This is a genomic window from Frigoribacterium sp. 9N (assembly GCF_902506305.1).
Lineage (GTDB): Bacteria > Actinomycetota > Actinomycetes > Actinomycetales > Microbacteriaceae > Frigoribacterium.
Window position 1 is genome coordinate 1910055 of sequence record NZ_LR733392.1, and the last position, 43332, is coordinate 1953386.

Genomic DNA, 43332 nt, shown 5'->3' on the forward strand with positions numbered 1-43332 from the left:
CCCCCGTACTGGGTGCCTGTGCCCCGTTGTCCCCCACCCCGGAGTGCGGTTCGCTGGACGGAGCCGTTCGAGGGTCACGTCGACGACGACACGACCACGCACGCCACCACGACTCCAGGGGAACAGAACACGATGGACACCGCAGAGCCCGACACCGGACGCCCGGGCACGAACGACCCCTCGGACGCGGCGCTCGTCCTCGACCCCACCGCGACCGTGGGCACCGTCCCGACCACGCCGGCGCGCCCGGCCCGCATCCGCCGCGAACGCGCCACCCGTCTGCGTCGCCCCGCCACCTTCGTGCTGTCCTGGCTCGACCTGCCCAACGACGGCAGCGACCCCACCCTGCCCCTCGGCACGTGCCTCGTGCTGCGCACCGTCGGCCGGCCGGCGCGGGACGTGCTCGTCGACCTGCCCGGCGGCCCCGTCCGGGGTCGCGACAAGCTGCGCCCCGGGGCCCCCCTCGGCATCGCGACCCCCGTCGAGCTCGACGCTCTGGTCGCCCTCGGCACCGTCTTCGTCGAGTGGTCGGACGCTCGCGGTGTCAGCCGGACGACGTGGCTCCGCGTCCCGCCGGTCCCGGCTCGGTACCGCAGCCCCGCCGCCCACTGACCACGTCGACGCGTCCGCCCCGGACCGGGACGTCCCCGGGAGGGACGTGAGCGACGCGCCGACGCGCGCCGCCCCTCCCGGGCTCAGCGCCGGTAGGCCGCCGCCGGGTGCGTCGCGGGGAGCCGGGGTCCGCCGCCGGTCAACCGCTCGCGCAGCGTCTCACCGGGCACGTACGCCTCGCGCAGTCGACCACGACGACGCAGCTCGGGCACGACCAGCTCGACGAAGTCGGTCAGCGTGTCGAACGAGTGGTACTGGCGCAGGTTGATGCCGTCGATGCCCTCGTCGTCGAGCCAGCGCTCGACGGCGTCCGCGACGACGGTCGGGGTGCCGGCGACGAAGAACGTGCCGCCCCAGGCCTCGTCGACCGAGTCGATCAGCTGCCCCACCGTGATGTCGAGCGGCAGCGCGGCGGCTCCCGGGTGGTCGAGCCGGCCCTCGGCCTCGAGCGCCTCGCGCACGGTCCGGTCGCGGGGGTGCGCCGGGGCGTCGAAGGGGATGCTGCGGTGGATCAGCTTGCCCTGCTCGCTCGCGAACGAGCGGTAGAGCGCCAGCTTCTCGGCGACGACCTCGTCCGTCTCGCCCGTGATCACGCCGGCCTGCACGATGAACGACACGTCGTCGGCGGAACGTCCGGCCGCGACCGCCGCCTCGCGCGTGGCGGCGCCGACCGCCCGGACGGCGGGGCCGCCGGTGAAGACGACCTCGGCGTTGCGGGCCGCCTGCTCGACGCCCTTCGGCGACGCCGTCGCGAGGAAGAGCACGGGCGTGCGCTGCGGCGACGGCTCGCTGAGGTGCGGGCCGGCGACGCGGAAGTGCTCGCCGACGTGGTCGATCGCGTGCACCTTGGCGGGGTCGGTGTAGACGCCGGAGCCGGGCTCGAGCCCGTCGGCGGTGGGGTCGGCGACGACGGCGTCGTCCTCCCACGAGCCCTCCCACAGCTTGTAGAGCACGTCGAGGTACTCGGCGGCGCGGGCGTAGCGCTCGGCCTTCGGGATCTCGGTGTCGAGGCCGAAGTTGCGGGCGGCGTTCGGCAGGTACGACGTCACGACGTTCCAGCCGACGCGCCCCTTCGTGAGGTGGTCGAGGGTCGACATCCGCCGCGCGAACGCGAAGGGCGGCTCGTAGCTCGTCGAGAAGGTGATGCCGAAGCCGAGGTGCTCGGTCACCGCGGCCATGGCCGGCACGACCATCATCGGGTCGTTGTTGGGCGCCTGGATGCCCTCGAGCAGGGCCGGTGCCGGGCTGTCACCGAACACGTCGTAGGCACCGAGCACGTCGGCGATGAAGATCGCGTCGAAGCCGCCACGCTCGGCCAGGCGGGCCAGCTCGAGCCAGTACGCCAGGTCTTTGTACTCGCTGCGGTGGTTGTGCGGCAGTCGCCAGAGACCGTGCGTGATGTGCCCGACGCAGTTCATCTCGAAGAGGTTGAGGATCAGCTTCTTCTTCGGGGCGGGGTTCCCGGCGTCGGCGGCGGCGGGGACGGTGGCGGACGGCTCGGGCGCGGGGGTGTCTGCGGTGCTCACGCGTCCTACTGTGCCGCACCGCGCCTCCTCGTCCACCGGGCGGTGACGCCGTGTCGCCCGCGGGGAGAGCCGGGCGGCACCACACCGCACCGCGTCCCGTGCACGACACCGCGACGAGACGAGGTGTGGTGCACGAAACGCGGTGCGGTGCGGTGCGGTGCGGTGCGGCGCGGCGGGTCAGCGCTCGCGGATCGTGGTCGTCACGTCGACGAGGCTGGGATCGGCGGGCGCCGAGCCGAAGCCGAACCGCACGGGCGGGTCGAGCGGGGCCAGCGGCCCGAGGGCGCGACCATCGAGACGGGCGTCGACCGCGACGATGCGCCGGGCCAGCGTCACGCCGTAGTACTCGCGACGACCTCCACCGGCCGTGCCCGCCGTGCGGGCACCCCGGACGATCAATCGGGCCACCGGGTCGATCAGCGTGAGCCAGCCGGGGCGGGTCGCGAACGCCCGGGGCACGAGCCGCAGCAGCCAGCCGAGCGCGGACACGGGCCCGATCTCGAGCGACAGGTCGAGGACGTCGCCGCCCGCGTCGTCGGGGCCGGCCGAGACCCGCAGCGTCCGGTCGACGCCGCGCCACGACACGGGCTGCACGCGCACCTCGTCGAACGTGTAGGTCGACGAGACGTAGTCGGCCACGGCCTGCGACGGCGCCAGCAACGTGCGATGGCCGTCCGCACCCTCGACCATCACGTCGACGAAGCGGCCGAGCGGCGAACGGTCCCACAACCCGACGACGACGCGCGTGCCGGACTCCGTGCCGAAGCCGGCGATGCGTCCGTGGAACCGCTGGTCGGGGGTCGCTCTGCTCATCGCTCGACCGTACGCCGACGGTGCTGCACGCACCGCGCCTCCGGGTCCGTCGCTCCCCCGCTCGTCGCGGGCCGAGGCGGACCCGGAGGCGCGGGTCGTCGGTTCGGGAGGCGCTACTCGGCCACGCGGGCCGAGACGGTCTCGAGGGCGGCGAGCTCGTCGGCGCTGAGGGCCACGCTCGCGCTGGCCAGCAACGCGGGCAGCTGCTCGAGGGTGCGGGCGCTGGCGATCGGGGCGACGACGCGGGGCTGCGCCTGCAGCCAGGCGAGGGCGATCGTGGCGATCTCGACCTGGTGGGCGCTCGCGATGTCGCGCAGGGCGGCCACGACGTCGAGCCCCTCGTCGCTGAAGTAGCCCTCGACGTTGCCGCTGCGGGCCCCGGCGATGTCGTCGCGGCTCTGGTACTTGCCGGTGAGGAAGCCCGCGGCGAGCGAGAAGTAGGGCGTCACGCCGAGCTGGTTCAGGGCGGCGAGCGGAGCCAGGTCGCGCTCGTAGGACTTGCGGGTCACGAGGTTGTAGTGCGGCTGCAGGGCGACCGGGGCCGCGAAGCCCTCGCGGCGCGCGATCTCGACCCACTCGGTGATGCGCTCGGGCGAGAAGTTCGAGATGCCGACGTGCCGCACCTTGCCGGCCTTCTGCAGCGCGTCGAAGGCGCCGAGGGTCTCGGCGAGGTCGTCGCCGGTGTCGAAGTGCGCCCAGTACAGGTCGATGTGGTCGGTCTGCAGGCGGGTCAACGAGGCGTCGGCCGCGGCGGCGACGTTGGCGGCGCCGAGCCCGGGGAACCCGGGGTGCTGGCTGACCTTGGTGCCGAGCACGATCTGGTCGCGACGCGAGGCACCACCCTGGGCGAGCCAGGTGCCGATGACCGTCTCGGACTCACCGCCCGAGTTGCCGTCGGCCCAGGCCGAGTAGACGTCGGCCGTGTCGACGAAGTTGCCGCCGCCGGCGACGAAGGCGTCGAGCACCGAGTGCGACTCGGCCTCGTCGCTGGTCCAGCCGAAGGTGTTGCCGCCGAGGGCGAGGGGGAAGACGTCGAGGTCGGATGTTCCGATGAGGGGCATGCGGGGGTTCCTTTCGCGAACGTCGCGTCGGGTCGGCGCGGCGACTACCCAGGTCTAACGCGTGCGGCGCGGGTTCGTTCCCAGGTCCGCGACGTTCCCGGGTGCGCGCTCAGTACCCCTGCTCGACGTCGACGACGCCCTCGGGGTCCCCGCCCTCGGCGAGCGCGCGGATGTTCGCCTCGACCCGGGCCTGGAACAGCGGCTCGGTCATGTCGTTCGTGTTCGCCTGGTGCGGGGTGACGAGCGCACGGGGCTCGGCCCACAGGGGGTGACCGTCGGGCAGCGGCTCAGGGTCGACCACGTCGAGGCCCGCGGCCCCGATCCGCCCTTCGGCGAGTGCCGTCACGAGGGCGTCCGTGTCGACGAGCGGGCCGCGGGCGATGTTGACGAGCACGGCCGTGTCCTTCATGGCGGCGAACTCGGCGGCACCGAGCAGGCTGCGGGTGCCGCCGGTGAGGGCCGCGGCGACCACGACGACGTCGCTCGTCGGCAGCACCTCCGCCAGGCGGTCGACCGTGATCGTCCGGGCGGCGCCCGGCACGGCCTCGTCGGTGCGGCGCACCATCGTCACCTCGACGTCGAACGGCTGCAGCAGCCGCAGCAGCTCGGTGCCGATGCCGCCGGCCCCGACGATGGTGACGGACGCGCCGTTCAGCGAGATGCCGCGCTGCTCGCGCTCCCACGAGGAGGCGCGGGCCCTGATCTGGAGGGAGCGCAGCGTCGCCAGCGTCAGCGCCAGGGCGTGCTCGGCCACGGGTGCGCTGTACGCGCCCTTGGCACTGGTGAAGACGAGGCCGTCGCGGGCGGTGGCCTGCATGGTCTCGACGTAGGCGTCGACCCCGGCGCTCGGCAGCTGGACGACGCGGACGCGGGGGTGCTCGTCGATCGCCGCGCGCAGGGCGTCCTGGTCGACGCGGCCACCGAGGACGATCATGTCGGTCTCGTCGCCGAGCTCGACCAGGCGGGCGTCGGTCGCGTCCACCGCCCTCGTCGCGGGGGCGACGCCCCAGGCGTCACCGGACGACGCCTCGGAGTCGGCGGTGGCGGAGGCGGAGGGCAGGACGGTGACAGCGACGGTGCTCATCGCTCCACCGTATCGATCCGGTCACGAAAGCGACTCAGGCTCGTGTCTGCGTCGAGCCGGTGGCAGAGTGACGCCGTCTGCAGGTCGCGAAACCCGATCGTGGACGCGGGAGGCACGGGTCAACGGCGACACGCGCCTCCTTCCCCTCACCCCACCCCGTCGCTCCCGTCGCACGACGGTCGACGGTCGCGGCCCCCGGGGGTACGCTGTCCCACGGCCCAGGCGGGCCCACGGCCCCACCGGGCCCGGCGGCAGCACGACGGAAGGCAGGTGAGCGGCGATGGCTGGTGACAGTACTGGCGCCCCGCGGCATCGCTCCGTGATCGCGCCGTCCGCCCCGCTCGTCTGAGCACCGGGCCCGACCGACCACGAGCGAGGCCCACGGGCACCGACGTCTCCTGTCGACGTACGTCGTCGACGACCCGACACCCCGGTGTCGTCTCGTCGCCCGTGTGCGTCGCCCCGGCCCCCACCGCACACCCGTCGTCCGTACGGCTGTCGTGACCACCACCGGTACGACATCGTCCCTCGACGGACGGTCGTCGCACCCCGAACGGCAGGAGCGCAGACCATGGCACTCATCGACAACGGCATCTACGTCGCGGGACACCGCACCGACAGCCCGGCGAACCTCGACGAGACGTTCGAGCTGCTGCACGAACACCAGGGCATGGCCTGGATCGGGCTGTACCGCGCCGACCCCGACGAGGTGCGCTCGATCGCGCAGGAGTTCGAGCTGCACCCGCTCGCCGTGGAGGACGCACTCAAGGGCCACCAGCGCGCGAAGCTCGAGCGCTTCGGCGAGACCCTCTTCGTCGTGCTGCGGTCGGCCCGCTACCTGGACGCCGAGGAGACGGTCGAGTTCGGCGAGGTGCACGTGTTCGTCGGCCCGGGCTTCGTCATCACGATCCGGCACGCCGAGAACCCCGACCTGGGTCGGGTGCGGCGCCGCCTCGAGTCGAACCCCGAGTTGCTCGCGCTCGGTCCCGAGGCCGTGCTCTACGCCGTGCTCGACCAGGTGGTCGACGGCTACGGCCCGGTCGTCGCCGGCATCGAGAAGGACATCGACGAGATCGAGGACGAGCTCTTCGGCGGCGACCCCGAGGTCTCCCGACGCATCTACGAGCTGCTGCGCGAGGTCATCAGCTTCCAGCGCGCGACGAGCCCGCTGCGCGGCATGCTCGAGAACCTGCTGCGCGGGTCGGACAAGTACGGCGTCGACGTCGAACTGCAGCGCTCGCTGCGCGACGTGCTCGACCACGTGCTGCGCATCGGCGAGCGCGCCGACACCTTCCGCGCGCTGCTCGAGAACGCGCTGACCGTGCACTCGACGCTCGTCACCCAGGCGCAGAACGATGAGATGCGGCGCCTGTCCGAGGCCGGGCTCGCCCAGAACGAGGAGACCCGGCGCCTGTCGGAGGTCGGCCTGCAGCAGAACGACGAGGTCAAGAAGATCTCGGGCTGGGCGGCCATCCTGTTCGCCCCGACCCTGGTCGGCGGCGTCTACGGCATGAACTTCGACCACATGCCCGAGTTGCACTGGCAGTTCGGCTACCCCATGGCGGTCGCCGCCATGGTCGCGGTCGGCGCGAGCATCTGGGGCGTCTTCAAGTGGAAGAAGTGGCTCTGACGCCGTCGCACCGGTGACGCCGTCGGGCCGGTGACGCAGAGAACGCAGGAGGCGCGGGTCGGGTGACCCGCGCCTCCTGCGTCCACGAGGCGGTGCGGTGCTGCGGTCGGGGCCTAGGCCTCGAGCGCGGCGTCGAGCGTGATCTCGACGCCGGTGAGGGCCTTGGAGACCGGGCACGTCTCCTTGGCGTTCTGGGCGGCCTCGAGGAAGCCGGCCTCGTCGATGCCGGAGACCTCGCCGCGGACGGTGAGGGCGATGCCGGTGAGCTTGAAGCCGCCGGCCGAGTCCGGGCCGAGCGAGACGTCGGCCTTGACGTCGAGCGCCTCGACGGTGCCGCCGGCCTGGCCGAGGACGGCCGAGAACTGCATGGCGTAGCAAGCCGAGTGGGCCGCGGCGAGCAGCTCTTCGGGGCTGGTGGAGCCGTTGGCGTCGTCGGCGGCACGCTTGGGGAACGAGACGTCATAGGTGCCGAGCTTCGAGCTCGAGAGCTCGACCTGGCCTTCGCCGGTCTCGAGGCTGCCGTTCCAGGCGGTGCGTGAGGTGCGAGTGGGCATGTGGTGCCTTCTTTCAGGGAGGGGCCGACGTCGGGGTCGGCCCGGGGTGGGGTGTTCGGGGGTGTTCTGGTCGGTCGGTGAGGCGGGTCAGAGGTGCTGGTCGGTGAGGGCGGCCGTGTTCGCCCGGACGGCGGCGGCGAGCGCGGCGATGTCGGCTCGCAGCGTCTGCAGGTCGGTCAGCTCGAGACCGGTGGCGCCGCAGATCTGGTCGGCGAAGCCGGCGGCCTGCTCGCGGAGCGCGACCCCGGCATCGGTCAGGGCGACGTCGACGGTGCGCTCGTCGGAGGCCGAGCGCGTGCGCGTGACCAGGCCGTGGGCCTCGAGCCGCTTGAGCAGGGGCGACAGCGTGCCCGACTCGAGCTGCAGCTGGTGGCCGAGCTCGGAGACGGTCGTCGGGCCGCCCTGCCAGAGGACCAGCAGCACGAGGTACTGCGGGTAGGTGAGGCCGAGCGGCGCGAGCAGGTCGCGGTACCGCGCCGTGACGGCACGCGAGGCGTTGTAGAGCGCGAAGCAGATCTGCTCGTCGAGCACGGGCGCCGGGCCCGGGGTCGTCGCGTCGGCTGCTGTCGTCATGTCGGCGACTGTAGCACGTCGTGCACGATTTGGTTGCGCACAACTCATTCGCTCTTTGCTGCCGCAGTCGATGACGAACCCGCCTCAGTCGACGTCGGCCCGGCGTTCCCGGAAGGCGATCATGTTGACGCGGTTGCCGCAACGGACGCTGCAGAACCGCTTCGACCCGTTACGTGACAGGTCGACGAAGACCCCGTCACAGTCCTCGGCGGCACAGGCCCGCAGCCGGCTCGTCTCGTCGGTGCGGATGACGTCGACCAGCGCCAGGGCCGACTCGACGCGGATGCGGTCGGCAAGGGGCGCGTCGTCGCTCGTCGCGTGCAGGTGCCAGTCGAGGGCGTCGTGCCGTACGAGCCGGGGCGACGAGACGCTGTCGGCCAGCATGCGGTTGACCTCGGCGGCGAGCAGGTCGCGCTCGAGCGTCCAGATGCGTCGCAGTTCGGCCCGGACGCCCTGCACCGAGGCCAGTTCGGCGTCGTCCCGGTCGAAGCGGCCCGAGAAGGCGAACGAGTCGAGCAGGGCCGTCAGCTCGGCACGGGTCGAGAGCTCGTCGCCACCGGACCGACTCGCGCCGGCACCGGTGTTGACCAGGGCGACGTTGAACTCGAGGACGTCTTCGGTGTCAGGGGCGAAATGCAAGTTGACTCCTTGTCAGAGGCGGTCTTACGCTCGCCACAGAGACGGCGCGTCAGCACCCATTGTGCACGACGGCCCTGACACAAGGAGTCCTCGTGAGCACCGGTGCGACCCCGACCACGATCGCGACGACGCCCCTCGCCACGGGGCGCCCCGCCTCGACCACCGCCGGCCTGCTCGTCGCCCTGCTGGCCGCCGCCTCGTTCGGCTTCTCCGGCCCGTTCGTCAAGCCGTTGCTCGAGTCGGGCTGGAGTCCCGTGGCCGCCGTCACGGTCCGCGCCCTGATCGGCGGGGTCGTCCTCGCCCCCGTCGCCCTCCTCGCCCTCCGGGGCCGCCTGGGTCCGATCTGGCGGGCCCGGTGGCGCGTGCTCGGCATGGCGGTGGTCGGCGTCGCCGGCACCCAGGTCTTCTACTTCGCCGCGGTGGTGCGCATCCCGGTCGGCACCGCGATCCTGGTCGAGTACCTCGCTCCGCTGCTGCTCGTCGGCGTGGCCTGGGCGACCTCGCGACGCGTCCCGCAGGCCGTCGTGCTCGTGGGCTCCGTGATCGCCTTCGCGGGCCTCCTGCTGGTCGTCGCCCCGAGCGGAGGCGTGGCCCTCGACCCCGTCGGGCTCGCCCTGGCGGGGGCGGCGATGGTCTGCTGCGCCGCCTACTTCGTGCTCGCCGCCCGGCCGAGCGGCGACCTGCCCCCGGTCGCCCTGGCGGCGTCGGGCCTGCTCGTCGGCGCCGGGCTGCTGGGACTGCTGGGACTGACCGGCCTCGTGCCGTTCACGACCTCCGCGGCCGACGTGCCCCTGTTCGACGCGATCGTGCCGTGGTGGGTGCCGATGCTCGTGGTCGGGGTCGTCGCCACCGCGGTCGCGTACGCCACGAGCATCACGGCGAGCAGCATGCTCGGCTCCCGCCTGGCGTCGTTCGTCGGCCTGCTCGAGGTGGCGGCCGCCGCGCTCTACGCCTGGCTGCTGCTCGGCGAGGCCTTGACCCCGCTGCAACTCGGCGGCGGCCTGCTGATCGTGGTCGGCATCGGCTTCGTCCGGGCCGAACGCACCCGCGCAGCCGTGGTCGTGGCCGACGCCGTGGCCGAGACGCCCCTCGGCGACGCGGTGGCCGAGCCGCCCGTCGCCGACACGACCCGCGCCTCCTGACCCTCGCGACCCGACCCGCGCCTCCGGGGCCGGGCATAGGGTCGGGGGGTGACTCCGACGACGCTGCCGCGCAGCACGCCCTCCGCCCAGAACGTCGACGCGGCGGGCATCGCCGCGTTCGTCGACGCCCTCGAGACCACGGCCGGCGTCGAGCCGCACAGCATCATGCTGCTGCGCCACGGACAGGTCGTCGCCGAGGGCTGGTGGGCTCCGTACTCGGCCGACCGCGCCCACCTGCTCTACTCGCTGAGCAAGAGCTTCACGTCGTCGGCCGTCGGGTTCGCCGTGGCCGAGGGCCTGATGGGGCTCGACGACACCGTGCTCGGCCACTTCCCCGAACTCGACGACGAGGTCACCGACCCGCGCAGCCGCTCGATGCTCGTGCGCCACGTGCTCGCGATGGCCAGCGGGCACCGCGCCGAGACCCTCGCCCGTGCGCTCGCCGTCGACCCGGTCGACGTCGTCCGGGGCTTCCTGCTCACGCCGCCCGACGACGAGCCCGGCACCGTCTTCGCCTACAACCAGCCCTGCACCTTCGCCGCCGGCGCGATCGTGCAGCGCGTCACGGGCCAGCCGCTGAGCGAGTACCTGCGACCACGCCTGCTCGACCCGCTCGGCATCGGCGAGATCGGGTGGCAGCGCGACGCGTCCGGCCGCGAGCTCGGCTTCAGCGGACTGCACGCCACCACCCACGCGATCGCCGCCCTCGGCCAGCTGTACCTGCAGCAGGGCGAGTGGGACGGCGTGCAGCTGCTGCCGCGCGAGTGGGTCGCCGAGGCCACGCGCTCGCACGTCTCGAACGCGGGCGAGTCGAACCCCGACTGGGCGCAGGGCTACGGGTTCCAGTTCTGGATGGCCCGCCACGGCTACCGCGGCGACGGCGCCTACGGACAGTTCGCCGTCGTGTTGCCCGAACACGACGTCGTGCTCGCCCTGACCGGCCAGTCGCTCGACATGCAGGCCGTGCTCGACGCGGCGTGGGCGCACCTGCTGCCCGCCTTCGGGACGGACGCGGCGCGCGTCGGCGACGCCCCGGCCGACGCCGCCCTGGCGTCCCGCCTCGCCGACCTGGCACTGCCCGGGGTGGCCGGTCCCACCGAGCACGACGCCGCACCCGTCCGGCCGGCGGGCGAGGAGGCGCGGGACGGCGACCAGGACTCCCCCGGCACCGACCGGCTCGTGTCGTTCACCGCGGCCGACGGCAACGACCAGCCCGACCTCACCCTGGTCGACCTGCACGCCGCGACCGACGCCGCGACGACGCTCACCCTCGTCGAGGGCGACTCCCGCCTCGTGGTCCGGGTCGAGGCCGAGGACTGGGTCGTCACCGACGGCTCGGTCGGCGCGGCCGGCTCAGGCGCCGGCTCCGCCGCGCCGGTCGCCGCGAGTGCCACCCGGTCGGCCGACCTGCTGCACGTCGACCTCGTCTTCCTCGAGACGCCGCACCGCCTGCACCTCACGCTCGACGAGTCGGACGGGACCTTCACGGCCTTGTGGGAGACCCAGCCGCTCCACGCACCCGCGCTGGCGCAGCTGCGCATGCCGCGCGACTGACGCGACCCGCGCCTCGCACTACGCCAGCTGCGCCGTCGCCCCCGGTGGGTACCGTCGCTGGGTCGGCGCAGGACTCAGCCGAGGACGCCCGTGTGCTCGAGCACGATGTTCACGCCGATGAGGATGAGGATCACGCCACCGGCGATCTCGGCTGGCTTGCCGAACCTCGCACCCACCCGGCGCCCCCCGAGCACGCCGACGAAGGTCAGGACGGTGGTGGTCACACCGATCAGCAGGATCGCCCAGCCGATCGAGACCGGCAGGAACGCCAGGGTCACCCCGACCGCGAGGGCGTCGATGCTCGTGGCGATCGCGAGCACGGCGAGTTCGCGGAGGTTCAGCCGGTCGGTGTCCTTCTCGTCGTCCTCGCCCGACGAAAACGCCTCGTAGAGCATCTTGCCGCCGATCAGGGCGAGCAGTCCGAAGGCGACCCAGTGGTCGAACGGCGCGATGTACTGCGCGAACGTCGAGCCGAGCAGCCAGCCCAGCAGCGGCATCAACGCCTGGAACGCGCCGAACGTCACGGCGATGACGACGGCATGACGAGCGTTGAACCGCGTCATGTGCAGGCCCTTGCCGAGGGCGACGGCGAAGGCGTCGGCGGACACGCCCAGCGCGATGAGGAAGAGGGCCCAGAACGACATGGGGGCAGCGCCTTTCGAGACGGTCGGGTGGAGACACCGCTGTCTCGGAACCTGACGATCCTGCCATGCCCGACGCGCCTCCTCGGCCGGAAAAGCCCTGATCAGAGGTATTCGGCGCGCCGAATCCGTGGTGTCGGCGAACCGTCGCGCGGGGCGTCGCGCGCCGAACGCCTCCCCCGGTCGACGGTCAGGAGGCGCGGCGCGGCTCAGGCGGGGACGAGCACGTCGCGGGGCAGCACGGCGTGCACGCCCCAGGTGCGGTTGGCGACCTGGGTGACGCGCAGGTCGACGACCGTGCTGGCGAAGGCCAGCGCCGTGGCGGCGTCGAGCGAGTAGAGCTGACGCATCCACTCGACCATCGCGGCGAGCGCGTCGCCGCTGGCGGCGTTGAGGTCGGCGTCGAAGCCGAAGGTGATGCGCGCCTCGGGGGTCTCGGCGTGGATCGTCGAGAGCGGGCGGTCCGTGGCGAGGCCGACCCGCGCCTCCGTCGTCATGCCGGTCTCGATCGCGGTGCCCCCGACCTCGCCGTCGCCCTGGGCCGCGTGCCCGTCGCCGAGGTAGAGCAGGGCGTCGTCGACCGCCACCGGCAGCCAGAGGGTCGTGCCCGCGACCAGGTCGCGGCAGTCGATGTTGCCGCCCACGGAGGTGCGGGGCGGGATGGTCGAGTGCTCTCCGGCCTCGGCGGGGGCGAGTCCCATGACGCCGAGGAAGGGCGCGATCGGTCGACGCAGGCCCCGGCTCTCGGTCGCCGTGCCGGCGTCGCGGTCGATGCTCCAGAGCAGCCAGGCGGCCTCGGCGTCGACCAGGCCGAGGTGGCGGGTGATCGGGGTGTCGGCGGCCGCGGCGACCGTGAAGCCCCAGTCGTCGGGGGTGAGCGCGAGCAGGTCGAGCTGGAGCATGTCGCCCGGCCGGGCCCCGCGAACGGCGATCGGACCGGTCAGGGCGTGACCCCGCCGCGTCGGGAACAGGTACGGGGTGACCTCGCCGGGCACGGTCTGCGGCTCGAGGTGGCCCGAGGCGTCGAGCGAGCGCACGACGACCGTGTCACCGGGGTCGATCGTCAGCACGGGGGCGTGGTCGCGCGAGAAGACCTCGTGGGCGGTGTCGGTGCGGGGGTCGAGGCGGTGGGTCGTCATCGTCCGAGCGTAGGCCGCGACGCCGACACCGACACCCCGCCGGACGTGCCGCGCCCAGGGGCCGTCGGTACGATGGAGCCCTGTTCCGCCCAGACCCCGCCCCACCTGCTCACAGAGAGACCGACGCCCCCATGGTCCTGTTCTTCCACGTCCTCATCATCGCCATCTCGGTCGTCGGTGCCGGCCTCATCTCGGCCGCTCTCGTGGGGCTCGCGACCTCGAAGTAGCGCGCACCCCCTCGGCGTCGCTCACCCGGATGGAGGTCGTCGACCATCCGGCACGAGGTGGCGCAGCCGACCCCCAAAGACCCGTTTGACGGTCGGACGCGTCGGCCTGCACGATGGCGACATGTCCGCACTCGACGAACTCCGCGCCACGGCCCACCCGATCCGCCTGCGCCTCCTGTCGCTCCTGACCGGCGTCGCGATGAGCGCCGCCGAGGCCGGTCGCGAGCTCGGGCTGTCGCAGGCGACGGCGAGCTACCACCTGCGCGTACTCGAGCGCGTGGGTCTCGTCGAGGTCGTCGAGGTGGTCACGATCCGCGGCGGCGAGGCCAAGCGCTACCGGCACCTGTCGTCGGCGCAGCCGTTCCCCGTCGTCCCCCCCCTCCGTCGAGGGGACCCACGACGACACCGACGCCGAACGCGCCCGCTACGTCGACGCCCTGGCCGACGAGCTGCGTCGCCGCTCCCCGCGGCGGGCCGATGGCCCCCAGATCTCGACCGACGCCGAGCTCTGGGTCGACCCCGAGACCTGGCAGCGGGTCGTGCGCCACGTGGGTCACGCCTCCGCCCTCCTGCACGCCGCCGCGCAGCGCCCCCGGACGCCCGGCACGAACCCGGTGTCGATGACGGCCGCCCTGTTCCCGATGAGGCGACCGTGACCGGGGACGCAGGAGGCGCCTCCTCGGTCCCCCGGGCCCCTCACGACCGCCGGGGTCCCCTCGCGCACGGCCCGTTCCGCTGGCTGCTCGCGGCTCGGACGACGGGCGTGCTCGGCAACGCCGTCGCCGCGATCGCCCTCGCGTTCGCCGTGCTCGACCTGACCGGGTCGGCGGCCGACCTCGGCCTGGTCGTCGCGGCCCGGTCGATCGCCAACGTCGCGGTGCTGCTCTTCGGCGGCGTGATCGCCGACCGGCTGCGGCGAGACGTCGTGCTCGTCGGGACGTCGCTCGCCGCCGCCGGGACCCAGGCCGTCGTCGCCTCGCTCGTCGTCACGGGGTCGGCGACGATCCCGCTGCTCGTCGTGCTGAGCGTGCTGAACGGGGCGGTCGCGGCCGTGAGCCTGCCCGCGGCGGCGGCCCTCGTGCCCGAGACGGTGCCCGACGCCCTGCTGCGGCCCGCCAACGCACTGCTGCGCCTCGGCCTCAACGGCGGCAGCGTCGTCGGGGCGTCGGCGGGGGCGGGGATCGTGGCGGTGGTCGGTCCGGGCTGGGGCCTCGCCGTCGACGCGGCGGGCTTCGCCCTCGCGGGCGTGCTGTACTCCCGGCTTCGGCTGCCCGTCCGGCCCGGCACCCCGTCGAGCGGTCGCCCTCCCGAGGGAAGGTGACCACCGCCTCCGGGTGGCTCAGGCCGTCAGGCCGTCAGGCCGCGGGTGCTACCCGCGCCAGGGGAACCAGCCGTGGAAGAGGTCGCCGAGGGCGTTCCAGATCCACTGCAGGATGTCACCGAGGCTCCAGCCGCCGGGGTGTCCGGGCTGGCCGGGGTGGCCGGGCTGGCCCGGGCCGGGCCCAGGGTCGGTGGGCGTCTCGGGCTCTTCTCCCGAGGCGACCGTGAGATAGGTGACCTGTCCGGTGTCGCCGTACACGACGCGGCCGAGGAAGGTCTGCTCGTAGGGCAGGCCCGTCCAGGACGCGGTCAGCGTCGCCGTCTCGCCCAGCCCTGCGGAGAGGGTGGCCGGGTCGACCGTGAAGCCCCCGACGGCCGTCGCCGGGTCGAGCAGGTACGACGTCAGCGTGTAGTCGAGCTGCCCGGCACCGCTGTAGAAGTCGACCAGCAGGACGTACTCGCCCGCCGCGGGGGCGTCGAGGTCGATCTGCTCGTCCGCCGAACCGGTGGCCGAGGACGCCGCGAGCCGGTCGGGCGCACCGTCCGCACCGGCCGTGTAGAGGAGCAGGTCGAGGTCCGCGGTGTCGTCGGCGCTGTCGAGCACGAAGCGCGCGTGGCTGGTGCCCTCGGCGATCGTGACCGGCGTCTCGGCCGCCGCGGTGCCTGCCGCGCCCGAGCCGGTCGTGACCTGCCCGGCGGCGAGGCCCTCGGTGGTGAGCGGCAGCTCGAGGGCGTCGCCCGCCGTGACGTCGAACGCCTTCTCGCCCGTGGCGCCCTCGCCGGCCACCTCGGCCGGTGCCTGCAGCTGGACGGGGCGCACCGCGAGCGGGCTGCGCACGTCGTGGGTCCCGTCGGACCAGGTGAGGTAGCCGGTGGCGAACTGGTCGAGCTCCGCCGTCGTCCGGGTGAAGGTGACCGTGTAGTCCTGCTCCTCGCCCGCGGCGCCGAAGGTCAACGTCGAGGGTTCGACCGTCGCCGTCACGCCGTCCATCTCGATCGGGGCGACCGTGTAGGTCCCCGCCCCGGTCGAGGTGACGGTGCGCGTGACCTGGGCGGTGCCGGCCAGCGAGCCGACGCTGATCGACGGCAGGTTGAGCGACGAGTCCGTGCCCTCGACGGTGTCGATCGAGTCGACGTAGGCCTGCCAGTCGGCCGGACCGTTCTCGTAGAGCAGCCCGGGTTCGAGGAACGCGGTCGGGTCGACGTGGCCGGCGCCCTGGGCGAAGACGTCCCGGCTCGGAGCACCGTCCTCACCGACGAGGTCGTAGGCGGTCGTCATCATGGCCGACTTGACCTCGTCCGGGGTCCAGTCGGGGTGGACGTCCTTCGAGAGGTAGAGCGCGGCCAGACCGGCGATGTGCGGGGACGACATCGACGTGCCCGAGAGGAACTCGTACGTGCCGGGCTCGCCCTGCGCGTTGGCACCGTCGGCGAGGATCGCCACGCCGGGGGCCGAGATGTCGGGCTTCAGCAGGTTGCCGCCGTCGGCCGTCACCGGGCCGCGCGACGAGAAGCCGGCGATCTGGGGGGTGGCGGGCTCGGGCAGTGCGCCCGGGTTGCCGTCGAGCAGGGTGACGGTGGCACCTTCGGTGTCGGCGTACGCGTGGACCGCGTCGTAGTCGTCGGCGTTGAGGTGGACCGTGGGGACGGCGTGTTCGTCGAGGTCGACCGAGCTGCTCGTCGGGTTGACCAGCACCATGCCGATGCCGCCGGCGCGCTCGACCTCGGCCGACTTGGCCGTGCGGTCGTAGACGCCGCGGTCGCAGAGCACGATCGTGCCGGCGGCCTTGGTCGGGTCGAGCGTGTCCGGTGCGCAGAGGGTCACCGCGGTGGCGTCGGCGCCGTCGGCCGCGACGGCGGTCGACGAGACGAAGTCGCCCGTCAGGCCGTCGGTGCCGGTCGGCACGGTGATCGAGCCGCCCAGGTAGTTCGTGCCGTCGGCGGTCTGCACCGTCGCGCCGTAGCTGGGGATGGTCGACGCCGCGACCGTGGTGATCCACGGCGCCGCGTTGTCGGCGGTGGTCGCGGTCGGGCCGTCGTTGCCCGCCGAGGCCGCCACGAAGACGCCGGCCGAGGCCGCGCCGAGGAACGCCTGGTCGGTGGCCGAGAAGGTGCTCGTGGCCCCGCCTCCGCCGATCGAGTAGTTGATGACGTCGACGCCGTCGGTGACCGCGGCCTCGATGGCGGCGATCAGGTCGAGCGTGGCGCAGCCGTCGTCGTCGGTGGCGACGCGGTCGGGGCCGTCCCAGCAGACCTTGTAGGCCGCGATCTTGGCGGCCGGGGCGACGCCCGAGACGGTGCCGAACGACCGGTCGCCGATGGTGGCCTCGACGTCGGCGTTGCCCGCGGCGGTCGACGCCGTGTGCGAGCCGTGGCCGTTGCCGTCGCGGGGAGAGAGGTACTCGCCCTGCTCCTCGGTGCCGATGTTGCCGACGCCGAAGCCGTCGACGAAGTAGCGCGCACCGATCAGCTTCGTGTTGCAGTCGCCCGCGTCGAACTGCACGCCGGTCTGGCACACGCCGGTGAAGGTGCCGCCGTCGCCCTTGGCGAAGACGGTCCGGTCGCCGTCGAGGTGGGGTTCGGCGTCGCTGGCCGACCCCAGGGGGTCACCGGCGAACGAGGCGTTGCCCGCCGCGATGCCCGAGTCGATGATGCCGACGACGACTCCTTCGCCGGCCTTCTCGCGTCCGCCGACGGCGTCCCAGACGCCACCGTTCCCTTCGGCGTCGCCCAGGCCGAGGAACTCGGTCGACGGCGTCGCCTGCAGCTTGAGCAGCTCGTTCTTCGAGACGGCGGCGACCGAGGGGTCGCTCGCGAGCTCGGCGGCCTGGGCGGCCGTGAGGTCGGCCGCGAAGGCGTTGGTCGTGATGGCGTAGCTCGCCTGGACGGTGGCGCCGGCCGCCGCCGCGACGTCCTGCTGGACGCCCTTCAGGTGCTCGGCGTAGTCCTGCACGGGAGCGCTCTGCGCGTCGAGGTCGCTGCCTTCGGGCACGGCGGTGCGGGCGAGGCCCGGCTGTCCGCCCTCGTAGGTCGCGGCCGCCGGCTCGCGCAACGTGACGATGTACTTGCCGTCGGAGAACTGACTGTCGCCCACGACGGCCGGGCCGTCCGCGGCGAAGGCGGCGGTGGCCGGCACCGCGACGAGGCCCGCGGCGACGACGCCGGTGGCGAGGAGGGTGGCGAAGCCGCCACGGAGTCGGGTGCGGGGCGGAGCGGTCGGCCTGCGTCGGCCGGATGGTGTGATCACGGATCGCCTTTCGATGCACGTCGTTCGGGACGTGCTGTCGGTGGTGCGCCGCAGCCCCGGGCCGCGGTCGATCCATAAGAACTACCTGTGAATGTCGGTGACCCTCTAGTGGGGGCCATGGCCGAAACCGGCCACTGACCGGCTTCGGCCAGAGAGTTCACACGAGGAGGCGCGGGCGGGGCACCGCCGTCGTCCCCCCTTCGGCGGACGGTCGCCTCGCCGCGCCTCCCTACCGCGTCGTCAGCCCGAGCCGCGCCGCCGCCCAGGCCGTCCCCGCGCCGAGCCCGCGCGACGCCGTCGACCAGTCGTGGCCGCTGCCGGGCACGACGTGGCGGGTGACGTCCATGCCCGCGGCCCGGGCGGCCGCCGCGACGACGGGCATCACGGGCCCGTAGCGCGAGTCGGTCCCGCCGACGGCGAAGAACCCGGCACTGTCGGCGTAGGGGGCCCGGGCGGCCAGCACGGCGAGCGGCTGGGCGGCGTCGTAGGCCGCCCGGTCGCCGGCGAAGCCGCGCTCGACCGTCACCCGTGCTCCCCCGTCCAGCAGTGGTCCCCGCTGCCCCGAGACGTCGACGAACGAGGCGAAGAGCTCGGGGTGGCCCGCCGCCAGCTGGAGCGAACAGGTGCCGCCCTCCGAGAAGCCCGACACGGCCCACGCCCGTCCGGGCGCCTGGACCGAGAGGTGGCTCGTGATCCACCGGGGCACGTCGACCGTCAGGTAGGTCTCGCTGTGACCGAGGGGTCCGTCGACGCACATCGGGTTGTTGGTCGGCCGCTCGAGCTGGTCGGGCATCACGACGATCGGCGCGAGGCCGTGGTGCGCGCGGGCGAGGGCGTCGAGGGTCTCCACCATCCGTCCGGCGTCGACGAGGTTCTCCGGCGCGGCGCCGGGACCCTGTCCGGACAGGACGACGTCGACGGGCAGGGGCGGCGGATCGGTCACGAGGGCGGCGGGCGGCAGGTACACCAGGGCGTCCCGCGCGTCGAAGTGGGACGCCGCGCCCGGGATGGCGACGCTGCCGAGCCGTCCGCGGGACGGCAGGTCGGCGGGTGCCCGCCAGGTGCGACCCAGGTCCGGTGCCGCCGGGGTCGACGTCCGGCCGGCCCGCACGGCCGCCCCCTGCGCGACCGGGACGACGAGCGGCGAGACGTCCGACACGCCGAGCAGGGCCCCCACGGTCGGGAAGAGCCCGCTGTCGCGGTCGATCGCGAGGCCCGTGGCGAGGCCCGTCACGACGATCGTCGAGGCGGCGAGGACCCGCCGCCCCGCGCCTCCGCGCACCACGGCGACCACGGCCGCGCCGACCACCGCCAGCAAGGCCCCGACCCAGAGACGGTCGACCCACGTGGGCGGGACGTCGAGGACGTCCTCGACGTCTCCGAGCCACCAGGTGACCAGCGCGCCGAGGCCGGCCCCCAGCGCGGCGGCTGCGGAGACCCAGCGCCACCAGGTGCGGGCCCCGCGCGGACGGCGCATCGTCGAGACCACGAGCGCCCCGGCCACGGCGTACACGGCGGCGAGGGTGCCCGCGGACATCAGGGAGAGCCTCAGCACGAGGTCTCCGCACGGGGAGGATCGATCACGTCCGGACGCTATCGAGGCGACTCGATGGGTGAGCCGTGAGAGGCCTGGGCGTCGGCTGACTCAGACCCAGCCGCGGCGTGCGGCCTCGACTCCGGCGTGGAACCGGTTGCTCGCTCCGAGCTCGTCGAAGAGGGCGTGCAGGCGACGCCGGAGCGTGCGGGACGAGATGCCGAGCTGACCCGCGATCACCTCGTCGGTCGCCCCCGCCGCCACGAGGGCGAGGAGGTCGCGCTCGGCGGGGGTGGGGGGTCGCATCGCGAGTCGCGCCTCCTGGTCCCGCGACGGCACGGTGGCTCCCGACGTCAACGTCACGGTCGACGACGACGCCAGCCGCGCGGCCACCGCGGCCCAGTCGACCGCGGCCCCACCGGCCCCCGGGGTGCCCGGCACGGGCAACGCGCTGCGCCACCGGGCCTCGAACAGGTCGTGGAGGGCGGCGACGAGCGGCTCGGACTCGGTCACGAGGGCCTCGGGCCGGTCGGGGTCGTGCCCGATCGAGACGAGGGCGACCCGGCGGTCGGCGACGGCGAGCTTGACCGGCAGGTCGTGCGTGATGCGGGCCTCCTCCCCGTCGGCGCCGAGGCGGTGGACGCCCTGCCAGCTGCCGTCGGCCGAGATGCTGGCGACCGTGTAGACCGCCCGCCACCGCACGCCGCGCCCGAGGGCGACCCGCTGGGTGGACTCGTTCGACGCGACCACGTAGGGCGGACGGTCGAAGGCGACGAAGTCGGTGGTCGCCCGGTGCTCCAGCCTCGAGTACCAGTCCCCCACGGCCGCGTGCCCGACGACCACCCGCGTGAGTTCGTCGGCGTCGTGCGGGCGGCGGCCCTCGTCGAACAGCGCTCCCAGCTCGGGCACGGCCGCGCGCACCTCGACGAGCGCGTCGGCACGCGCGGCGACGACGGCCGGCACGGCCACGCGCGGGTCGACCGCGCCGTAGCCCTCGCCCCCCGCCGAGCGCTGGACGAGCCCGAGCGAACGGAGGCGCTCCAGGGCGGCCAGGGCCGTCGCCTCGTCGAGGTGCACGGCCCGTGCCACGGCCTGGGGCGTCGGCCCGGCCGCCGCTCCCGCGGCGTCCGCCAGCCCGGCCCCGGCGACGACGTGACGGTAGACCGCGACGGCCACGTCGTCGATCCCGAGGGCGGCGAAGGACGGAAGGGGCACGGGACGATCTTGCCCCGTCACAGCCGACTCTTGGTAGCGTCGTCCAGATGACCGGACACGGGGCGGGGCGGTGAGCCGCGAGACGATCGCGTCGCCCTCGGCGGCGAGGCTGCGCCGACCCGGTTTCTCGATCGGTCTCGCCGACCGGTTCTCGGGCAGCTGGCGCAGCGTGCTGGTCGTCTACCTCGCGTCGCGGCTGTTCTCGACGAGCGTCCTCTTCGCCGTCTACGAGGTCGCGAAACTCGCCGGTGCGACCTTCATCACCCCCGGCAGCGACCGCAGCTTCCTCGACTTCACCTCGTCGTGGGACGCCGACCGTTACCGCACCATCGCGCTGCACGGCTATCCCTCGACCCTGCCCACCGACGCGACCGGCGAGGTGCTGCCGAACGAGTGGGCGTTCCTGCCGGTCTTCCCGTACCTCTGCCACCTGCTGATGGTCGCCACGGGCATGGACTTCGTCGTCGCCGCCCCTCTGCTCGCCACCGTCTTCGGTGCGGCTGCGGCCGTCGTCCTCCACCGCCTGCTCGTGACGAAGGTCGGACGCACCGGCGCCCTCTGGGCCGTGCTGCTGTTCTGCTTCGGGCCGATGGCGTTCGTCATGTCGGTCGGCTACGCCGAGAGCCTTTTCCTCCTGCTGATGTTCGGCGGCCTGCTCGCCATGCAGCGGCGGAACTACCCGCTCGTGGCGGCGGCGGGCATCGTCGCCTCGTTCGTCCGACCCGGGGCGCTCGCCCTCGCGTTGGCGCTCGGCATCCACCTGATCGTGCGCTGGCACACCGAACGGGAGCGTCCCGAGGCCCGGCCGTCGGCTGTGTCCGGGGGGCATGCCTCTGCCGCGACCGCCGCCGCCGCGACGACCGGGGCGGCGAGGCGGCCTGCCGCAGACGCCCGGACGCGACGGATCGCCGGGATCGGCACCGCGCCTCCTGCGCTCGCCCTCGCCCTCCGCTCGTCGGTCCGCCGCGCCTGGGCCGGTCTGCGGGAGTTCGTCGTCGGCGGCCGGATGCCGCCCCGTGAACTGACGACGATCGTCGTGGCGGGGCTCGCGATGGCCGCGGCCGGACTCGCGTGGCCGGTCGTCGCGCACGTGGTCACGGGCCAGTCCGACGCCTACCTCGAGACCGAGATGGCCTGGTGGGTGGACTACGTCGGCCGCCCGGTGTTCGTGCCGTTGACCCCGTGGTTCCTCCTCGCCGGGCGGTGGCTGGGCATCGGGGGCATCGTGCTCGTGCTGGCCATCATCGCGTCGTTCACGTTCTGGGTGACCCGACGCTCGACGCTGCGGCTCGGTCACGAGGTCGTCGCGTTCACCGCGGGGTTCTTCGCCTACCTCGTCGCGGTGTTCCTGCCCCAGCAGAGCCTGTTCCGCCTGCTCATGCCCCTCAGCCCCCTGCTCGGCACGCCCGCGATCTCGTCGCGACCGTGGGTGCGGCGCTCGATGCTGCTCGGCGGGGCCGCGCTGCAGCCCGTCGCCGTCGTGTTCGTCTTCCTCTTCACCGCGCCGTAGCCGCCGCGGCCTGGCCGCCGCGGCGTCACCACCGCCGCGTCGCCACCGGCTGCCCCGACGGAGACACCGCCGAGCGGACAACACACCGTCGCACTTCTCGGTGTCTCGTCCACTCGGCGGTGTCCGGCGGGAGGGGCGCTGCGCGTCTCGCCCGGAGGCGCCAGCGGGCTACGCGGCGGCGGGGGCCAGCTGCATCGCGTCGGCGAGGAGCGCGACCGACCGGAGGCGCGCCTCCGTCGACGAGGCCGAGTGCGCGACGATCAGCTCGTCGGCCTGGGCGGTGCGGGCGAACTGTTCCATGTACTCACGTGCGTCGCCGGGCGTGCCGACGGCGGTGTAGGTCGTCATGGTCTGGACGTGCTGACCCACGGGGGTGCGCAGCAGGTGGTCGAGCTCGTCGTCGCCGAACTCGCGGGTGGGGTCGATCTGCCCGCTCTGGCGCAGCAGCATCATGAGGCGCTGACGCTTGACGGCGGCGAACTCCGTGTCGGCGTCGTCCGCGTCGTCGGAGACGATCGCGTTGACGGCGGCGAGCACGTACGGCTCGCTCAGCTGGGTCGACGGCTGGAACTCGCGGCGGTAGGCCGAGACGGCGTCCACCAGGTCACCGGGGGCGAAGTGCGAGGCGAAGGCGTAGGGCAGACCGAGGGCGGCGGCGAGCTTGGCGCCGAACAGCGACGAACCGAGGATGTACAGCGGCACGTTCGTGCCCGCACCGGGGACGGCCTGGACGCCGGCGACGCGCGACTCCCCCGCGAGGAACGCCTGCAGTTCGACGACGTCCTGCGGGAAGCGCTCGGACGACGAGGGGTCGCGGCGCATGGCCCGGAACGTGGCCTGGTCGCTGCCGGGGGCTCGGCCGAGGCCGAGGTCGATGCGCCCCGGGTGCAGGGTCTCGAGGGTGCCGAACTGCTCGGCGATGGCGAGCGGCGAGTGGTTCGGGAGCATGACGCCGCCCGAGCCGAGGCGGATGGTCGAGGTCTGGCTCGCGATGTGGGCGATCAACACCGACGTCGCGCTCGAGGCGATGGAGGCCATGTTGTGGTGCTCGGCGTACCAGACCCGCCGGTACCCGCTCGCCTCGGCCTGCTGCGCCAGGGCCACGGAGGCCGCGAAGCTCTCGCGCACGGTCTGGCCGGGTGCGACGGGGGCGAGGTCGAGGATCGAGAGGGGAATGCTCATGCGGGGGTGAACAACGACGGGCGTCGTCGTATGCCCGGTCTTGGCGATCGTCAGGTCGAACCGGTCGTCTCGGACGATGGAACGCATCCGCATTCGAGACGTGGTGGGATCGGACGCCAGACGCTGTCGAAACTGGCGAGATCGACCTCGCGGACACCTCCGGCGAGTGCCGGTGGTGCCCCGAGCAGTATCCGGAGCGCCTCCCAAGCCGTCATGTTCCCCACCACGCCGGCCAACGGGGCGGCTGAGCCGCCGGGCGAAGAACCCTTCAGAGTTCGCGCGGCACGTCCGTGATCGTCGGCTGTCGCGGCACGGATGCACGACCAGCACGTCGTTCGGCCGGGCAGGACGGTGACACCCGGCACCCCGAGCAGGGCGCCGTACGCGCCTCCGACGATGTGCGGGACACCGACCGCGGTGCTCGCCGTCGCCACGACGTCGGCCACGACGGGCACCGAGGGCTGGTCTGCGCAACTCACGACGAGATCGGCACCCGAGAGCAGGGTCGCGAGCTGTTCCGCGGTGTCCACCCGAGTGCGCCAGACGTCGACGGTGATGTCCGCGTCGATCTCGGCGACTCGCTCTGCGGCTGCGTCGACCTTGACTCGTCCGATGTCTCCGGAATCGAAGAGCACCTGCCGGTTCAGATTGGAGAGTTCGACGACGTCGGGATCGATGAGCACGAGCCTTCCCACCCCAGCCGCGGCCAGCGATTGGACGACCCACGAACCAGCACCACCGACGCCGACCACGACCACGCACGCACCGGTGAGCCGGCTCTGGATCGTCGAGGCGTCGTGTCCTCGAGCGACTGCGGACAGTTCATCGGCCGAGATCATGTCGTCGAACAGCTGCAGCTGACGCGAATGCCTCGTGGCACGGTCGGTGGAAGATGCCTCCGACGCCAGGAAGCGTTCGGATTCGAGGACCTCCAGCACGTCCTCGAGCGCTCCGCGATCAAGCAAGGAAAGCGTCTGGGCGAGCTGCACTGGCGTGCGAGTCCCATCGAGCAGCGGGACGAGGTCCGCCACCCAGGGCTCGACGGAGAAGGTCGACACGACCCGCTCGTACGTTGCCCTGAATTGCAGGCGACCGTCTGCGAGCTGGACGACGATGATGCTGTCTCGCAGACGGGGGCGGGCGGCTGAGCCCGTTCTCGCGTCAGCGCTCATGACGTGCCCCTCAGAATCGTCAGGGGCTCCGTGCGGGAGGCCCGCAGGACCGGCCCCACGGCGGCGATGGCGAGAGCGATCGCCGTCACGCCGACGATTCCCGCGATCGTCACGGGATCGACCACCGGGTCGACCCCCACGCCGAGGAGCCTCGAGACGATCCGCGTCCCGAGTGCTCCCCCGAACGAGCCGAGGAGCAGTCCTGCACTCAGCGACGCCACGGCGATCACGGTGGCGTCCCAGGCGACGAGGGCACCGACGCCGCGACGTCGGCACCCCACGGTGCGGAGCACGGCGAGTTCATCACGCCGCGATTCGACGTCGAGGCTCAGCGTGCTGCTGGCCCCCAGGGCCCCGAGGGCCAGAGTCACCGTCACCGCTGCGAAGAGTCCTGCCGTGAGGGCTGCCGTCTCGGAGGCTGCACGATCCCTCGTCGCCTCGGCGGTGATGACGTCGACACCGGGGACTCCGACCACCTGCGCGGCGACGCGGTCTGACAAGTCGGCGACATCGACCCCTCCGTCTGCCGACACGTCCCACCGAGAGACCCCCGTGACACCGAGTTCGCCCGCCGTCCTGCGGTCGATGACGACCTGTTGCCCCGTGGCCACCGAGGTGAAGAGCCCGACGACTTCGAGGGGCACCTGGGTCCCCCCGGCCGACACGACGACCTCATCACCCGGGGCCACCGTCAGGGACTCGGCGACCCCCCTCGGCAGAGCGATGCCCCCACCGGCCCTCAGCAACTCGACACCTCTCGATCCGCCACCGGCGGACCACGCGAGCCCCGACACGTCGAACCAGGTCTCGGGGTCGATCGCCTGGAACGGCACGTCGAGTTCGGCGGACGCCGACAGGACGGTGGCTTCACCGGACACCGACCGCGCGACGTCCCGAACGCCGTCGACGACGACGATCGGCTCGGCGTCGTCCGACAAGGGCACGACCGACGTGACTTGCACGTCGGCCCCGAACTGCCGATCGATCTGTTCCCCTGTCGCGGAGGCGACGGCACCGACGCAGGTGCCGAGCGACACCGCACCGAAGACCACCAGGGTGAGAGCCCCGGTCACCGTCGACCTGCCGCGGGTCGGTCGGCGACGCGCCAGGTCGGCGGCCCACTGGAGCCTGGCCGCGAACGCCGCCAGGGGCGCGATCGCGAGGCGGGAGAGGGCCACCGCACAGACCGCCAGGGCGACCAGGCCCAGAGCGTCGAGGACGGCGCCTGCGTCGAGGGCCCAGATCACCAGCCCCGAGACCGATGCGACCACGGCGACCGCGACGGCTCGTCGCCGTGAGCACGATCCGGGCGAACCGTCTGCGGGTTCGACGCCCCTCACGACGAACGCCGGCGGAATTCGACGGACGTCGGCGACGGCTCGTCGGGCCCCGAGCGTGGCGGAGGTCGCTCCCGCGAGGACGCCGAGACCGACCGAGAGGGTGAGGGTCGGAAGAGACGGAGCCTCCCCGTCCATCCGACTCATCACCACCGCAGCGCCGGCGACGCCGACCGCGACGCCCACGACCGTTCCGGCCGCTGCGACGATGGCGATCTCGGCGCCGACCGACGAGACCAACCACCGTGTGGACGCGCCCGTGGCCCGCAGCACACCGTAGGTACGGCGCCGTGCTCGGACGGCAGCCGTGCTCGCCAGTGAACCGAGCAGTGCCGACACGGCGAGGGCGACCAGAGCGAGCCCTGCCATCACCGCCGTCACGGCCGTTTCGATGGGCCCGAGGCCGTCGGCCACGGCCGACGTGTCCTGGAAGACGGCTCCGGACGGGAGCGCCGCTCGGTGTTCTGCTGCCCAGGTGGACGCGACTGCAGGATCGAGTTCGAGGTCGAGACGGGTGAGGTCACCCTCGAGCCCGAACGCCCTCTGGACGACCTCGAGGTCGGTGAAGAGGTTGTCCCGGGCGAAGACACCCAACAAGCGGGGGTCGACGAGCCCCACCACGTCGAACGAGCGGACGCCCGAGGGAGTCGTCATCGACATTCGACTCCCCAGGGAGGCGCCCATGCGGTCTGCGACATCTGTCGGCACCAGGACCTCGTCCGAGCCCGGTCGAGGAGCTCGACCGTCGGTGACCACCTGGGAGGCGAGTGAGTCCGGCCCGGCCGGGGCCCCGGTCAGGAGGAGGGCCTCGGCCTCACCCGTCGCGCCGACCACGACCGTCTCTCGACTCAGGGTGGGGAGCGACGACACGACTCCGGGATCGGCGGCGAGTGCGTCCACGAGACCCTCGTCGACGAACTCACGATCCACCTCGGGGACGATGCCCACGTCCCCGAACGTGAGCAACGAATCGATTCCGTCGACGACCGTCTGGCGCGCCGTCAGCCCGGTGACGAGTGAGGCCGTGAGAAGGGCGACCCCCAAGGCTGCCGTGAGGGCGGTGAGTCCTGCCCGCCGCCGTCCGTCAGCGATGTTCCGCCAACCAAGCGCGAACGCGTTCTTCATGGGCCCTCCCCTCGACGCTGTCGATCGTGGCCGCCGGTGTGAAGCGTTCGTCGGCGATGACTCGGCCGTCTCGCAGGACGATGATCCTGTCGGCGATGCACGCGGTCTCGAGGTCATGGGTGACCACCACGACCGCTGACGCCTGGTCGTCGACGACCATGCCCCGGAGCAGCCTCAGGACATCCCGTGAGGTCGCACTGTCGAGCGCGCCGGTCGGCTCGTCGGCGAGGACGAGAGACGGACGGGAGAAGAGCGCTCGAGCCAGGGCCACACGCTGGGCCTCTCCGCCCGACAAGGTGGCCGGACGGGCCGATCCGAGACCGTCGAGGCCGAGTTCGTCGAGCAGCGCGTGCGCTCGATCCGCCCATTCCGAGCGGCGTCTTCCCGCGACGAGTGACGTGAGCGCGACATTCTCGAGCACCGACAGGGTCGGGACGAGGTGGGAGTCCTGGAAGACGAATCCGATGCGATCTCTTCGCAGGACGGTGCGCTCCGCCTCGGAGAGGGAAGAAAGTGTCATTCCGTCGAAGACGATCTGACCGTGATTGGGGGTGTCGAGAGCACCGACCATCTGCACCAGAGTCGACTTGCCCGAGCCGGAGCGACCGACGATCGCGATGATCTCGCCCTCGTGAAGGTCCAACGAGACACGGTCGACGGCGGGCGGTCTCCCACCTCGGCTCTCGAAGAGCCGTGACACTTCTCGGATCTCGACGAGCGGAACCGTGCTCATGCCGCCGACTCCGTCCGCATCAGATCGAAGTCGGTCCACATCTCCCAGTCGCCGGCGCGGCCGTCGAGGATGAGCCTCTCGATGAGTCGCCACAACGCGACCGTCGACCCCTGGACCTCGACGTCATCTGTCGGGGCGGGAATCGCCGGGTGGATCGTCAGGACGAAGTGAGCTTCTCCCGTCCGGTCGAGGTGCATCGGCAGCATGGCTGCGCCCGCGGCACGACTCATGAGGGCCGGCCCCTGCGGTGCGACGACGGAAGCCCCCAGGAACGGGACGACGGTGTGGTGACGGCCTCGGCCTCTGGGATCGTATTCGGGGAACATTGCGAAGACGAGCCCGTCCTTGAGCGCTCGGAGCCCCTTTCGGAAGGTCGCGTCGTCGTCGATGGCGAAGGCGTCGACATCGAGAGAGGGAAACGCCCGATCCCGGAGCTCGTCGAAGTTCATCCTGTTGAAGACGAAGCGCGTGGGGTGTCGGTGCGCGATGATCGGCGGGACGACGTAGGACGCCCCGAAGTGCAGGGGCAAGGCCAGGGCGCCACGGCCGTGCTCCCTCGCCTCCTCGAGGTGCTCGCCGCCACGAACCTCGACGACCTCGTCCAGCCGAGCTCGGTCGTCGAGCCACAGCGTGACGAACGTCGACTCGAATTGCATCCGAGGCCCGTAGTCGCCATATCGCCCCGCTGCAGCGTCGATGTCGACGGAGGCGAGACCTGGCAAGCCCCCCATGGCGGCACGGGCCTTGGCCGCCATGCCGGCGCTCGTGTCGGACGGGTCGGCGATCGAGTCGTAGGCGGGCAGGTCGAACCGGGCGATGTCGTTCATGAGTCGCCACGCGGCAGCGGGCCCGGCGGCGCGGAGCGCCGACCAAAGACGTTCGTATCGGACGACCTCGAAGAGGGTGAAGATGGGAAGGGACATGTCGACTTTCGGGAGATGCGGTCACCGGACTGACGGGGAAGGCGGACCGCCCGATGGGCGGCCCGCCCCGGATGTCAGGTGCAGAGGCATCCGCCGTTGCAGCGTGCTGCGCTACCCGGCTTGAGCGTCGTGCTCTCGATTTTCTTCATGCGTTCCCTCCTCCCACGTCGAGTCGACGAGACACCTCCGAGTCTCGGCATCGGCAGCTCGACTCGAAAGTCACGGCCGTCACGAAGTCACCACGCATCCGTCATGTCGACGTCATGAGACATACTGGTCACGAAATCTTTGACGAGTAGGGGGATGCCATGTCGACCGACGGGCCGATCGACGTGTGCGTGGTCGCCGACGAGGTGCTGACGCGGTCGGCGATCGAGGCGTGCATCCGTGTGACGCCGGGGCTGAAAGCTGTCGCGATCCACGATTCCGCGAAGCCCTGCTCCGAACCAGGGCCACCCCCGCGGAGCGTGCTGGTCATCGACGCCGACGACCACCCCGACGTCGTGGACGCCGCCCGGCGACTGCGCGAGGGGCACGACGCCGTCGTCGTCCTGGGTCGCCGCTTACCCGCCGTGCTCGTCCGTCAGATCGTCCAGTCGGGCATCGACGCGGTCGTCTCGAAGCGGGCGAGCATCGACGAACTCCTCGCCGTCGTCCGGCGAACGGCTGCCGGAGAAGACCACGTCGACCCGAGGTTGGCGGCCACGGTCCTCCGCGCCGAGGCGTGCCCGCTCACGGCACGCGAGCGTGACGTCCTGCGCCTCGTCAACCGGTCGCTCTCGACCAGACGGTGCGCCGCCGAGCTGCACCTCGCCGAGGGCACGGTGCGCAACCTGATCTCGTCCGCCGTCCGCAAGGTCGGGGCGCCCGACCGCGGACGGGCCGCCTCGGACGCGCGAGATCTCGGTTGGATCTAGACCCGCGCCTCCTCGGGGCAGACGCTGTCGAGCAGGCCCGGCCATCGCGACGACGAATGGTCCCGCACCGTCGTTCGCCGTGGGGCGAAGGACGATCCGGGACCACTCGATGCGCGAGCCGCGCGAGCCGCGCGAACCGCGCGAGCCAGGCGCGGCCTACAGGCCGCGGGCGAGGCGGTGGTACGCGGCGTTCCAGGCGACCTCGTGACGGAAGTCGCGGATGCGGGTGTCCTCGTCGATCACGAGCAGCTCGGTCTCGACGATGCGGGCGAGGTCCTCGAAGGCCTCGAGCCCGACCGCGGTCGACATGACCGTGTGGTGGGCGGCGCCGGCCGTCAGCCACGCCTCGGCCGACACGGCGAACGACGGACGGGGCTTCCACACCGCGCGCCCCACCGGGAGGTTCGGCAGGTCCTGGTCGGGGTCGACCACGTCGACGACGTTGACCGTCAGGCGGAAGCGGTCGCGCACGTCGCTCATCGCGACGACGACGGCCGGGCCGGGGTCGGCGGAGAAGACCAGGCGCACCGGGTCGTCCTTGCCACCGATGCCGAGCGCGTGCACCTCGAGGGAGGCGCGCCCCGACGTCAGCGCCGGGCTGACCTCGAGCATGTGCGCCCCGAGGATCTTCTCCTCGCCGGGCACCAGGTGGTACGTGTAGTCCTCCATCAAGGAGGCGCCACCCGGCAGCCCGGCGCCCATCACGTTGGCCGCACGCACCAGCACCGAGGTCTTCCAGTCACCCTCGGCACCGAAGCCGTAGCCCTCGGCCATCAGGCGCTGGACCGCGAGGCCGGGCAGCTGCTTGAGCGCGCCCAGGTCTTCGAAGTTCGTCGTGAAGGCACTGAACCCGCCCTCTTCGAGGAACGAGCGCAGACCGATCTCGATCGCCGCACCGTCTCGCAGCGACTGGTGACGCTCGCCGCCCGCCCGCAGCGCGGGGACCACGTCGTACTCGGCCTCGTACACCGCGACGAGCTCGTCGATCGCCGTCTCGGACGCCGCGGCGACGGCCTCGGCCAGTTCGTTGACGCCCCAGGTGTTGACCTGGACGCCGAAGGCCAGCTCGGCCTCGGTCTTGTCGCCCTCGGTCACGCCGACGAAGCGCATGTTGTCGCCGAAGCGTGCCAGCTTGAGCGAGCGCATGGCCGAGGCGCCCGCGGCGGCGCGCATCCAGGTGCCGACCTGCTGCTGCACGCGCGGGTCGCTGACGTGGCCGACGACGGTCTTGCGGGGCACCCCGAGACGGGTCTGCATGTAGCCGAACTCGCGGTCGCCGTGGGCGGCCTGGTTGAGGTTCATGAAGTCGAAGTCGATGTCGGCCCAGGGCAGCGCGACGTTGGCCTGCGTGTGCAGGTGCAGCAGCGGCTTGCGCAGGGCGTCGAGGCCGCCGATCCACATCTTGGCCGGGCTGAAGGTGTGCATCCAGGCCGTGACGCCGATGACCGAGTCGTCGAGGTTCGCCTCGAGCATCGTGCGACGGATCGCGTCGGCGTCGGTCAGGACGGGCTTCCAGACGAGGCGCACGGGCACGTCGGAGGCGGCGGCGAGTTCGTCCGCGATGGCACGCGACTGGTCGGCGACCTGCTGGAGCGTCTCTTCGCCGTAGAGGCCCTGGCTGCCGGTGAGGAACCAGACCTCGCGCGAGGCGAGGAAGGCGGTGGGGTCGAGGGTGTCGTTCGTCACTTCAGTTCTCCTGCGGGTGCTTGTCCATAGACGTTCTGGTACCGGTCGAAGAGGGCGTCGATGCTCTCTGCCGGGATGGGGATGGGTTCGCCGAGCTGGCGGGTGATGTGGACGGTGCGGGCCACGTCCTCGGTCATGACGGCGGCCTTGACCGCGTCGCGGGCGTCCTTGCCGATCGTGAAGACGCCGTGGTTCTGCATCAGCACGGCCCGACTGCGGTGCCCCTCGAGCGTCGCGACGATGCCGCGGCCGATCGAGTCGTCGCCGATGATCGCGAACGGCCCCACGGGGATCTCGCCGCCGAACTCGTCGGCCATCGCCGTGATCACGCACGGGATCGCCTCGCCGCGCGCGGCCCAGGCCGTGGCGTAGGTCGAGTGCGTGTGCACGACTCCGCCGACGTGCGGCATGGTGCGGTAGACGTAGGCGTGGGCGGCGGTGTCGCTGGACGGACTGCGGTCGCTGCCCGGCGTGCCCTCGACCACGGTGCCGTCGAGGCGGCAGAGGATCTGGTTCTCGGCCGTGAGGTCGTCGTAGAGCACCCCGCTGGGCTTGATCACGAAGAGGTCGGTGCCGGGCACGCGACCCGACACGTTGCCGCCCGTCCAGACGACGAGCCCGTAGCGCACGAGCTCGGCGTGCAGGGTGGCGACGTCTTCTCGGGTGGCGTCGATGGCCGCCTGCGTCGAGCGGTCGATCCAGCCGGTCATGCGGTCACCTGCGCGTCGCTCGTGGCGGAGGCGGTGGCGTCCTGCTCGACGGCATCCGTGCCTCCACCGCCCTCGGTCGTCGCCGAGGGAGCCGAGGAGGCGCGGGTCGCCTCGCGACGCATCGCGCGCAGGCGGTGCATCACGTCGTTGCCGCCCCGACCGAACCAGTCGTGGAGCAGCAGGTACTCGGCGTACAACGCGTCGTAGGCGTCGGCGGCGGCCTCGTCGGGGACGTAGGTCGCCCGATCGACGCTGCCCATGGCCTCGGCCGCGGCGCGGATGTCGGCGTAGGCGCCCGCGGCGACGGCGGCGTGGATGGCCGACCCGAGGGCCGGGCCCTGCTCACTCGTGATCGTCGAGATCGGCATGCGGAGCACATCGCTGTAGGTCTGCATCAGGTGCTTGTTCTTCAGCAGACCGCCGGCGGCGATGAACTCGGTGACCGGCACGCCCGACTCCTCGAAGGCCTGGACGATGCGGCGCGTGCCGAACGCCGTGGCCTCGAGCAAGGCCCGGTAGCCCTCTTCGGGCGTCGTGCTGAGCGTCTGGCCGACGATGACGCCGCTGAGCTCGTGGTCGACGAGCACCGAACGGTTGCCGCTGTGCCAGTCGAGGGCCACGAGGCCGTGGGCCCCGACGGGCTGCTCGTAGGCGAGGTCGGTGAGGTGCTGGTGCACGCTCTTGCCTTCCGCCGCGGCGTCGTCGACCGACGACTGCGGCACCTGGTTCTTCACGTACCAGGCGAAGATGTCGCCGACGCCGGACTGGCCTGCCTCGTAGCCGTAGAGGCCGTCGACGATGCCACCGTCGACGACGCCGCACATGCCGGGCACCTCGGCGAGCTTGTCGCCGTTCATCACGTGGCAGGTGCTCGTGCCCATGATGGCGACCATCTGACCCGGCTGGGTCGCCTTGGCGGCCGGGGCCGTGACGTGCGCGTCGACGTTGCCGACGGCCACGGCGATGCCCTCGGGCAGTCCGGTCCAGCCGGCGGCCTCGGCCGTCAGCGTGCCCGCGACGTCGCCCAGGGCGCCGATCTCGTGCACGACCTTGGTCTCGGCGAAGTCGGCGAAGTCGGGGTTGAGGGCGGCGAGGAACTCGCGGCTGGGGTACTCGCCGTCCTGGTAGATGCCCTTGTACCCGGCGGTGCAGGCGTTGCGCACGTAGCGGCCGCTGAGCTGCCAGACGATCCAGTCGGCGGCCTCGACCCAGTGCTCGGTCGCGGCGTAGACCTCGGGGTCCTCTTCGAGCAGCTGCAGCCCCTTGGCGAACTCCCACTCGCTCGAGATGAGCCCGCCGTACCGGGGCAGCCACGACTCGCCACGCGACGCGGCCAACTCGTTGATGCGGTCGGCCTGGCCCTGCGCGGCGTGGTGACGCCACAGCTTGACGAACGCGTGCGGGCGGTCGGCGAAGCGGTCGAGCTCGTTGAGCGGGGTGCCGTCGGCGGTGGTCGGCACCATGGTGCAGGCCGTGAAGTCGGTGCCGATGCCGACGACCGCGGCGGGGTCGACGCCCGACGCGCGGAGGGCCTCGGGAACGGCGTTCTTCAGCACGTCGACGTAGTCGGACGGCACCTGCAGGGCCCAGTCGGCGGGGAGGCGCTCGCCCGTTCCGGGCAGCGTGCGGTCGACCACCGCGTGCGGGTACTCGAACGTGGCGCTGGCCAGTTCGGCGCCGTCACGCACGCGCACGACGACCGCGCGGCCGCTGAGCGTGCCGTAGTCGACGCCGACGACGTACGTTTCGGCCGAGGCGCCGGCGGGGTCGGGAGCCGCGGGCGACGGGTCGGAGGGGATGGCGGTCTCAGCCATGGAACGTCCTTGTCCTGATGCGAAAGTGAGCGCTCACATTCTCACATGAGCGAGTGGGACCGTGCAATCTCGCACGGGCGGGTCGGGGTCGGTCAGCGGGCCGGGGCCGCCGTCGAGCGGCGGACGACGAGCTCGGGGTCGAGTGCCGCCACGGGCGCTTCGTCGCCGGCGAGCACGGCCTCGACGGTCGTCATGAGTCGGCGCCCGAGCGCCTCGAAGTCCTGTCGCACGGTGGTCAGCGGCGGGACGAAGTGTTCGGCCTCGGGGATGTCGTCGAAGCCGACGATGCTCACGTCGCGCGGCACGACCCGACCGGCGTCGACGTACGCGTGCACGACGCCGAGCGCCATCTGGTCGTTGCCGCAGAACACGGCCGTGACGTCGTCGCGCCCGGCCAGCTCTCGGCCGATGCGATGACCGGAGCCCGGGGTCCAGTCGCCGCGCAGCAGCACCGTCGAGTCGACGCCGAGCCGTTCGCAGGCCTCGCGCCAGCCCCGCTCGCGGTCGCGGCCGTCCATCCACCCGTCGGGCCCGGCGACGTGGGCGATGCGGCGGTGACCGAGCGAGACGAGGTGCTCGACGGCAGCCTCGGCCCCGGCGGCCTGGTCGAACGAGACCGTGTGGTGGCCGTCCTCGGCCTCGCTGTCGGCGGTGACCAGCGGCACCGACACCCCGGAACGCCGCAGCACCTCGAGGGCCTCGGCGTCGGGCGCGATGAGCACGATGGCCGCCACGTTCTGGCCCACCAACGAGTCGAGGGCCTGCCGCATGCCCTGCCGGTCGTCGACGTCGAGGGTGGCCATCGACACCTGGTACCCGGCTCGTCGGGCGGCACCGTTGAAGCCGTGCATCGTGCTCGACGGCCCGTAGAACGGGAACCCCGTGCTGATCACGCCGAGCGACCTCGTCTTGCGGCTGGCCAGTGCCCGGGCGGTGAGGCTCGGCCGGTAGTGGAGCTCGTCGATGGCGACGTCGACCTTGGCCTTGGTGGCGGGACGGACCGTCGGGTCGCCGTTGACGACCCGCGAGACGGTCTGGTGCGAGACGCCGGCTGCGGCCGCGACGTCGAAGAGGGTTGCCACGAGGTGATCCTAGTTCGGTTCGGTTTTCGGGACGGTGGCGTCGTGTGCGGCCGGCCCGCGCCTCCTGCGGTCTGGTCGGTGCCCGCCGGGGGCGGGGAGACGAGGAGGCGCGGCTCCCGTGACCGGGAACCGCGCCTCTCGCGGATGGTGGCGCCTAGTTACTTGCCGGACGAGGCGGCGCGACGCTTGTTGAAGACGTCGAACGCGACCGCGGCGAGCAGCACGAGGCCCTTGATCAGGGACTGGTACTCGGTGCCGACACCGAGGATCGACAGGCCGTTGTTCAGGATGCCGATGATCAGACCACCGATGATCGCGCCGGTGACCGTACCGATGCCGCCCGTGACGGCGGCGCCACCGATGAACACGGCCGCGATGGCGTCGAGTTCGAACCCGCTGCCGGCGCTGGACGCCGCGAGGTTCAGCTGGGCCGTGAAGACGACGCCGGCGAGAGCGGCGATGACGCCCATGTTGACGAAGAGCAGGAACGTGACGCGCTTGGTCTTGACGCCCGACAGCTCGGCGGCGTGCACGTTGCCACCGATCGCGTAGACGTGACGACCGAAGACCGAGTTCTTCATCACGGTCGAGTAGACGACGACGAGCACGGCGAGGATGACCAGCACGATCGGGGTGCCCGAGTAGCTGGCGAGCAGGAACCCGACGTACATGACGAGGGCGACGGTGAAGACGAGCTTGGTGACGAACCACAGGAAGGGCTCGTCCTCGAGCTGGTACTTGCGACGCGTCGCCCGACCACGGAGACCGGTGCCGATCAGGGCGATCGAGGCCACAGCGCCGAGGATCAGCGTCAGCGGCTCGTACCCGGTCGTGCCGAAGGCGGGCAGGAAGCCCGAACCGATGTCACGGAACCCCTGGGGGAACGACGAGATCTGCGTGCTCTGCAGCGCGATCTGGGCGGCACCACGGAACGCGAGCATGCCGGCCAGGGTGACGATGAACGCCGGGATCCCGAAGTAGGCGATCCAGAAGCCCTGCCAGGCCCCGACCAGGGCACCGAGCACGAGGCAGAGCACCACGGCGAGCGGCCAGGGCAGGCCCCACTGCGTGATCATCACGCCGGCCATCGCACCCGTGAAGGCGACGATGGACCCGACCGAGAGGTCGATGTGGCCGGCGATGATGACCATCACCATGCCGATGGCCAGGATCAGGATGTAGCTGTTCTGGACGACCAGGTTCGACACGTTGATCGGTGCCAGGGTGATGCCGTTCGTGGTGATCTGGAAGAACAGCACGATGACGATCAGCGCGATGAACAGGCCGATCTGGCGCAGCTGACCGCCGAGGTACGAGACGGCACTCGTGATCGGGTTGCCGCCCGAACCGGACTGCGGCTGACGGGAGGTGGGCGACCCGCCCGTGGGCTTCGGGTCGGTGGCCTGGGTGGGGCTAGGCGCGCTCATTGACGGGGCTCTCTCGTTCGAGGGTCATGTACTTCAGGAGGAATTCGGGGGTCGCCTCGGCGATCGGCACGTCGGCCGTGATGCGCCCCTCCGAGAGGGTGTAGATGCGGTCGCAGATGCCGAGCAGTTCGGGCAGCTCGGACGAGATGACGATGACGCCCTTGCCCGCGTCCGCGAGCTGGTTGATGATCGTGTAGATCTCGTACTTGGCGCCGACGTCGATGCCGCGGGTGGGCTCGTCGAGGATGAGCACGTCGGGGTCGGCGTACATCCACTTGGACAGCACGACCTTCTGCTGGTTGCCGCCCGAGAGCTTTCCGGTGACGGCGGCCACGGTGGGCGCCTTGATGTTCATGCTCTTGCGGAAGCGCTCGGCGACCGTGCTTTCTTCGGACCGGTTGACGAAGCCCCAGTTCGCGAGCTTGCCGAGCGCCGAACCAGAGACGTTGCGGGTGATGTCGTCGATCAGGTTGAGACCGTACTTCTTGCGGTCCTCCGTCGCGTAGGCGATGCCGGCCGCGATGGCCTTGCTGACCGTCGACGTGTCGACCTTCTCACCGCGCTTGTAGACGGTGCCCGAGATGCCGGTGCCGTAGCTCTTGCCGAAGACGCTCATCGCGAGCTCGGTGCGTCCGGCACCCATCAGCCCGGCGATGCCGACGATCTCGCCGGCCTTGACGGTGAGGTTGGCCTGGTGGATGATCTCGCGCGTCGCGTCCAGGGGGTGGTGGACGGTCCAGTCCTCGATGCGGAGCAGCTCGGCGCCGACCTTCGACTCGTGGGCCGGGTACCGGCTCTCGAGGTCACGGCCGACCATGCCCTTGATGATGCGGTCCTCCGACACCTCGCCGGCGTGCATGTCGAGGGTCTCGATGGTCTTGCCGTCGCGGATGATCGTCACCTTGTCGGCGATCGCCTTGATCTCGTTGAGCTTGTGGCTGATGATGATCGACGTGATGCCCTGCCCCTGCAGGCTCTTGATGAGGTCGAGCAGGTGGGCCGAGTCGTCGTCGTTCAGGGCGGCGGTGGGCTCGTCGAGGATGAGGATCTTCACGCGCTTCGAGAGCGCCTTGGCGATCTCGACCAGCTGCTGCTTGCCGACTCCGATGTCGACCACCTTGGTGATCGGGTTGTCGCGCAGGCCGACGCGGGCCAGGAGGCCGGCGGCGTCGAGGTTGGTCTTGTTCCAGTCGATGAAGCCGCCCTTGGACTGCTCGTTGCCGAGGAAGATGTTCTCGGCGATCGAGAGGAACGGGCTGAGTGCGAGCTCTTGGTGGATGATGACGACGCCCGCAGCCTCGGAGTCGTTGATGTTCTTGAAGTCGACGGGCTGACCGTCGAGCAGGATCTGGCCGTCGAACGAGCCGTGCGGGTAGACGCCCGAGAGCACCTTCATGAGCGTCGACTTGCCGGCGCCGTTCTCGCCGCAGATCGCGTGGACCTGGCCGCGCTCGACCTCGAGCGTGACGTCCTGCAGGGCCTTGACGCCGGGGAACGTCTTGGTGATCTCCCGCATCTCGAGGATCGTGTTCGCCACGTGTTCCTTCTTCCGTGTGTCGGGTGGGTGCCGCTGGGGAGCAGGGAAGCGAGGAGGCGCTGGTCGGCGACCGGCGCCTCCTCGGTTCTCGCAGGGGAGGGACCTACTTGAGGTCGGCCTCGGTGTAGTAGCCGCTGTCGACCAGGACCTCTTTGTAGTTGTCCTTGGTGACGATGGTCGGCTGGAACAGGAAGGTCGGGACGACCTTCTCGCCGTTGTCGTACGTCTTGTCGTCGTTCGTCTCGGGCGTCTTGCCGGTGAGCAGGTCGTCGGCCATGATCACGGACTGGTCGGCGAGCTGACGGGTGTCCTTGTAGATGGTCGAGTACTGCTGACCCTCGATGATCGACTTGACCGAAGCGGCCTCGGCGTCCTGACCGGTGATGATCGGCAGGGCGTCACTGGCGTAGCCGGCACCCTCGAGCGCCGAGATGATGCCGATCGAGATGCCGTCGTAGGGCGAGAGCACGCCGTCGAGCTTGGTGCCGCCCGAGTAGGTCGAGGCGATCAGGTTCTGCATGCGCGCCTTGGCGGTGGCGGGGTCCCACTGCTGCGTGGCGGCCTGGGTGAACTGGTCCTGACCGGAGCCGATCGTCAGCGAACCGTCTTCGATGTAGGGCTTGAGGGTGTCCATCGCGCCGTTGAAGAAGAAGGTCGCGTTGTTGTCGTCGGGGCTGCCGGCGAAGACCTCGATGGTCTTGGGCGAGGCGCCGTCGACCTTCTTGCCGTCGGCGTCGGCGAGGCCGAGACCGGTCAGGAGGCTGGTGCCCTGGTCGACGCCGACCTTGTAGTTGTCGAACGAGACGTAGTAGTCGACGTTCTTGTTGCCCGTCAGCAGGCGGTCGTACGAGATGACCTTGATGCCGGCCTTGGCGGCCGAGTCGAGCTGGTCGCTGAGCGAGCCACCGTCGATCGAGGCGACGATGAGGACCTTCGCGCCCTTGGTGATCATGTTGCTGATCTGCTGGACCTGCTGGGGGATCTTGTTGTCGGCGTACTCGAGGTCGACCTTGTAGCCCTTGTCCTCGAGGGCGCTCTTGACGGCGTCGCCGTCCTTGATCCAGCGCTCGGACACCTTGGTGGGCATCGCGACGCCGACCAGCGCACCGGCGTTGTCGCCGCTGCTGCTGCCGCCGGCGTCACCGCCGCGTCCGCCGCCGCCGCCGGAGCAGGCGGCCAGGGAGAATGCCATGCCGACGGCGACGATGCCGACGAGGAGCTTTTTCTTCACGGTTGTTCCATTCGTGTCAGGTGTCATCTCGACGGCGTCGTCGATGACGGGTGATGGTGCTGTGAGGGGATCTCTGTGGTGCGGGCGCTCGACGGCTCGGGTGGCCGGGGACGCGCCGGGCCGACGGGTGCGCGAGGCCTGCCCGTCGGGGCTGAGGGGGACGTCAGGCCGGGGCGACCGCGAGGAGGAGCGGGGCGGGCGACGTGCGGACGGCCCGGTGGGCGGCCGGGCGGCGGAGGGAGGAGCTGTTCACGGTTGACCTCTTCGTCAGGAAACGTGTGGCTGGGGTGTCGCGGAGTGGAGCGGGATGGCCCGTCGCGGGGACGGTCGAGCGCTGACCTGAGAATGTGAGCGCTCACATCGGTGGTGCTGGGCAATACTGAACGAGGTCCAGGTGCTTGTCAAGTCGGTCGGTGCCCGGCGTGTCGCGACAGGATTTACACGTTCGCCACACGCCGTTCACGCGCGTGAGCGGTCGTCACGTCACAGTGTGCCCATGATCACCGCGACCGCGACCGTCCACACGGCGCACGACGCCGCCGGCCTGTTCTGGTTGTCGCGCCGCCTGCTCGCCGAGCACCGGGCCGCCAAGGTCGAGGTGGGCCAGTACCTCGTGCAGCTCGCCGACGCCGGGACCGTGCTGCTCACCGAGCTGCCCGAGGCCCTGCGGTTCGACGTCGTCGTCCGGGACGAGCTGACGGCACGCCGCACGCGCCGGGCGCTCGAGGCCGCCCTCGAACGCTGCCTGCCCGGCACGGTGTCGGCCATGACCTGGCAGACCGAACCCGTCGCCGTCTGAGGGCGGCCCGGCGCGACACCCCCGAACCAGCGCGACGCCCCGGATTCGTGGGGTGTCGTGCTGGTTCGGAGGTGTCGGGCCGCGCTAGAACGCGGTGATGGTCCAGCTCGCCGTGTGGGCCTCGCCCGGGGCGAGCAGCACGAGGTCGTCACCCGAGTTGAAGGCGTCCGGCGGGCAGGTCATGGGCTCGACGGCCAACCCGACCCGGTCGTTCTCGGGTTCGGGACGGTCGGCGGTGTGCACCTGCACCCAGGGCAGCTCGGTCCCCCACGACATGGTGACGCCGTGGCCGTCGCGCGCGGTCACCGTGGCGGTGACCCGCGCCTCCTGAGCGGGGCCCCCACCGGCGTCGCCGTCAGGGGTGCCGAACGCGAGGTCGGTGAAGGCGTGGTCGACGAACAGGTCGCCGACCGGGTGCCCGTCGCGGAAGTCGAAGCCGTCACGGTCACCGACGGGCCGCGTGCCGACGGGGACCAGGCGGTCGTCGGTCACCTCGAGGTAGCTCGCGGCGGGCAGCGTGAACGACCAGTCGTCGACGCGACCCTCGCCTGCGACGAGGTAGGGGTGCGGCGCGGTGCCGTAGGGGGCGACGCCCGTGCCCGCGTTGCGGGCCGTGACCGTCGTGGTGAGCCCGTCGTCGGTCAGCTCGTAGACGACCGACAGCGCCAGCCGCCACGGGTAGCCGTCGCTCGGCACGAGCACGAACGAGGCCGAGGCCCGCGCGGCCTGGGCCTGGTCGATGGTCCAGTCGGCCCAGTGGGCCAGGCCGTGCAGGGCGTGACCGCGCTCGACCTCGTTCAGCGGGAGCTGGTGTTCGACCCCGTCGCGCTCGTAGCGTCCGTCGGTCACGCGGTTGGGCCACGGGGCGAGCAGGGCCCCGCGGAAGCCCGGCCGCACCTCGTCGGCGGCGAACGGCACGACCAGGTCGCGGCCCTCGAACGTGAGCGTGCGCAGCGTGGCCCCGACCTCGGCGATCTCGGCCCGGTAGCCGTCCCGCTCGAGCACGACCTGCGCGCCGGAGACCGGCACCGGCGACGTGACGAGGCGAGCGGTCGGCGGCGCCCCCGGTGCGGGCTCGACGACGGGGGGCACGGTGCCGTGCGGCGGCACGGGGGCGACGGGGGTGGGCTCAGACATGCGCGGGCTCTCCGAGGACGGACGCGGACAGGAACGGGTTGCGGAAGCGGCCCTCGGGGTCGACCGACGCGACGTGGGCGGCGAAGTCGCCGAGACGCGGGAACACCCGGCGCAGCTCGGCGTGGGTGGCGGTCGAGACCTTGCCCCAGTGCGGGCGGGCGTCGAAGGCGCCGAGCACTCGCTCGATCTCGGGCAGGACGGCGAGCACCTCGTCCGGGCGGCGGTGCCAGGTGAAGTGGAAGGCCACGCTCTGACGTCCGCCGCTCGGGCTGATCCAGGCGTCGTCCGGGGCGATCGTGCGGATCTCGCTGACCATGAGCACGTCAGCGAAGGTGTGCGCGATGCCACGGAGCCCCTCGATCGCGGCCGCGGCGTGCTCGGCGGGGATCAGGAACTCGCTCTGGATCTCTTCGCCGGCGCTCGGCGTGAAGTCGAAGCGGAAGTGCGGCAGGCGTTCGAGCCACGGGCCGGCCACGCCGCCCTGCTGCGTGACGGCCGCGGTCTCGGCTCCGGGGATCATGTGCGTGGTCGCGTCGGCCCGCAGGGCGCCGAGGTCGCGGAGGTCGAGACCGACGGAGTCGCCGACCCGGTGCTTCGACCAGACCTGGTCGACCCCCGCGCCGTCGTACCGCGTGAAAAAGCTCAGGCTGTACGCACCGGCGAGCACGGCGTCGAGGTGCTCGAGGGCGGCCGCCCACGGCAGGTCCTCGTGGATGGTCTGCTCGACGTCGAAGGTCGGCACGGTGTCGAGTTCGAGGCTCGTGACGACGCCGACGGCGCCGAGCGAGACGACGGAGGCGCCGAACGCGTCGTCACCGCGGCGGACGGTCTCGAGGCTGCCGTCCGCGCGGACGAGCTCGACGGCGCGGACGGCGGCCGAGAGGGCGGGATTGCGCACGCCGGAACCGTGCGTGCCGGTCTGGACCGCTCCGGCGACCGAGATGTGGGGCAGCGAGGCGAGGTTGTGCAGGGCGAGGCCGCGACGCTGCAGCTCGCCCGCGAGGGCGGCGTGCGTCGTGCCCGCACCGACGCGGACCGTGCCGGCGGCCGAGTCGACCTCGACCGGGGTGTCGAGCGCGTCGAGCGAGACGAGGACGCCGTCGGTGTCGGCGACCCGGTTAAACGAGTGGCGCGAGCCCAGGGCCTTGACCCGACGGCTGCCGGTGACGACGTCACGCAGCTCGTCGATGCTCGTGGGGCGACGCAGGTCGGTCGTCGAGTACTCGACGTTGGCGGCCCAGTTCTGCATGGAGACTCCTTCGGCTCGGGGTGCTGCGTCGAGTCTAGGCGAGCCCCACCGCCGGGAGTGAGCGCTCACTCGCCTCGGGCGGCGGCCTGCCAGCCGAGCAGCGGGCCGAGGCGCTCGGCGGCGTCGGTCAGCACCTGCGTGTACTCGGCGAGTCCGAAGTCGAACGGCAGCTCGACGATCAGGTCGTCGACCTCGCGCATCGCGGCGTTCTCGTGCAGCTGCTCGGCGATCCACTCGGACGGGCCGACGAGGTCGCGGTCGAACATCATGCCGCGGGGTCCGTGGGCCACGGTGGTGCGGTCGCGACGGGAGGACGCGTAGGCCTCGTACGCCGCACGCTGCTCGGCGGTGGCCGTGTCGGTGGGCAGGACGACCGCGCCCTTGGCGACCCGCGCCTCCGGGCCCGAGGGGTGGACCGCACGGAAGGCGCGGATCTGCTCGAGCTGCGACGCCGCGAAGCGGGTCGGCTCGATCGGCCCGGGCGCGCCCGCGAAGCTGACGTTGCTGATCAGCATGCCGAGGCCCTGGCGACCCGCCCACTCGGCCGACCGGGGGCTGCCCGCGCCGTACCAGACACGGTCGGCGAGGCCGGGGCTCTGCGGCTGCACCCGCCCGGTGAAGACCTCGATGCCCTCGGTGCCCTCGAACGCGCTGACCTGCTCGCCCCGGACGAGCGAGAGGAACTTCTCGACCCGGCCGTACGAGAAGTCCTGGTGGTCGGCGGCGTCCCCGTAGAGGTGCGGCCCGACCTCGTCGTAGGCGCGGGGCTCGCCGACGCTGACGCCGAGCTGCAGCCGGCCGCGCGAGAGCACGTCGACCGTGCCCCAGTCCTCGGCGAGACGGAACGGGTTCTCCCAGCCGAGCGGCATCACGGCCGTGCCGAGGGTCAGGCGCGAGGTGCGCTGCGCCGCGGCCGAGAGGAACGCGACGGGCGACGAGATGCCGAACTGCAGGTGCCGCGTGCGGGTCCAGCCGCCGTCGAGCCCCAGCGCCTCGGCCCGCTCGAACAACTCGAGCCCCTGCTCGAGTCCGACGGTCGGGTCGTCGCCCTCGAAGGCGCCGATGGTGAGGAAGCCGAGACGACGCAACGGCCTCGCGGCGGCGGACGGAGCGGGCGACGAGGAGGCGGTGGTCACCCGTCGAGCCTAGCCAGACGACCCGGGGTCGCCGGGCCGGGCCCCCGGCCCTCGTCCCCCTGGGCGACATCCCCGGACGACGTCCCCCGGGGCGCGTCCCCCGCATTGGGGACC

At 72.1% G+C, this 43332-nt stretch carries 35 protein-coding genes; 8 read left to right on the plus strand and 27 right to left on the minus strand.

What is annotated here, in order from left to right; genetic code table 11:
* Positions 1–132 precede the first annotated feature (132 nt).
* Positions 133–612 (plus strand): hypothetical protein, encoded by a 480-nt coding sequence (locus ARTHRO9V_RS11980; protein WP_159827480.1) that lies wholly within the window; start codon positions 133–135, stop codon positions 610–612.
* Between the two features lie 83 nt (positions 613–695).
* Here ARTHRO9V_RS11980 and ARTHRO9V_RS11985 read toward each other — a convergent pair whose 3' ends face one another.
* The 4 genes from ARTHRO9V_RS11985 to ARTHRO9V_RS12000 form a co-directional block, all read right to left on the minus strand.
* A complete protein-coding gene (locus ARTHRO9V_RS11985; protein WP_370516199.1) occupies positions 696–2138 on the minus strand; it encodes an NtaA/DmoA family FMN-dependent monooxygenase in 1443 nt (480 codons plus the stop codon).
* 177 nt (positions 2139–2315) lie between these two features.
* Positions 2316–2951 carry a hypothetical protein gene (locus ARTHRO9V_RS11990; RefSeq protein ID WP_123570597.1) on the minus strand — a complete coding sequence of 212 codons (636 nt, stop codon included), beginning with the start codon at positions 2949–2951 and terminating at the stop codon, positions 2316–2318.
* Positions 2952–3064: 113 nt separating this feature from the next.
* Complete coding sequence (locus tag ARTHRO9V_RS11995; protein ID WP_159827483.1) at positions 3065–4012, minus strand: aldo/keto reductase; 948 nt, start codon at positions 4010–4012, stop codon at positions 3065–3067.
* Positions 4013–4121: 109 nt separating this feature from the next.
* Positions 4122–5096 carry a D-isomer specific 2-hydroxyacid dehydrogenase family protein gene (locus ARTHRO9V_RS12000; RefSeq protein ID WP_159827486.1) on the minus strand — a complete coding sequence of 325 codons (975 nt, stop codon included), beginning with the start codon at positions 5094–5096 and terminating at the stop codon, positions 4122–4124.
* A gap of 571 nt (positions 5097–5667) precedes the next feature.
* On the opposite strand from ARTHRO9V_RS12000, the gene ARTHRO9V_RS12005 reads away from it, so the two are divergent.
* Positions 5668–6726: a magnesium and cobalt transport protein CorA gene (locus ARTHRO9V_RS12005; protein ID WP_056046751.1), complete on the plus strand. Its 1059-nt coding sequence runs from the start codon at positions 5668–5670 to the stop codon at positions 6724–6726.
* A 113-nt stretch (positions 6727–6839) separates the two neighbouring features.
* Here the strand turns inward: ARTHRO9V_RS12005 and ARTHRO9V_RS12010 are convergent, their stop codons facing one another.
* From ARTHRO9V_RS12010 to ARTHRO9V_RS12020, 3 genes are all read right to left on the minus strand, one after another.
* Positions 6840–7280, minus strand: coding sequence for an OsmC family peroxiredoxin (locus tag ARTHRO9V_RS12010; RefSeq protein ID WP_056046752.1), 441 nt, complete (start codon positions 7278–7280; stop codon positions 6840–6842).
* 87 nt (positions 7281–7367) lie between these two features.
* Complete coding sequence (locus tag ARTHRO9V_RS12015) at positions 7368–7853, minus strand: MarR family winged helix-turn-helix transcriptional regulator (RefSeq protein WP_159827489.1); 486 nt, start codon at positions 7851–7853, stop codon at positions 7368–7370.
* Positions 7854–7937: 84 nt separating this feature from the next.
* On the minus strand, positions 7938–8492 hold the full coding sequence (locus ARTHRO9V_RS12020; protein ID WP_159827492.1) for a CGNR zinc finger domain-containing protein: 555 nt from the start codon (positions 8490–8492) through the stop codon (positions 7938–7940).
* Between the two features lie 92 nt (positions 8493–8584).
* On the opposite strand from ARTHRO9V_RS12020, the gene ARTHRO9V_RS12025 reads away from it, so the two are divergent.
* Positions 8585–9634 carry an EamA family transporter gene (locus ARTHRO9V_RS12025; protein WP_370516201.1) on the plus strand — a complete coding sequence of 350 codons (1050 nt, stop codon included), beginning with the start codon at positions 8585–8587 and terminating at the stop codon, positions 9632–9634.
* Between the two features lie 48 nt (positions 9635–9682).
* On the plus strand, positions 9683–11188 hold the full coding sequence (locus tag ARTHRO9V_RS12030; protein WP_159827494.1) for a serine hydrolase: 1506 nt from the start codon (positions 9683–9685) through the stop codon (positions 11186–11188).
* A 74-nt stretch (positions 11189–11262) separates the two neighbouring features.
* On the opposite strand, the gene ARTHRO9V_RS12035 is transcribed toward ARTHRO9V_RS12030, so the two are convergent.
* Entirely contained in the window at positions 11263–11832 is a 570-nt protein-coding gene (locus ARTHRO9V_RS12035; RefSeq protein ID WP_159827497.1) for a manganese efflux pump MntP family protein, read from the minus strand.
* A 206-nt stretch (positions 11833–12038) separates the two neighbouring features.
* Positions 12039–12968 carry an acetamidase/formamidase family protein gene (locus ARTHRO9V_RS12040; RefSeq protein ID WP_159827500.1) on the minus strand — a complete coding sequence of 310 codons (930 nt, stop codon included), beginning with the start codon at positions 12966–12968 and terminating at the stop codon, positions 12039–12041.
* A gap of 879 nt (positions 12969–13847) precedes the next feature.
* On the opposite strand from ARTHRO9V_RS12040, the gene ARTHRO9V_RS12050 reads away from it, so the two are divergent.
* Entirely contained in the window at positions 13848–14516 is a 669-nt protein-coding gene (locus tag ARTHRO9V_RS12050; protein ID WP_159827503.1) for an MFS transporter, read from the plus strand.
* A gap of 48 nt (positions 14517–14564) precedes the next feature.
* Here ARTHRO9V_RS12050 and ARTHRO9V_RS12055 read toward each other — a convergent pair whose 3' ends face one another.
* The 3 genes from ARTHRO9V_RS12055 to ARTHRO9V_RS12065 form a co-directional block, all read right to left on the minus strand.
* Positions 14565–17762, minus strand: a complete 3198-nt coding sequence (locus ARTHRO9V_RS12055; protein WP_159827506.1) for a S8 family serine peptidase — start codon at positions 17760–17762, stop codon at positions 14565–14567.
* A gap of 229 nt (positions 17763–17991) precedes the next feature.
* Positions 17992–19299 carry an esterase family protein gene (locus tag ARTHRO9V_RS12060; RefSeq protein WP_159827509.1) on the minus strand — a complete coding sequence of 436 codons (1308 nt, stop codon included), beginning with the start codon at positions 19297–19299 and terminating at the stop codon, positions 17992–17994.
* A gap of 108 nt (positions 19300–19407) precedes the next feature.
* Positions 19408–20511: a helix-turn-helix transcriptional regulator gene (locus tag ARTHRO9V_RS12065; protein WP_159827512.1), complete on the minus strand. Its 1104-nt coding sequence runs from the start codon at positions 20509–20511 to the stop codon at positions 19408–19410.
* A 70-nt stretch (positions 20512–20581) separates the two neighbouring features.
* On the opposite strand from ARTHRO9V_RS12065, the gene ARTHRO9V_RS12070 reads away from it, so the two are divergent.
* Complete coding sequence (locus tag ARTHRO9V_RS12070) at positions 20582–22021, plus strand: mannosyltransferase family protein (RefSeq protein ID WP_159827515.1); 1440 nt, start codon at positions 20582–20584, stop codon at positions 22019–22021.
* A 168-nt stretch (positions 22022–22189) separates the two neighbouring features.
* Here ARTHRO9V_RS12070 and ARTHRO9V_RS12075 read toward each other — a convergent pair whose 3' ends face one another.
* From ARTHRO9V_RS12075 to ARTHRO9V_RS12095, 5 genes are all read right to left on the minus strand, one after another.
* Positions 22190–23203 carry an LLM class flavin-dependent oxidoreductase gene (locus ARTHRO9V_RS12075; RefSeq protein ID WP_159827518.1) on the minus strand — a complete coding sequence of 338 codons (1014 nt, stop codon included), beginning with the start codon at positions 23201–23203 and terminating at the stop codon, positions 22190–22192.
* Positions 23204–23253: 50 nt separating this feature from the next.
* The gene (locus ARTHRO9V_RS12080) at positions 23254–24375 is read right to left on the minus strand and encodes a ThiF family adenylyltransferase (protein WP_236557042.1); all 1122 of its coding nucleotides are present in this window, start codon (positions 24373–24375) and stop codon (positions 23254–23256) included.
* The gene (locus ARTHRO9V_RS12085; RefSeq protein ID WP_159827524.1) at positions 24372–26837 is read right to left on the minus strand and encodes an FtsX-like permease family protein; all 2466 of its coding nucleotides are present in this window, start codon (positions 26835–26837) and stop codon (positions 24372–24374) included. Before ARTHRO9V_RS12085 ends, ARTHRO9V_RS12080 begins: the two co-directional genes overlap by 4 nt.
* The gene (locus ARTHRO9V_RS12090; RefSeq protein ID WP_199859676.1) at positions 26797–27480 is read right to left on the minus strand and encodes an ABC transporter ATP-binding protein; all 684 of its coding nucleotides are present in this window, start codon (positions 27478–27480) and stop codon (positions 26797–26799) included. The genes ARTHRO9V_RS12085 and ARTHRO9V_RS12090 overlap by 41 nt, the downstream gene beginning before the upstream one ends.
* Positions 27481–27566: 86 nt before the next feature.
* Entirely contained in the window at positions 27567–28325 is a 759-nt protein-coding gene (locus ARTHRO9V_RS12095; RefSeq protein ID WP_158612863.1) for a lysophospholipid acyltransferase family protein, read from the minus strand.
* A 476-nt stretch (positions 28326–28801) separates the two neighbouring features.
* On the opposite strand from ARTHRO9V_RS12095, the gene ARTHRO9V_RS12100 reads away from it, so the two are divergent.
* Positions 28802–29410, plus strand: a complete 609-nt coding sequence (locus tag ARTHRO9V_RS12100) for a response regulator transcription factor (RefSeq protein WP_159827530.1) — start codon at positions 28802–28804, stop codon at positions 29408–29410.
* 156 nt (positions 29411–29566) lie between these two features.
* On the opposite strand, the gene araA is transcribed toward ARTHRO9V_RS12100, so the two are convergent.
* The 7 genes from araA to chvE all read right to left on the minus strand — a co-directional run bounded on the left by araA (position 29567) and on the right by chvE (position 38924).
* Complete coding sequence (araA, locus tag ARTHRO9V_RS12105) at positions 29567–31096, minus strand: L-arabinose isomerase (protein WP_159827533.1); 1530 nt, start codon at positions 31094–31096, stop codon at positions 29567–29569.
* Entirely contained in the window at positions 31093–31806 is a 714-nt protein-coding gene (locus ARTHRO9V_RS12110; RefSeq protein WP_043595113.1) for an L-ribulose-5-phosphate 4-epimerase, read from the minus strand. The genes araA and ARTHRO9V_RS12110 overlap by 4 nt, the downstream gene beginning before the upstream one ends.
* Positions 31803–33620 (minus strand): ribulokinase, encoded by a 1818-nt coding sequence (araB, locus tag ARTHRO9V_RS12115; protein ID WP_159827536.1) that lies wholly within the window; start codon positions 33618–33620, stop codon positions 31803–31805. Before araB ends, ARTHRO9V_RS12110 begins: the two co-directional genes overlap by 4 nt.
* 92 nt (positions 33621–33712) lie before the next feature.
* Positions 33713–34702, minus strand: coding sequence for a LacI family DNA-binding transcriptional regulator (locus tag ARTHRO9V_RS12120; protein ID WP_056046729.1), 990 nt, complete (start codon positions 34700–34702; stop codon positions 33713–33715).
* A 158-nt stretch (positions 34703–34860) separates the two neighbouring features.
* Complete coding sequence (gene mmsB, locus ARTHRO9V_RS12125; RefSeq protein WP_082452220.1) at positions 34861–36129, minus strand: multiple monosaccharide ABC transporter permease; 1269 nt, start codon at positions 36127–36129, stop codon at positions 34861–34863.
* Entirely contained in the window at positions 36116–37645 is a 1530-nt protein-coding gene (gene mmsA / locus ARTHRO9V_RS12130; protein WP_370274456.1) for a multiple monosaccharide ABC transporter ATP-binding protein, read from the minus strand. The genes mmsB and mmsA overlap by 14 nt, the downstream gene beginning before the upstream one ends.
* 124 nt (positions 37646–37769) lie before the next feature.
* Positions 37770–38924, minus strand: coding sequence for a multiple monosaccharide ABC transporter substrate-binding protein (gene chvE / locus ARTHRO9V_RS12135; protein WP_056225230.1), 1155 nt, complete (start codon positions 38922–38924; stop codon positions 37770–37772).
* Between the two features lie 469 nt (positions 38925–39393).
* Here chvE and ARTHRO9V_RS12140 point away from each other — a divergent pair, with 469 nt between their 5' ends.
* Positions 39394–39696 (plus strand): hypothetical protein, encoded by a 303-nt coding sequence (locus ARTHRO9V_RS12140; protein WP_056046737.1) that lies wholly within the window; start codon positions 39394–39396, stop codon positions 39694–39696.
* Between the two features lie 84 nt (positions 39697–39780).
* Here ARTHRO9V_RS12140 and ARTHRO9V_RS12145 read toward each other — a convergent pair whose 3' ends face one another.
* The 3 genes from ARTHRO9V_RS12145 to ARTHRO9V_RS12155 form a co-directional block, all read right to left on the minus strand.
* Entirely contained in the window at positions 39781–40833 is a 1053-nt protein-coding gene (locus ARTHRO9V_RS12145) for an aldose 1-epimerase family protein (RefSeq protein WP_159827539.1), read from the minus strand.
* A complete protein-coding gene (locus ARTHRO9V_RS12150; protein ID WP_159827542.1) occupies positions 40826–42082 on the minus strand; it encodes an FAD-binding protein in 1257 nt (418 codons plus the stop codon). Before ARTHRO9V_RS12150 ends, ARTHRO9V_RS12145 begins: the two co-directional genes overlap by 8 nt.
* Before the next feature lie 65 nt (positions 42083–42147).
* A complete protein-coding gene (locus tag ARTHRO9V_RS12155) occupies positions 42148–43218 on the minus strand; it encodes an LLM class flavin-dependent oxidoreductase (RefSeq protein WP_123570595.1) in 1071 nt (356 codons plus the stop codon).
* Positions 43219–43332 lie beyond the last annotated feature (114 nt).

Excerpts from the sequence above, each read along its gene's own strand:
- ARTHRO9V_RS11980 (WP_159827480.1), top strand. The coding sequence starts at position 133 with ATGGACACCGCAGAGCCCGACACCGGACGCCCGGGCACGAACGACCCC.
- ARTHRO9V_RS11990 (WP_123570597.1), bottom strand. The coding sequence starts at position 2,951 with ATGAGCAGAGCGACCCCCGACCAGCGGTTCCACGGACGCATCGCCGGC.
- ARTHRO9V_RS11995 (WP_159827483.1), bottom strand. The coding sequence starts at position 4,012 with ATGCCCCTCATCGGAACATCCGACCTCGACGTCTTCCCCCTCGCCCTC.
- ARTHRO9V_RS12000 (WP_159827486.1), bottom strand. The coding sequence starts at position 5,096 with ATGAGCACCGTCGCTGTCACCGTCCTGCCCTCCGCCTCCGCCACCGCC.
- ARTHRO9V_RS12005 (WP_056046751.1), top strand. The coding sequence starts at position 5,668 with ATGGCACTCATCGACAACGGCATCTACGTCGCGGGACACCGCACCGAC.
- ARTHRO9V_RS12010 (WP_056046752.1), bottom strand. The coding sequence starts at position 7,280 with ATGCCCACTCGCACCTCACGCACCGCCTGGAACGGCAGCCTCGAGACC.
- ARTHRO9V_RS12015 (WP_159827489.1), bottom strand. The coding sequence starts at position 7,853 with ATGACGACAGCAGCCGACGCGACGACCCCGGGCCCGGCGCCCGTGCTC.
- ARTHRO9V_RS12035 (WP_159827497.1), bottom strand. The coding sequence starts at position 11,832 with ATGTCGTTCTGGGCCCTCTTCCTCATCGCGCTGGGCGTGTCCGCCGAC.
- ARTHRO9V_RS12040 (WP_159827500.1), bottom strand. The coding sequence starts at position 12,968 with ATGACGACCCACCGCCTCGACCCCCGCACCGACACCGCCCACGAGGTC.
- ARTHRO9V_RS12060 (WP_159827509.1), bottom strand. The coding sequence starts at position 19,299 with ATGTCCGCGGGCACCCTCGCCGCCGTGTACGCCGTGGCCGGGGCGCTC.
- ARTHRO9V_RS12075 (WP_159827518.1), bottom strand. The coding sequence starts at position 23,203 with ATGAGCATTCCCCTCTCGATCCTCGACCTCGCCCCCGTCGCACCCGGC.
- ARTHRO9V_RS12080 (WP_236557042.1), bottom strand. The coding sequence starts at position 24,375 with ATGAGCGCTGACGCGAGAACGGGCTCAGCCGCCCGCCCCCGTCTGCGA.
- ARTHRO9V_RS12085 (WP_159827524.1), bottom strand. The coding sequence starts at position 26,837 with ATGAAGAACGCGTTCGCGCTTGGTTGGCGGAACATCGCTGACGGACGG.
- ARTHRO9V_RS12095 (WP_158612863.1), bottom strand. The coding sequence starts at position 28,325 with ATGGCGGCCAAGGCCCGTGCCGCCATGGGGGGCTTGCCAGGTCTCGCC.
- ARTHRO9V_RS12100 (WP_159827530.1), top strand. The coding sequence starts at position 28,802 with ATGTCGACCGACGGGCCGATCGACGTGTGCGTGGTCGCCGACGAGGTG.
- ARTHRO9V_RS12110 (WP_043595113.1), bottom strand. The coding sequence starts at position 31,806 with ATGACCGGCTGGATCGACCGCTCGACGCAGGCGGCCATCGACGCCACC.
- araB (WP_159827536.1), bottom strand. The coding sequence starts at position 33,620 with ATGGCTGAGACCGCCATCCCCTCCGACCCGTCGCCCGCGGCTCCCGAC.
- mmsB (WP_082452220.1), bottom strand. The coding sequence starts at position 36,129 with ATGAGCGCGCCTAGCCCCACCCAGGCCACCGACCCGAAGCCCACGGGC.
- mmsA (WP_370274456.1), bottom strand. The coding sequence starts at position 37,645 with ATGCGGGAGATCACCAAGACGTTCCCCGGCGTCAAGGCCCTGCAGGAC.
- chvE (WP_056225230.1), bottom strand. The coding sequence starts at position 38,924 with ATGACACCTGACACGAATGGAACAACCGTGAAGAAAAAGCTCCTCGTC.
- ARTHRO9V_RS12140 (WP_056046737.1), top strand. The coding sequence starts at position 39,394 with ATGATCACCGCGACCGCGACCGTCCACACGGCGCACGACGCCGCCGGC.
- ARTHRO9V_RS12145 (WP_159827539.1), bottom strand. The coding sequence starts at position 40,833 with ATGTCTGAGCCCACCCCCGTCGCCCCCGTGCCGCCGCACGGCACCGTG.
- ARTHRO9V_RS12150 (WP_159827542.1), bottom strand. The coding sequence starts at position 42,082 with ATGCAGAACTGGGCCGCCAACGTCGAGTACTCGACGACCGACCTGCGT.